The organism is Streptomyces sp. UG1, assembly GCF_049974585.1.
GTDB lineage: Bacteria > Actinomycetota > Actinomycetes > Streptomycetales > Streptomycetaceae > Streptomyces.
The window spans coordinates 55,681-113,047 of record NZ_JBNGGG010000013.1 but is presented as its reverse complement, the minus strand read 5'-3'; the positions used below and the strand labels follow the sequence as shown (position 1 = coordinate 113,047).

The 57,367-nt window shown below is 71.1% G+C and carries 46 protein-coding genes, 3 tRNA genes and 3 pseudogenes (1 of these 52 cut by a window edge); 29 read left to right on the top strand and 23 right to left on the bottom strand.

The window, feature by feature from the left end; translation table 11 throughout:
* The 5 genes from ACP4J3_RS16715 to ACP4J3_RS16695 form a co-directional block, all read left to right on the top strand.
* Positions 1-216, top strand: partial view of a phage tail tape measure protein gene (locus tag ACP4J3_RS16715; RefSeq protein ID WP_426534998.1) — the end only. 1,983 nt of this gene lie to the left of the window's left edge; only the last 216 of its 2,199 coding nucleotides appear in the window; its start codon lies off the left edge, out of view; it ends in the stop codon at positions 214-216.
* Between the two features lies 1 nt (position 217).
* Positions 218-3,625 (top strand): hypothetical protein, encoded by a 3,408-nt coding sequence (locus ACP4J3_RS16710; protein ID WP_426534996.1) that lies wholly within the window; start codon positions 218-220, stop codon positions 3,623-3,625.
* Between the two features lie 9 nt (positions 3,626-3,634).
* Positions 3,635-4,045 (top strand): hypothetical protein, encoded by a 411-nt coding sequence (locus ACP4J3_RS16705; protein WP_426534994.1) that lies wholly within the window; start codon positions 3,635-3,637, stop codon positions 4,043-4,045.
* 72 nt (positions 4,046-4,117) lie between these two features.
* Positions 4,118-5,029, top strand: a complete 912-nt coding sequence (locus ACP4J3_RS16700) for an N-acetylmuramoyl-L-alanine amidase (RefSeq protein WP_426534992.1) — start codon at positions 4,118-4,120, stop codon at positions 5,027-5,029.
* Between the two features lie 3 nt (positions 5,030-5,032).
* Positions 5,033-5,278, top strand: coding sequence for a hypothetical protein (locus tag ACP4J3_RS16695; RefSeq protein ID WP_426534990.1), 246 nt, complete (start codon positions 5,033-5,035; stop codon positions 5,276-5,278).
* 1,036 nt (positions 5,279-6,314) lie between these two features.
* On the opposite strand, the gene ACP4J3_RS16690 is transcribed toward ACP4J3_RS16695, so the two are convergent.
* Genes ACP4J3_RS16690 through ACP4J3_RS16680 form a run of 3 tightly spaced genes read right to left on the bottom strand, consistent with a single transcriptional unit; the run spans position 6,315 to position 7,917 of the window.
* Positions 6,315-7,169, bottom strand: a complete 855-nt coding sequence (locus ACP4J3_RS16690; RefSeq protein ID WP_426534988.1) for a helix-turn-helix domain-containing protein — start codon at positions 7,167-7,169, stop codon at positions 6,315-6,317.
* Between the two features lie 6 nt (positions 7,170-7,175).
* Positions 7,176-7,691, bottom strand: coding sequence for a DUF6879 family protein (locus tag ACP4J3_RS16685; RefSeq protein ID WP_426534986.1), 516 nt, complete (start codon positions 7,689-7,691; stop codon positions 7,176-7,178).
* Complete coding sequence (locus tag ACP4J3_RS16680) at positions 7,666-7,917, bottom strand: hypothetical protein (RefSeq protein WP_426534984.1); 252 nt, start codon at positions 7,915-7,917, stop codon at positions 7,666-7,668. The genes ACP4J3_RS16685 and ACP4J3_RS16680 overlap by 26 nt, the downstream gene beginning before the upstream one ends.
* A gap of 234 nt (positions 7,918-8,151) precedes the next feature.
* On the opposite strand from ACP4J3_RS16680, the gene ACP4J3_RS16675 reads away from it, so the two are divergent.
* Both ACP4J3_RS16675 and ACP4J3_RS16670 read left to right on the top strand, forming a co-directional pair.
* The gene (locus tag ACP4J3_RS16675) at positions 8,152-8,541 is read left to right on the top strand and encodes a DUF6415 family natural product biosynthesis protein (RefSeq protein WP_426534982.1); all 390 of its coding nucleotides are present in this window, start codon (positions 8,152-8,154) and stop codon (positions 8,539-8,541) included.
* A 175-nt stretch (positions 8,542-8,716) separates the two neighbouring features.
* Positions 8,717-8,923: a hypothetical protein gene (locus ACP4J3_RS16670; protein WP_426534980.1), complete on the top strand. Its 207-nt coding sequence runs from the start codon at positions 8,717-8,719 to the stop codon at positions 8,921-8,923.
* Between the two features lie 142 nt (positions 8,924-9,065).
* On the opposite strand, the gene ACP4J3_RS16665 is transcribed toward ACP4J3_RS16670, so the two are convergent.
* The 4 genes from ACP4J3_RS16665 to ACP4J3_RS16650 form a co-directional block, all read right to left on the bottom strand.
* Positions 9,066-9,791, bottom strand: a complete 726-nt coding sequence (locus ACP4J3_RS16665; RefSeq protein ID WP_426534978.1) for a hypothetical protein — start codon at positions 9,789-9,791, stop codon at positions 9,066-9,068.
* Between the two features lie 174 nt (positions 9,792-9,965).
* Positions 9,966-10,039 (bottom strand) — tRNA-Ile (locus ACP4J3_RS16660).
* 179 nt (positions 10,040-10,218) lie between these two features.
* Positions 10,219-10,291, bottom strand: a tRNA-Asn gene (locus ACP4J3_RS16655).
* Between the two features lie 5 nt (positions 10,292-10,296).
* A tRNA-Asn gene (locus ACP4J3_RS16650) sits at positions 10,297-10,369 on the bottom strand.
* 133 nt (positions 10,370-10,502) lie between these two features.
* Here ACP4J3_RS16650 and ACP4J3_RS16645 point away from each other — a divergent pair.
* The 4 genes from ACP4J3_RS16645 to ACP4J3_RS16630 all read left to right on the top strand — a co-directional run bounded on the left by ACP4J3_RS16645 (position 10,503) and on the right by ACP4J3_RS16630 (position 16,258).
* Positions 10,503-10,811, top strand: a complete 309-nt coding sequence (locus ACP4J3_RS16645) for a YtxH domain-containing protein (protein ID WP_426534976.1) — start codon at positions 10,503-10,505, stop codon at positions 10,809-10,811.
* Positions 10,812-10,961: 150 nt separating this feature from the next.
* Complete coding sequence (locus ACP4J3_RS16640) at positions 10,962-12,416, top strand: xylulokinase (RefSeq protein ID WP_426534974.1); 1,455 nt, start codon at positions 10,962-10,964, stop codon at positions 12,414-12,416.
* 180 nt (positions 12,417-12,596) lie between these two features.
* Positions 12,597-14,330, top strand: coding sequence for an ABC transporter ATP-binding protein (locus ACP4J3_RS16635; RefSeq protein ID WP_426534973.1), 1,734 nt, complete (start codon positions 12,597-12,599; stop codon positions 14,328-14,330).
* Positions 14,330-16,258 (top strand): ABC transporter ATP-binding protein, encoded by a 1,929-nt coding sequence (locus ACP4J3_RS16630; RefSeq protein WP_426534971.1) that lies wholly within the window; start codon positions 14,330-14,332, stop codon positions 16,256-16,258. Before ACP4J3_RS16635 ends, ACP4J3_RS16630 begins: the two co-directional genes overlap by 1 nt.
* A 48-nt stretch (positions 16,259-16,306) precedes the next feature.
* Here the strand turns inward: ACP4J3_RS16630 and ACP4J3_RS16625 are convergent, their stop codons facing one another.
* From ACP4J3_RS16625 to ACP4J3_RS16605, 5 genes are all read right to left on the bottom strand, one after another.
* Positions 16,307-17,599, bottom strand: a complete 1,293-nt coding sequence (locus tag ACP4J3_RS16625; RefSeq protein WP_426534969.1) for an RNA polymerase sigma factor — start codon at positions 17,597-17,599, stop codon at positions 16,307-16,309.
* 81 nt (positions 17,600-17,680) lie between these two features.
* Positions 17,681-19,579 carry a DNA primase gene (gene dnaG, locus ACP4J3_RS16620; protein WP_426534967.1) on the bottom strand — a complete coding sequence of 633 codons (1,899 nt, stop codon included), beginning with the start codon at positions 19,577-19,579 and terminating at the stop codon, positions 17,681-17,683.
* Positions 19,580-19,608: 29 nt separating this feature from the next.
* The gene (locus ACP4J3_RS16615; RefSeq protein WP_426534965.1) at positions 19,609-20,874 is read right to left on the bottom strand and encodes an NAD(P)/FAD-dependent oxidoreductase; all 1,266 of its coding nucleotides are present in this window, start codon (positions 20,872-20,874) and stop codon (positions 19,609-19,611) included.
* Between the two features lie 156 nt (positions 20,875-21,030).
* A complete protein-coding gene (locus tag ACP4J3_RS16610) occupies positions 21,031-22,284 on the bottom strand; it encodes a deoxyguanosinetriphosphate triphosphohydrolase (RefSeq protein WP_426534963.1) in 1,254 nt (417 codons plus the stop codon).
* Positions 22,285-22,431: 147 nt separating this feature from the next.
* Positions 22,432-23,304, bottom strand: a complete 873-nt coding sequence (locus tag ACP4J3_RS16605) for a sirohydrochlorin chelatase (protein ID WP_426534962.1) — start codon at positions 23,302-23,304, stop codon at positions 22,432-22,434.
* 224 nt (positions 23,305-23,528) lie between these two features.
* On the opposite strand from ACP4J3_RS16605, the gene ACP4J3_RS16600 reads away from it, so the two are divergent.
* Positions 23,529-24,215 carry a SanA/YdcF family protein gene (locus ACP4J3_RS16600; protein ID WP_426534960.1) on the top strand — a complete coding sequence of 229 codons (687 nt, stop codon included), beginning with the start codon at positions 23,529-23,531 and terminating at the stop codon, positions 24,213-24,215.
* Here ACP4J3_RS16600 and ACP4J3_RS16595 read toward each other — a convergent pair.
* The 3 genes from ACP4J3_RS16595 to ACP4J3_RS16585 are packed head-to-tail and all read right to left on the bottom strand — an operon-like array spanning position 24,202 to position 27,820.
* Positions 24,202-24,969 carry an enoyl-CoA hydratase-related protein gene (locus tag ACP4J3_RS16595; protein ID WP_426534958.1) on the bottom strand — a complete coding sequence of 256 codons (768 nt, stop codon included), beginning with the start codon at positions 24,967-24,969 and terminating at the stop codon, positions 24,202-24,204. The genes ACP4J3_RS16600 and ACP4J3_RS16595 overlap by 14 nt on opposite strands.
* A gap of 23 nt (positions 24,970-24,992) precedes the next feature.
* Positions 24,993-26,240 (bottom strand): hypothetical protein, encoded by a 1,248-nt coding sequence (locus ACP4J3_RS16590; RefSeq protein ID WP_426534956.1) that lies wholly within the window; start codon positions 26,238-26,240, stop codon positions 24,993-24,995.
* Positions 26,237-27,820, bottom strand: a complete 1,584-nt coding sequence (locus ACP4J3_RS16585; protein ID WP_426534954.1) for an amino acid adenylation domain-containing protein — start codon at positions 27,818-27,820, stop codon at positions 26,237-26,239. Before ACP4J3_RS16585 ends, ACP4J3_RS16590 begins: the two co-directional genes overlap by 4 nt.
* A 339-nt stretch (positions 27,821-28,159) precedes the next feature.
* Here ACP4J3_RS16585 and ACP4J3_RS16580 point away from each other — a divergent pair, with 339 nt between their 5' ends.
* Positions 28,160-30,352 carry a molybdopterin oxidoreductase family protein gene (locus ACP4J3_RS16580; RefSeq protein WP_426534952.1) on the top strand — a complete coding sequence of 731 codons (2,193 nt, stop codon included), beginning with the start codon at positions 28,160-28,162 and terminating at the stop codon, positions 30,350-30,352.
* Positions 30,353-30,355: 3 nt separating this feature from the next.
* Here the strand turns inward: ACP4J3_RS16580 and ACP4J3_RS16575 are convergent, their stop codons facing one another.
* Positions 30,356-30,778 (bottom strand): gamma-glutamylcyclotransferase family protein, encoded by a 423-nt coding sequence (locus tag ACP4J3_RS16575; protein WP_426534950.1) that lies wholly within the window; start codon positions 30,776-30,778, stop codon positions 30,356-30,358.
* 111 nt (positions 30,779-30,889) lie between these two features.
* Between ACP4J3_RS16575 and ACP4J3_RS16570 the strand changes: the two genes are divergently transcribed.
* From ACP4J3_RS16570 to ACP4J3_RS16555, 4 genes are all read left to right on the top strand, one after another.
* Positions 30,890-32,533, top strand: coding sequence for a M4 family metallopeptidase (locus ACP4J3_RS16570; protein ID WP_426534948.1), 1,644 nt, complete (start codon positions 30,890-30,892; stop codon positions 32,531-32,533).
* A 146-nt stretch (positions 32,534-32,679) separates the two neighbouring features.
* Positions 32,680-33,600: an aminoglycoside phosphotransferase family protein gene (locus ACP4J3_RS16565; RefSeq protein ID WP_426534946.1), complete on the top strand. Its 921-nt coding sequence runs from the start codon at positions 32,680-32,682 to the stop codon at positions 33,598-33,600.
* A 435-nt stretch (positions 33,601-34,035) separates the two neighbouring features.
* The gene (locus ACP4J3_RS16560; protein ID WP_426534944.1) at positions 34,036-34,554 is read left to right on the top strand and encodes a hypothetical protein; all 519 of its coding nucleotides are present in this window, start codon (positions 34,036-34,038) and stop codon (positions 34,552-34,554) included.
* A gap of 120 nt (positions 34,555-34,674) precedes the next feature.
* A complete protein-coding gene (locus tag ACP4J3_RS16555) occupies positions 34,675-35,325 on the top strand; it encodes a class F sortase (RefSeq protein WP_426534942.1) in 651 nt (216 codons plus the stop codon).
* Here the strand turns inward: ACP4J3_RS16555 and ACP4J3_RS16550 are convergent.
* Positions 35,257-35,667, bottom strand: a complete 411-nt coding sequence (locus ACP4J3_RS16550) for a winged helix-turn-helix transcriptional regulator (protein ID WP_426534940.1) — start codon at positions 35,665-35,667, stop codon at positions 35,257-35,259. The two genes, ACP4J3_RS16555 and ACP4J3_RS16550, sit on opposite strands and share 69 nt — an antisense overlap.
* Positions 35,668-35,764: 97 nt before the next feature.
* Here ACP4J3_RS16550 and ACP4J3_RS16545 point away from each other — a divergent pair, with 97 nt between their 5' ends.
* Positions 35,765-36,697, top strand: a complete 933-nt coding sequence (locus ACP4J3_RS16545; RefSeq protein WP_426534938.1) for an NAD(P)-dependent oxidoreductase — start codon at positions 35,765-35,767, stop codon at positions 36,695-36,697.
* A gap of 50 nt (positions 36,698-36,747) precedes the next feature.
* Here ACP4J3_RS16545 and ACP4J3_RS16540 read toward each other — a convergent pair whose 3' ends face one another.
* On the bottom strand, positions 36,748-37,530 hold the full coding sequence (locus ACP4J3_RS16540) for a sulfite exporter TauE/SafE family protein (RefSeq protein ID WP_426534936.1): 783 nt from the start codon (positions 37,528-37,530) through the stop codon (positions 36,748-36,750).
* 155 nt (positions 37,531-37,685) lie between these two features.
* Between ACP4J3_RS16540 and ACP4J3_RS16535 the strand changes: the two genes are divergently transcribed.
* The 7 genes and pseudogenes from ACP4J3_RS16535 (at position 37,686) to ACP4J3_RS16505 (ending at position 45,320) form a co-directional block, all read left to right on the top strand.
* Positions 37,686-38,867: a polyprenyl synthetase family protein gene (locus tag ACP4J3_RS16535; protein ID WP_426534934.1), complete on the top strand. Its 1,182-nt coding sequence runs from the start codon at positions 37,686-37,688 to the stop codon at positions 38,865-38,867.
* The gene (locus ACP4J3_RS16530; RefSeq protein ID WP_426534932.1) at positions 38,864-39,538 is read left to right on the top strand and encodes a biliverdin-producing heme oxygenase; all 675 of its coding nucleotides are present in this window, start codon (positions 38,864-38,866) and stop codon (positions 39,536-39,538) included. The genes ACP4J3_RS16535 and ACP4J3_RS16530 overlap by 4 nt, the downstream gene beginning before the upstream one ends.
* 424 nt (positions 39,539-39,962) lie before the next feature.
* Complete coding sequence (locus tag ACP4J3_RS16525) at positions 39,963-41,174, top strand: NAD(P)/FAD-dependent oxidoreductase (protein WP_426534930.1); 1,212 nt, start codon at positions 39,963-39,965, stop codon at positions 41,172-41,174.
* Complete coding sequence (gene nirB / locus ACP4J3_RS16520) at positions 41,174-43,780, top strand: nitrite reductase large subunit NirB (protein WP_426534928.1); 2,607 nt, start codon at positions 41,174-41,176, stop codon at positions 43,778-43,780. Before ACP4J3_RS16525 ends, nirB begins: the two co-directional genes overlap by 1 nt.
* Entirely contained in the window at positions 43,777-44,127 is a 351-nt protein-coding gene (gene nirD / locus ACP4J3_RS16515) for a nitrite reductase small subunit NirD (RefSeq protein WP_426534926.1), read from the top strand. Before nirB ends, nirD begins: the two co-directional genes overlap by 4 nt.
* 54 nt (positions 44,128-44,181) lie before the next feature.
* Positions 44,182-44,583 (top strand): annotated as a pseudogene (locus tag ACP4J3_RS16510) (TetR/AcrR family transcriptional regulator); the annotation flags it as partial.
* Positions 44,584-44,609: 26 nt separating this feature from the next.
* Complete coding sequence (locus ACP4J3_RS16505) at positions 44,610-45,320, top strand: SDR family NAD(P)-dependent oxidoreductase (RefSeq protein WP_426535213.1); 711 nt, start codon at positions 44,610-44,612, stop codon at positions 45,318-45,320.
* Positions 45,321-45,325: 5 nt separating this feature from the next.
* On the opposite strand, the gene ACP4J3_RS16500 is transcribed toward ACP4J3_RS16505, so the two are convergent.
* A complete protein-coding gene (locus tag ACP4J3_RS16500; RefSeq protein ID WP_426534924.1) occupies positions 45,326-46,252 on the bottom strand; it encodes an oxidoreductase in 927 nt (308 codons plus the stop codon).
* A gap of 260 nt (positions 46,253-46,512) precedes the next feature.
* Between ACP4J3_RS16500 and ACP4J3_RS16495 the strand changes: the two genes are divergently transcribed.
* Positions 46,513-50,730, top strand: a complete 4,218-nt coding sequence (locus ACP4J3_RS16495; RefSeq protein WP_426534922.1) for a trypsin-like peptidase domain-containing protein — start codon at positions 46,513-46,515, stop codon at positions 50,728-50,730.
* Positions 50,731-50,761: 31 nt separating this feature from the next.
* On the opposite strand, the gene ACP4J3_RS16490 is transcribed toward ACP4J3_RS16495, so the two are convergent.
* From ACP4J3_RS16490 to ACP4J3_RS16475, 4 genes and pseudogenes are all read right to left on the bottom strand, one after another.
* The gene (locus ACP4J3_RS16490) at positions 50,762-51,178 is read right to left on the bottom strand and encodes an excalibur calcium-binding domain-containing protein (protein WP_426534920.1); all 417 of its coding nucleotides are present in this window, start codon (positions 51,176-51,178) and stop codon (positions 50,762-50,764) included.
* A gap of 85 nt (positions 51,179-51,263) precedes the next feature.
* Positions 51,264-52,424: an alkaline phosphatase PhoX gene (locus ACP4J3_RS16485; RefSeq protein ID WP_426534918.1), complete on the bottom strand. Its 1,161-nt coding sequence runs from the start codon at positions 52,422-52,424 to the stop codon at positions 51,264-51,266.
* 238 nt (positions 52,425-52,662) lie between these two features.
* Positions 52,663-54,147, bottom strand: a complete 1,485-nt coding sequence (locus tag ACP4J3_RS16480) for an ATP-binding protein (protein WP_426534916.1) — start codon at positions 54,145-54,147, stop codon at positions 52,663-52,665.
* Positions 54,144-54,734: pseudogene (locus ACP4J3_RS16475) on the bottom strand (response regulator transcription factor); the annotation flags it as partial. The pseudogene ACP4J3_RS16475 and the gene ACP4J3_RS16480, both read right to left, overlap by 4 nt.
* 2 nt (positions 54,735-54,736) lie before the next feature.
* Between ACP4J3_RS16475 and ACP4J3_RS16470 the strand changes: the two are divergent.
* From ACP4J3_RS16470 to ACP4J3_RS16460, 3 genes and pseudogenes are all read left to right on the top strand, one after another.
* A pseudogene (locus ACP4J3_RS16470) lies at positions 54,737-54,963 on the top strand (carbonic anhydrase); the annotation flags it as partial.
* Positions 54,960-56,663 carry a SulP family inorganic anion transporter gene (locus tag ACP4J3_RS16465; protein ID WP_426534914.1) on the top strand — a complete coding sequence of 568 codons (1,704 nt, stop codon included), beginning with the start codon at positions 54,960-54,962 and terminating at the stop codon, positions 56,661-56,663. The pseudogene ACP4J3_RS16470 and the gene ACP4J3_RS16465, both read left to right, overlap by 4 nt.
* A gap of 168 nt (positions 56,664-56,831) precedes the next feature.
* Complete coding sequence (locus tag ACP4J3_RS16460) at positions 56,832-57,275, top strand: LAETG motif-containing sortase-dependent surface protein (protein WP_426535211.1); 444 nt, start codon at positions 56,832-56,834, stop codon at positions 57,273-57,275.
* Positions 57,276-57,367 lie beyond the last annotated feature (92 nt).

Genomic DNA, 57,367 nt, shown 5'->3' with positions numbered 1-57,367 from the left:
CGCGGCCTGATCAACCCGGCCGCCTACCAGCCAACCGGCCCCATCAGCACGGGCCTGAGCCACGCCACCGGCGCGGCCGCCACTCTCGGCGCGGCGCGTGGCCAACAGCCCGTGGTGCTCCAGATCAACGGGAGCGACCGAGGGTTCCGGGAGTGGTTCCAAGGGATGGTCCGCACGCAAGCGGGCGGCGACGTGATCAAGTTCGCGGAGGGGTGACATGCCGAACCTTCCCCCGCCGGTGTGGGGCGAGCTGTTCTACAGCGGCGCCTGGAACGACGTCACGGACGACGTCCGGGTCGCCACGTCGCCCGTGACCATCACCCGGGGCCTGTCGTCGGAGTCGGCGTTCGCGGCGGAGCCAACGACGTGCGCCTGCGACCTCGACAGCCGCGACGACCGGTACGCGCCGCGCAACCCGACCTCGCCTCTGTACGGGCTGATCGGCCGCAACACGCCGTTCCGGGCGGGCTACAACGTGGGCTCGCCGTGGGCACACGTGCCAGGAACCGCAGGCAGCAAACTGACTACCCCGGACAGTGCTGCTCTGGCGGTCGGCGACCTGGACCTGCGGATCGAGGCCGCCTTGGAGGACTGGACCGCCCAGTCAGAGCTGGGTGCCCGGTACCAGATCAGCGGGGACAACCGGAGCTGGGCGCTGCTCGTGGCGGGCACGGGGCAGCTTCAGTTCCTGTGGTCGCCGGACGGGACTCTGGCCAGCCGGATAGCCGAGTTCTCCACCGTCAGCCTGAAGGCGTACAACGGCCAGCGTCTGGCCCTGCGCGTCACTCTCGACGTGGACAACGGGGCCGGCGGGTACGAGCTGCGCTTCTATACCGGGCGGACCGTGGACGAAGAGGAGTGGCACCTGCTCGGCGACCCGATCGTCGGCGGGGCGACGACCGCGGTGTTCGACGGGAACGCAGGTATCGAGCTGGGGGACATCGCGAACCTTACGGACAACGTCATGAACGGGAAGCTCTATGCCTTCAAGCTGCTCAACGGCATCGCCGGGACCACGGTCGTGGCCATGGCGGTGGCCGCGGGAACGGTCGGGGGCACGTCGTTTGCGGGCAGCACCGGCGAGACGTGGACTGTGGAGGGCGACGCCGCGCTCACGAACAAGCACGTCCGTATGTCCGGTGAGGTGCCCGCTTGGCCGCCGACCCGGGACATCTCGCTGAAGGACAACTACGTCAGCATCAACCCGTCCGGGGTGACGCGGCGCATGGACGCAGGCAACAAGCCCGTCGACTCCGCGCTGCTCAGGTTCATCCGGGCCAACAGCCCGATCGAGTGCTGGCCGCTCACCGACGGCATCGAGGCCACCGGCGGCGCCTCCCTGGTCGGCGGCCGGGATATGACCCACTACCTCACGCTCGGCACCGAGAGCCCGGTCTGGCAGGGCGGCAAGCTCCAGGACTGGATCGAGAACGTCATCACGTTCAAGGCGGAGACGGCCGGGCAGATCGCCGGGGGCGTGCCCAACAGCGCCTCGGCGGCGGCCGCGTGGTCGGTCGACTTCTTCGTCGGCGGAGGCGGGGACGGCACGGCCGCAACGGTGGAGATCAACGACCGGGGCGCGGGCACCGACGCTGACAACCGCTACCAGATGTCTCTCTCCCTCGACGCCGTCGACAACGACATCACCATCTTCCGCAGCGCCTACGGGGAGACGTCGTCGTCGGGTGTCCTGCTCACCAGCATCACCAACGTGGGCATCTACGACGGTCGCGCCCACCACATCCGGGTCAGCATCGACCCGCTCGCCACGACCACCGACTGGGCGGTCTACGTCGACGGCGTGCAGCGGGCCAGCGGCAACCTGTCCGGGATCGTGTTCAAGGCCGTCCGCGACATCCGCTTCAACTGGTCGCTGGTGTCCGGCGGCGGCATCGGCACCGCCGACCAGCAGCTCGGCTATGTCACCTACTGGGACGGCGCCGGGCCCTCGGCCGGGGACATGTACGACGCGTTCACGGGCTTCCAGGGCGAGCGGTCTGGGGACCGCATCGTGCGCCTGGCGACCGAGGCCGGGTACACGGCGACGGTCGCCGGGGAGACGGTGTTCCAGCGGCGTATGGGCGTGCAGGGGTCGAAGAAGCTGCTGGGGCTGATGAACGAGGCCGCGCGCACGGACTTCGGCTACCTCCTCGATGCGAGGGACCGGGCCGAGGTCATCCACCGAGGGCAGTCCACGCTGTGGAACCAGCCCCCGGCGCTGACGCTGGACTTCTCCGCCGGGCTGATCTCGCCGCCGTTCAAGCCGGTCGACGACGACAAGCTCACCGAGAACGACATCTCGGTGCAGCGCGAGTTCGGCTCCGTGCCCGCCCGCGAGGTGCTGGAAGAGGGCGCGCTGTCCGTCCAGGCCCCCGAGCAGGGCGGGGTGGGCCGCTACGACAAGGCGTACACCTACAGCGTCGAGACCGACAGCCAGGCCCGCCAGGTCGCCGGGATGCGGCTGCACCTGGGCACCTACGCCGGGGTGCGTTACACCCGGCTCACGCTGAACCTGGCCAACGAGCGCGTGTTCGCGCTCATCGACGACATCCTCCGTATCGACGTCGGCGACAAGATCCGGCTGACGGACCTGCCCGCCGACCACGGCCCGGACGATGTCGACGTCCTGGTCGCCGGATACACCGAGGAAGCCGGGCCCGACGCGTGGCTGATCACCTTCAACTGCGTGCCCGGCCAGCCGTGGACGGCCGGCGTCGTTGGCTCCACGGTGTACGGGCGGGCGGACACGGCCGGCTGTGATCTCGCCGAGGCCCTCGGTTCCTCCGAGACCGACGTGGACGTGTTCACCACCGCCGTCGCGCGGTGGATCGACTCGCCCACCTACAGCTCGGAGTTCCCGTTCGATGTCCGCACCGGAGGTGAGGTGATGCGGGTGACCGCCTGCACCAGCTCCGTGTCGGACGCGTTCGGACGGTCCGTCTCGGACTCGTGGGGCACCGCTGACGTGGGCGGCACCTGGACCACCACGGGCGGCTCGAGCACCGACTACGACGTCAACGGCAGCGCCGGCACGCACACCATGACGTCGACCAACGCCTCCCGCTACTGCGTGCTGCCGTCCCTGTCGGCGGACGTGGACGTGATGGTGTCTGCGGCGACGTCGGTCCTGGCGACCGGAGGCCCGCACTATGTGGGCCCGGTGGCCCGCTGGCTGGACTTCAGCAACAGCTACTATGCGCGGCTGGCGTTCGACACCGACCAGACGCTCACGCTGGTCCTGCAGAAGCGGGTGGGCGGCTCACAGTCGGATCTGACGTCGGTGACCGTGCCGGGCACGCACGCCGCGGATACGTTCTTCAGCATCCGTCTTCAGGTGATCGGCTCCACGCTGCGCGCCAAGGCGTGGCCGGTGTCCGAGCCGGAGCCGGTGGCGTGGCAGACGTCGACCACCGACACAGATCTGACGGCCGCCGGGTCGGTCGGGGTGCGCTCGATCCTGTCGTCGGCGAACACGAACGCGCTGCCGGTGACGATGTCCTACGACAACTTCGCCCTGCTCAACCCGCAGCGCTTCACCGTGACCCGCTCGGTGAACGGCGTCAGCAAGACCCATTCCAGCGGTCAGGCGATCAGCCTGGCCCATCCCGTCTACGTGGCGATGTAGGAGGCGACTGTGACACTGTGGCTCTCCGGCATGATCATGACTGCCGATCGGCTCAACGACTACTCCCTCGACGCGGAGACGACGTCCGGTCTGGTGCCCGCCACGGACTTCACGGTGAACAACTTCTGGGCCAACCGCCGGGCCGGGACGGTGGAGCTGAACATCTACCTCCAGTACACCGGAGCAGGCATCAGCATCATCTCCGGCGGCAACATCGGCGACACCCAGTGCTGCACCGTCCCCGCAGGATGGCGCCCGAACTCGGCATCCACCATCAACGGGCACTGGGACGACGGCACCGCCTCGGGCGGATTCGTGATCGGCACGGACGGCATCTGCACCCTGCGCACGTCGAACGGATCGGCCATCGCCACCGGCCGCAACCTGCGCCTGCACATCGTCTTCAACCAGGAGCCCTGACCAGGGCCTCACCCGCACACCCCGCAAGCCCCGCGCCGATGGCCGGGGCCTTCGTCATGTCTGGAGGTACCCATGGCCACCGCACCGAGCGCATCCACGTTCGCCGCGCTGCTGCGCGCCGAAGGCCTCGCTGTCGTCGAGGTCGGCGACTGGGAGTCCCACAACCGCAACCACAAGGGCCCCTGGGGCCCAGTGCACGGCGTGATGATCCACCACACCGTCACCAAGGGCACCGACGCCTCGGTGAGGATCTGCCGCGACGGCTACTCCGGGCTTCCCGGCCCGCTGTGCCACGGCGTCATCGACAAACAGGGCGTCGTCCATCTCGTCGGCTACGGCCGCGCCAACCACGCCGGCCTCGGCGACGACGACGTCCTGCGCGCGGTCATCGCCGAACGGGCGCTCCCCGCAGACAACGAGGCGACGACGGACGGCAACCGCCACCTCTACGGCTTCGAGTGCATCAACCTCGGCGACGGCAAAGACCCATGGCCCGAAGCCCAACTGCTCGCGATCGAGCGAGTGTCAGCGGCGATCTGCCGCCACCACGGCTGGACGGAACGATCCGTCATCGGCCACCTGGAGTGGCAGCCGGGGAAGGTCGACCCGCGCGGCTTCACGATGGACAGCATGCGGAGCCGGATCGGCAAGCGCCTCGGCTCGAAGAATCCGGCCGCACCGCTGCCGACACCGAAGCGGCCGGTCGTCGACCTGTCCCGGCTGCGCGGCGCGGCCCGCCAGGACCCGCCCAAGCGTGGCACGCCCGTCTCATACAGCGGGGTGCGGACGGTGGAGGCCGCGCTCGTCGACGAGGGCCTCCTCTCCAAGCGGTACGACGACGGCCACTTCGGCTCGGCCACGGTGTCCGCCTACGCGGCGTGGCAGCGGCGTCTCGGCTACCGCGGGCGGGACGCGGACGGCATCCCCGGCAAGACGTCGCTGACCAAGCTCGGCAAGCGGCACGGCTTCGACGTGAAGGACTGACCCATGAGCAGCAGACAGCAGGCCGCGTGGTCCGTGGTCGCCATCTTCGGCATCTCGGTGGCGGGGTTCGTGGCGCTGGCGATCGCGGGCGAAGCGACGGTGGAGTACGTCGCTCTGGTGGGCCCGATCCTGGCGGCGGGATACGTCGCGCCGAAGCTGGGGCAGATCGAGCACAACACGAACGGGGCGCTCAAACAGCGGATCAAGGACGCTGTCGCCGAGGCCCTCGCCGAACGCGACACCCGCTGAACCACGACAAGCACAAGTCACCCCCTGCACGAGCCCGCGTACGGGCTCGTGCAGGGGGCTTCCTGCGTGCTCGGGCTCCCCGGCGTGAAAGTCATCCAGTCGGCCCTACCGGCCGGCTCTCTCTCGTGATTGACTCAGATTGCGTAGAACGCCGCTGGTTGTGGGCCGGGCCTGCGCCTCCGTTCAGGAGTTCGCATGACGACCGCCCAGATCATCGCTCTCTACTGCGCTGACGCCGAGTTGGCCGCCGCCACCCTCTACTTGCTTGCGGCGATCCTCGCTTTCCGAGGGCGCTGACCGCTGCCCCCTGTGCAGCCCGCCATGGGTTGTGCAGGGGGCGCTTCGTCGTGTCCGGGGGCGACGTAGCCACTCCCAGTGGGTCACCCGCATGGCCGTCACAACGCGTCGTTGCGACCTGCGCCGTGCTCGAATGAGGGGTGTCCTCCATGCCCAGCCGGAGGGAGTCGGCAATGCACGAAATGTGGTGCGGCCCAGATGCCTCAGGGACACCCGTATGGCATGTCCTGGCCGCTGACAAGAGCAGCACGCTGTGCGGGGTGGAGAAGCGGGAAAAGCCCCGTCCGCGGAACCCGACGGACGCGCACTGTCATCCCTGCATGAGAACGCTCCAGGACGTCGTGGCATCCCCCTGAACAACGCGCCCCCTGCACGGTTCCCCACGGCCGTGCAGGGGGCGACTCGTCATGCCCACAGGTCAGCGGCACTGCTCGTATCCGGCGGCCACATCAATGGGGATACAGGGACGACCCGACCCGGCTAGAGCTGATCAGACCCCAAGCAGGCAGGAAAGCCAGCGACATGACAGCCGCTGTGCGACCACGAAACTTCAGCCTCATCTCCATTGCGACCACCCGACCCTTCTTCAGGCGCTTCGTCAGGTTGCACAAGGCACTGACGGACATGGAAGACAGTGCGCAGAGCGCAACGACACTCAGCAGGATCAAGACTGGGCCATCCCTGTACGTTCGTGTGCCGCAAGTATGGCAAGGCATGCGGTGTCCATACTGCAATTTGCTCAATGCAGCGCCTCGATGGCCTTCAGGATCAGGGCACGCGCCTCCGCCCCGTACACGGCCAGTTCCGCGAGCCGCGCGAACGCCCGCAGGTAGATATCCAACTCGCCCGGGGCGGTGACGGTCACCTTTGCGGCAAGCAGCTCCACGTGGATCCGTGCATCGTCGAAGACCGTGAACTGCTCAAGCGGCCACATGACGCCCTCCCGGGCGGCCGCGGCCGGGATGATGCCCAGCGACATGGACGGCAGGGTCATCGCGGCGAGCAGGTTGCCGAGTTGGCTGGCCATCACTTCCTGGTCGCCGATTCGGTGGTTGAGGACGTCCTCTTCGATGAGCGTGGCGAAGCGGTGGTCGCCTTCGTGGATGACCCGGGCACGGCGCATACGGACCGCGACCGCCTCGCTCACGTCGTCCGGGGTACCGCGGAAGCCCGCGATCGTGCCCATGAGTGCGGTCGCGTAGCCGGGCGTCTGGAGGTAGCCGGGCATGACGTGAGAGGCGTACACGCGGAACAGGCGCGTGCGCTCGTACAGCTTGGCGGACGTCTCCGCGAGCTGCTTCATGCCCGTGCGTTGCAGGCGCTTCCATTGGAGGTACATGGCGTCGGCCTGCCGATTGGCAGCGATGAGGTCGGCCGCCTGGTCCGCGGCGCCGCAGGCCGTGCACCAAGCGCGGATGTCCGCGTCCGATGGGGCAGTGACGGCGTTCTCGATTCTGGAGGACTTGGCCACGGACCAGTCGCACAGCCCAGCCAGTTGCTTGCCCGTGATGCCCGCGTCCAGGCGCAGCTCTCGCAGGCGGCCTGCGAGAGCTGCGCGCGCTTCCTGCACGCTGGACGTGGGGAACGTGGACATGGCTGGCTACTTGACCTCGTACTGGTCGTGCGGGATGGCCCGCTCCCAGACCCGCTCGAACGCGCCTGCGTGCTGCCCGACCACGGCGGGATCGTCGCAGAGTTCCTTGCTGATCCACTCGCCGTCACCGGAGAAATGGTGGACGCGCATCAGCCGCCCGTCGAAGATCCACAGATCGGTGCCCGGCAGCAGCAGGTCCCATGCCCGATGGCGGGGAAGCCAGCGTACGAGCTCACCGGCCTCGACATTGGCGCGGGTCTGGTAGTGCTCCCATGCGATGTAGTCGGTGACCGGCTCGGACACGATGCGGGCCCGTCGCACGATTACACCGCGGGCTACGGCGTCCGCGATGTCCTGGTGGAACGGGCGCCACCAGGAAGCCCGGTCGTCCCAGTCGACGCGCTCGCCGTCCGCCCACGCTTCGAAGCGCGGGTTCGTGAAGTAGGCGTCCCGCATCTCCAGATGGACAGCCGACGTGGTGGTGTCGGCGAGGAGTTCAGCGAACTCCGGGATCGAGCTCATCGCACGCCTTCCTGATGATCGGGATCATTCGCTTCGGGACCCTGATGACGGTCTCGCCCGGCGGGATCGGCGCCCTCGCCGGAGACAGCGCATCACACGTCGCGGTCGTCTGGTCGTCGGCCTGGTAGCTCTGGATCAGCAGGTCCTCCGCTCCTGTATCCACCCAGACTGTGGGGCATCCGTCCTCGTCTGTCTCGGGGTCGATCCCGACGAAGTGAATGGTCATGGTGGCTGGCCTCCCGCGCTAGGTCGGTTGCAGCGATTTACACCACAGTCGTACTCATAGGGCACAGGGTCAAGAGCGCATGTCGGCCATGACCAGTGGTCTAAAAGTGCCGTGTAATTCGGTGCAACTTCGTAGCTGAGACGGCGAGCGGCTTCCTAGCGTCGGCGGGTACGGAAAGACCCCGGCGAGGTGGGGCCTCCCGGGGCGCGGCCACAGCTACGAAGGAGCTGCAACATGGCTACAAGTACCACGCACCCGCCGACCACGGCAGAGCAGGGCCAGGCGCCGCCGGACATCGAGACGATGCGGGAGACCACGCGCCGTGTTCTCGGCCCGGACGATGCACCCGACCTCCTCCCGCCGGCCGCCGAGGTGGACACGCTCGCCGCTGCGCTGCGCGGGCACCTGGAGCTGCTCATCCCCGAGGTCGCGGAGACGGCAGGCCCCCGCCCGTACAGCGTGCAGACGTACTGTGCGCTCGCGTGCGTCGGCGAGGCACGCAGGAAGCTGAGCGTCGCACCGGGGCCCACGCTGGAGGCCCGCGTCGTCCACGCCCGGAAGCTGGCCCGCGTCCTCGATTCGCTCTGCGACCATCACGAGCGGCTCGGCGAGACGGCGTCATGACCGTGACCGAGGCGCCGCCCCTGTCCGCCGAGTGCACCTTGGCTCGCCAGCCTGGCTACAGCAACGTGCATCAGCAGTGCCGCCGGACCGAGGACATCCCGCTGCCCCATAGCCGCGGCATCCTCCTACAACGCCGCTGCGGCTGCACCTGCCACCGCTGGAACAGGCGCATGTCGTGACCGCGCTGCACGTGTGCCGTCACTGCGACGGCCTGATCACCGACCCCGAAGACGCCGTGTTCCTGTGGCACGAGCCAGCCATGTCCGGCCCCGGCTGGGACGTCTACGCACACCGCGAGCACGCCCACCTCGTCAAGCCCGACGACACCGCCGAGCGCCTCCTGGCCCGCATCCTGATCACCCGCGCCCTGTCCGGCGACTGACCCCGCCCATCCCAGACGCCCGTCCCGCCGGTGTTGCCGGAAGCGCCCAGCGGGGCGGGTTCGACGGCCCCGGCCGCTCCGTCCTCCCCCGTGACGACGGCCGGGGCCTCTCCATGTCAATCCGAACGCTACGAGCGGCTCATCACGCCTGCGCCAATCGCTGTGCTCGTTGCTCCGTGTATATCGCGTACTCGTCCTGGTTCAGGATGCGGACCGGCAGCCGCCTGATAACAGGCGAGACGCCATCCGCCACGATCGTGACGACAAAGGCAGCACCACCAGGGACGAGCTCTCGAACACCAGCAAGATCAAGTGGGGGCAGCACACGCGACCAGTTGCCGTGAACGATGCTGTCGGCTCCACCGTCCCATTGAATCGCAGAGACCCCAACAGAGGTGGTGAAGGCCACCTGCTCCCAACCATCCTGTCCGCCGAATCCCCCCAGCCCCTCAAGCTCAATTCGGACGCCTGGGTTCTTGGCGGCATACCTACTTGCGTTCCTCAGCCCCACCGTTGCCCATGTCTGCTTGAAGCCCGCGATCAGGCGCCCTTCCAAGGTGTCGTCCTCGTCGCTCTCGGCCACGAAGACGGGTTCGTTCGGAGAGCTGAAGTTGAAGGTGATCTCAATGTCCAGCTCCGGGCGCCCGGTAGCGGCCCTGTATGCCAACAACGCCACAACCGCGGCTGCGGCTGTGAGGAGACAGGTGTAGATCACTAGGGCCGTATTCACGATGACAGCTCGATCATCGGTCCGGAGCCCCAACGTCCAGCCCGAGAAGATGGTGCCAAGCACCAACGTCATGCCTGCCGCGATGATCGCGAGCGTCGCAATGGTGGTCAGGGTCCGGAGGTCACTCAGGCGCTTCACAGCGGAGAGTGTCCCAGGGCGAGCCGAGCGCCGGGAGCTACATGCCTTGATCGTCTGCACTTCGGTTGAGCATCGACTGAGCTAACGATCATCGGAGACGACGAAAGCCCCTCCTCAAAGGAGGGGCCGACACTGCGCCCCAGGTGAAAACGTTCCTGCGCCACGATGCGAGAGTGGGGCGGGTGGGACTCGAACCCACGGCCGACGGATTATGAGTCCGCTGCTCTAACCGGCTGAGCTACCGCCCCATAGCGGCGTGTCGCGTACAAGTGTGCGCGCCGTCTGCCGCAGCATAGCCGCTCATACGATCTCCTGCTTCGTATGGTCGACTTCGCATGCCCTGAAGGACACCGCCACGACCTGCACGGTTCCCACGACACGTGATCGGGCATGAAAAAGGACCCCTGAGGGGTCCTCGTTCAGCATGCTCCCCCGACTGGACTCGAACCAGTAACCTGCCGGTTAACAGCCGGCTGCTCTGCCAATTGAGCTACGGAGGACCGAGCTCCCCCGACTGGACTCGAACCAGTAACCTGCCGGTTAACAGCCGGCTGCTCTGCCAATTGAGCTACGGAGGAATGCCTCGTTGCTTCGAACGTACCTACCTGGGTAATCGCCAGGGGGCGTGCGCTCGCTGCGACACATACATTAGCGCAAGCAGGGGGGTGCTCCGCCAATCGGTTCCCCCACACCAAGGGAAGGGTGGCCGCCATGCGCTACCGGCTCACGTTCGTCATCGGACTCGCCGTCGGTTACGTGCTCGGCACGCGCGCCGGACGCGAGCGCTACGAGCAGCTCAAGAAGACGGCCCGGGAGATCTCCCAGAACCCCGCCGTCCGCAACACCGCCGAGTCGGCCGCCCAGCAGGGCCGCCACTTCGCGGGCAAGGCGTACCACACGGTCAGCGAGAGGGTCGGCGACCGAGTCCCCGAGACGGTGGCCCAACGAGTCCGCAACCTCCGCGAACGAAGTGCCCACAACGGCGGCGCGGAGGACGACTGGGGAACCAGCAATACGTAGCAGCACCTGTGGGCGCCGGGGACGGCAACGCCGCCAAGGGGCGCGGGGAACTGCGCGACCAGCCACGACGCACCCGCACCCGGAACACAACCCACACCCCAACGGCGCCCACGGCCCAAGCCGGCGCAGCGCCACGGCACAATTGGGGCCATGGGGATAGTCGCCGGGCTGGACAGTTCGCCCGATTTCACTCGCATCGTCGTCTGCGACACGGACTCAGGCGCCGTGCTCAGGCAGGGGTACGCCCCGCACCCGGTGGAATCGCCGGAAGGCACCGCGCGCCCCTCCGACGTCGACCCGCAGGCCTGGCTGCTGTCCCTCGGTGAGGCGGCCGGCGGCGGGCTGCTCGAAGGTGTGCAGGCCATCGGCGTGTCCGCGCAGCAGAACGCGGTGGTCCCGCTGGACGCGCAGGGCGGCACCGTGCGCCCGGCGATGGTCGGCGGCGACAAGCGCGCGCAGGTCGCGGCGGCCGATCTGATCGACGCGCTGGGCGGGCGCGAGGCGTGGGCGCAGGCCGTGGGGTGTGTGCCGCAGGCCGCGCAGCCGGTGACCAAGCTGCGCTGGCTCGCCAAGACCGAGCCGGAGAACGCCGTACGCGCCACCGTTCTGATGCAGGCGCACGACTGGCTGGTGTGGCAGTTGCTGGGCCGGCCCGTGAGAAGGACCACAGATCGGGGTGGGGCCTCCGGGACGGGTTACTGGTCGGCGGCCACCGGCGCCTACCGTTCCGATCTCGTCGAGCTGGCGCTCGGCCACCAGGCGATGCTGCCCGAGGTGATCGGTCCCGCGGAGGCGGCCGGTACGACCCCCGAAGGGCTCCTCATCTCCGCGGGGACCGGCGAGACCATGGCCGCCGCCTTCGGTCTCGGCATCGGCCTTGGCGACGCCGTCGTGTCGCTCGGTGCCTCCGGGTCGGTGATGGCCGTGCACCCCGAGGCGCTGGTCGACAGCAGCGGGATGATCACCTCCCTGGCCGACGCGACCGGCATGCATCTGCCGGTCGTCACCACCCTCAACGCCGTACGCACCCTGCGCGGCACCGCCGAACTCCTCGGTGTGCCGGACCTGGAGGGACTGTCCGACCTGGCGATGAAGTCGACGCCGGGGGCTCATGGGCTGGTGCTGCTGCCCTATCTGGAAGGTGAGCGGACGCCGCATCTGCCGCACACGGCGGGCACGCTGGCGGGGCTGCGACGGGAGTCGATGAAGCCGGAGCATCTGGCGCGGGCCGCGTTCGAGGGCATGCTGTGCGGGCTCGCGGACGCGCTCGACGTGCTGCGCGGCCGGGGGGTCGAGGTACGGCGGGTCTTCCTGCTCGGGGCGGTCGCCGAGCTGCCGGCCGTGCAGGCCGCGGCGCCCTCGCTGTTCGGGACGCAGGTCGTCGTACCGCAGCCCGCGGACTACGCGGCGATCGGCGCCGCCCGGCAGGCCGCCTGGGCGCTCGGGGTGTCGCAGGGGACGCTCGATCCGCGCACGCCGCCGATGTGGCAGGGCGCCGCCGCGCAGGTCCTGGAGCCGGGTGAGGAGCTGGCGGTGGGGCAGGCGGTGCGGCAGCAGTTCGTGTCGGTGCGGGATCAGACGCATCCCGGGGCGTTCCGGCCATAGCGCTCGTCCTTCCCCGGCCGAGCGGAAGGTAAGAGACCGGTAGTAAGCGCACCCGGAAAGCCGTACGAAGCCCCGCCGACGGCTTAATCGGTTGAGGTAACGCGGGTGGAGTGTTCGACGATAGGGGCCAAGGGCAACCAATCGCCCCGTCGCCGACTCGTCCACTCCGAGAGAAGCAGCGTGCTCATACGACTTCTGCGGGCCCACCTCGGTCCGTACCGAAAACCCATCGCCTGGCTGGTGCTGCTGCAGTTCCTGCAGACCTGCGCCACGCTCTACCTGCCCACGCTGAACGCGGACATCATCGACAACGGTGTCGTCAACGGCGACACCGGCTACATCCTCTCCTACGGCGCCCTGATGATCGGCATCTCGCTGGCGCAGGTCGTGTGCAACATCGGTGCCGTCTACTACGGCGCCCGCACCGCCGCGGCGCTCGGCCGGGACGTACGGGCCGCCGTCTTCGACCGGGTGCAGTCGTTCTCGGCGCGTGAGGTCGGCCACTTCGGGGCGCCCTCGCTGATCACCCGGACGACCAATGACGTCCAGCAGGTGCAGATGCTGGTGCTGATGACGTTCACGCTGATGGTGTCGGCGCCCATCATGTGCGTCGGCGGCATCGTGCTGGCGCTCGGCCTGGACGTGCCGCTGTCGGGAGTGCTGGTGGCCGTGGTGCCCACCCTCGGCATCAGCGTGTACCTCATCGTGCGACGGCTGCGGCCGCTGTTCCGGACCATGCAGGAGCGCCTCGACACCGTGAACCGGGTGCTGCGCGAGCAGATCACCGGCAACCGGGTGATCCGCGCCTTCGTGCGCGACGAGTACGAGCAGCGGCGGTTCGAGAAAGCCAACACCGGGCTCACCGCGATGGCGCTGGGCACCGGCAATCTGCTGGCGCTGATGTTCCCGATCGTCATGACCGTGGTGAACCTGTCGTCCATCGCGGTGGTGTGGTTCGGCGCCCATCGCATCGACAGCGGCGGCATGCAGATCGGTGATCTGACCGCGTTCCTCGCGTATCTCATGCAGATCGTGATGTCCGTGATGATGGCCACCTTCATGTTCATGATGGTGCCGCGCGCGGAGGTGTGCGCCGAGCGCATCCAGGAGGTCCTGGACACCGAGTCCAGTGTCGTGCCGCCGACCAGCCCCGTGCGGGAGCTGCGCCGGCACGGTCATCTGGAGATCCGGGGCGCGGGCTTCCGCTATCCGGGTGCCGAGGAGCCGGTGCTGAGGTCGGTCGACCTGGTCGCCCGGCCCGGTGAGGTGACCGCCGTGATCGGCTCGACCGGCAGCGGCAAGTCGACCCTGCTGGGGCTGGTCCCCCGGCTGTTCGACGCCACCGACGGCCGGGTCCTCGTGGACGGCGAGGACGTGGCGGACGTCGATCCCCGGCTGCTGGCGAAGACCGTGAGCCTCGTGCCGCAGAAGCCGTATCTGTTCGCCGGGACGGTGGCGACCAACCTGCGCTACGGCAACCCGGACGCGACGGACGAGGAGCTGTGGCACGCGCTGGAGGTGGCGCAGGCCAAGGAGTTCGTGCAGCGGCTGGAGAACGGGCTCGACTCCCCCATCGCGCAGGGCGGCACGAACGTCTCCGGCGGTCAGCGGCAGCGGCTGGCGATCGCGCGAACGCTCGTGCAGCGCCCGGAGATCTACCTCTTCGACGACTCCTTCTCCGCCCTCGACTACGCCACCGACGCCGCGCTGCGTGCCGCGCTGGCGCGCGAGACCTCCGAGGCGACCGTCGTCATCGTCGCCCAGCGGGTGGCGACCATCCGGGACGCGGACCGGATCGTCGTCCTCGACGAGGGACGGGTCGTCGGCACGGGCCGGCACCACGAGCTGATGGCGGACAACGAGACGTACCGGGAGATCGTGCTCTCCCAGCTCACGGAAGCGGAGGCCGCCTGATGGCCGGGCCCATGGGACGGATGATGGCCGGCGGCGGTCCCGATCAGCGCTCGCTGAACTTCAAGGAGTCGGGCAAGCGGCTCATCGGCCAGTTCAAGCCGGAGCGGCTCACCCTCTACGTGCTGCTGCTCTGCGTGGTCGTGAGCGTGGGCCTGTCGGTCGCCGGGCCGAAGATCCTCGGTGCGGCCACCGACCTGGTCTTCGCGGGCATCGTCGGGCGGCGGTTCGAGTCCGGGACGACCAAGGAGCAGGTCCTCGCGGCGATGCGCGAGCGCGGCGACGGCGAGATCGCCGACATGCTGCGCGGCACCGACTTCACCCCCGGCCAGGGCATCGACTTCGCGGCCGTGGGGAACGTACTGCTCTTCGCGCTCGGCGTGTTCGTCGTCGCCGGTCTGCTGATGGCGGTGGCGACGCGGCTGGTGAACCGGGCCGTGAACCGCACGATGTACCGGATGCGTGAGCATGTTCAAGCGAAGCTGTCGCGGCTGCCGCTGTCGTACTTCGACAAGCGGCAGCGCGGTGAGGTGCTGTCGCGGGCGACGAACGACATCGACAACATCGGGCAGACGCTCCAGCAGTCGATGGGGCAGCTCATCAACTCGGTGCTGACCATCATCGGGGTGCTGGTGATGATGTTCTGGGTGTCGTGGCTGCTGGCGCTGGTCGCGCTGGTGACGGTGCCGCTGTCGTTCTTCGTCGCCACGCGCGTGGGCAAGCGTTCGCAGCCGCACTTCGTGCAGCAGTGGCGCTCGACCGGCAAGCTCAACGCGCATGTCGAGGAGATGTACACCGGGCACACCCTGGTGAAGGTGTTCGGCCGGCAGGAGGAGTCGGCGCAGCAGTTCGCCGAGCAGAACGAGGCGCTGTACGAGGCGGGCTTCAAGGCGCAGTTCAACAGCGGGATCATGCAGCCGCTGATGCTGTTCGTGTCGAACATCAACTATGTGCTGGTCGCGGTCGTCGGCGGGCTGCGCGTCGCGTCGGGGTCCTTGTCCATCGGTGACGTACAGGCCTTCATCCAGTACTCACGGCAGTTCTCGATGCCGCTGACGCAGGTCGCGTCGATGGCGAACCTCGTGCAGTCGGGTGTCGCCTCGGCGGAACGGATCTTCGAGCTGCTGGACGCGGAGGAGCAGGAGGCGGATCCGGTGCCGGGGGTGCGGCCGGAGGAGCTGCGCGGGCGGGTGGCGCTGGAGGGGGTGTCCTTCCGGTACGACCCCGAGAAGCCGCTGATCGAGGACCTGTCGCTGGCGGTGGAGCCGGGGCACACGGTGGCGATCGTCGGTCCGACGGGCGCCGGCAAGACGACGCTGGTGAATCTGCTGATGCGGTTCTACGAGGTCTCCGGCGGGCGGATCACCCTGGACGGGGTCGACATCTCCCGGATGTCCCGGGACGAGCTGCGCGCCGGGATCGGGATGGTGCTGCAGGACACGTGGCTGTTCGGCGGGACGATCGCGGAGAACATCGCGTATGGGGCGTCCCGGGAGGTCACGCGGGGCGAGATCGAGGAGGCCGCGCGCGCCGCCCACGCCGACCGGTTCATCCGTACGCTGCCCGACGGGTACGACACGGTGATCGACGACGAGGGCAGCGGGGTCAGCGCGGGCGAGAAGCAGCTCATCACGATCGCGCGGGCGTTCCTGTCCGACCCGGTGATCCTGGTGCTGGACGAGGCGACGTCGTCGGTCGACACCCGTACCGAGGTGCTGATCCAGAAGGCGATGGCGAAACTGGCGCACGGGCGTACGTCGTTCGTGATCGCGCACCGGTTGTCCACCATCCGGGACGCGGACACGATCCTCGTCATGGAGAACGGCTCGATCGTGGAACAGGGGGCGCACGGGGAGCTGCTGGCGGCGGACGGGGCCTATGCGCGGTTGTACAAGGCGCAGTTCGCGCAGGCGGTGGCTGAGGTGGACTGAGCGGGTTTCCCGGCATCGGGGTGCCGCTGCGACAGCGGCACCCTGCGCTCAGTCCAGGTAGCCCCTCAGCTGGTCCGCGAACGCGTGGTCCCGCAGCTTGTTCAGGGTCTTCGACTCGATCTGCCTGATTCGCTCCCGCGTCACCCCGAATATGCGGCCTATCTCCTCCAGCGTGCGCGGGCGGCCGTCCGCCAGGCCGTACCTGAGTTGTACGACCTTCCGCTCCCGCTCCCCCAGGGTCGACAGGACCGCTTCCAGGTGTTCCCGCAGGAGGAGGAACGCTGCCGACTCGACCGGCGATGTCGCGTCGCCGTCCTCGATGAGGTCGCCGAGCGCCACGTCGTCCTCCTCGCCCACCGGCGCGTGCAGCGACACCGGTTCCTGGGCCAGGCGCAGGACCTCGCTGACGCGCTCGGGCAGGAGGTCGAGGTGGGCGGCGACCTCTTCGGGCGTGGGTTCGTAGCCGCGTTCCTGGAGCATGCGGCGCTGGACGCGGACCACCCGGTTGATCAGCTCGACGACATGGACCGGCACCCGGATGGTGCGGGCCTGGTCGGCGAGGGCGCGGGACATGGCCTGGCGGATCCACCAGGTGGCGTACGTCGAGAACTTGTAGCCGCGGGCGTAGTCGAACTTCTCCACCGCCCGGATCAGGCCGAGGTTTCCCTCCTGGACCAGGTCGAGCATGGTCAGGCCGCGGCCGACGTACCGCTTGGCGACGGACACCACGAGCCGCAGGTTCGCCTCGATCAGGCGGCGCTTGGCCATCCGGCCCATGACGACCAGCCGGTCCAGGTCCAGCGCCAACTGGCTGTCCAGGTCGGGGGTGTTGCTCAGCTTCTCCTCGGCGAACAGCCCGGCCTCGACGCGGCGGGCGAGTTCGACCTCCTCGGCCGCCGTCAGCAGCGGGATGCGGCCGATCTCCCGCAGGTACTGGCGGAAGAGGTCGGAGGAGGGGCCGCCGGTGTCGGCGCGGGCGCGCGGGGGCAGCGGCGCCTCGACCGGTTCGGCGGCTTCCAGCGCCTCGGCCGGCGGCTCCGCCGGCTCGGGCGCGGTATCGGATTCCGCCTCGGGATGGTGCGCGACACGGCTCTGCGGCGGCACCGCGACGAGGACGTCCGTCTCCGCGTCCGGCTCCGTGGCGTCCGTACTGGTCTGACTGAGGGTCTGGGTCTGCACGGGGGCGACCTCCAGGATGATCGCTGCCGAGTCATACGGCAGCGCTGCTTCGAGGGCGGAGTCGGCGGCCTCGCCGCTGTCCGTCCCGTACGCGATGAGCGGAACCGCGGGGGTGTGGGACCCGTGAGGAACGGATCGGCCGCGCTCCGAGGACTCAGGCACCGGAACCCAGTGTGGAGTACGACACATCGCCGCCACGAGGGGCGTGCGGTGACTTTTTGCGTCCGGTCCGTGACCGCGCGCTCAGAGGGCGGCCGGGCCCTGCGCTTGCAGCGCCTGGTCGTACTGCTGCAGGACCCACAGCTCGTTCTGTACGGCGGCCAGTTGGGCGGGGTCGCCGTGCTGGCCCAGCCGCGTCAGGGTGACGTGGATCTCGGCGACCCGCCGCTCGACGGCTCGGCGGCGGACGGTGACCAACTGGGCACCGGCATACGGCTCGTCGACGGTCTTGCGTCTGATCGGTTCCACGGCGAGTTCGGTGACCATCGCCTTCACCGCGTCGTTCGGCGCCGCCTCCCGGACCTGGTGCAGATACTCCTGGGGATCCTGCAGGCCGTACTCCGCGCCGCCCGCGTCGAGGATGGCCTGGCGCACGGCCGCGTACGGTTCGGCGGTGAACTCGTCGACCCCGAAGGCGTCGAAGATCGGTGACACCAACTCGGGGCGCTGCAGGGCCAGTTTGAGCAGCTCCCGTTCGGTGATGTAGACGGGGTTGCGCAGGGTGAGGGACGGGCCGGAGACGGCTTGGCGCGGGGCCGCCGCCTCCTCGAAGCGCCGCATGCCGCGCGACGGCGCCGAGCGCTGCCGCCCGCCGTTCCGGCGGCTGGTGTGACCGACGCGGTCCACGACGTACTCCTCGTCGCGGATGCCGACGAGACCGGCCAGCTGCACCGCGACCTCGCGCCGCTGTGTGAACTCCTTGATCTTGGCCACCACCGGGACCGCCTCGTCCAGTGCGGCCGCCCGCCCGCCGGGCGTGTCGAGGTCGTAGCGCTCGACGATCTTCCGCAGCGCGAACTCGAACAGCGGGGTGCGCGGTTCGGCCAGGTCGGCCACCGCGTCGTCGCCCTTCGCCAGGCGCAGTTCGCAGGGGTCCATGCCGTCCGGGGCGATGGCGATGTAGGTCTCGGCGGCGAACTTCTGGTCGTCCTCGAAGGCGCGCAGCGCCGCCTTCTGGCCGGCCGCGTCGCCGTCGAAGGTGAAGATGACGCGGGCCGAGCCGTTGTCCATGAGCAGTCGGCGCAGGATCCGGATGTGCTCGCCGCCGAAAGCCGTGCCGCAGGTCGCGATGGCCGTGGTGACGCCGGCGAGGTGGCAGGCCATGACGTCCGTGTAGCCCTCGACGACGACGGCCCGGCTGCTCTTGGCGATGTGCTGCTTGGCGAGGTCGATGCCGTAGAGGACCTGGGACTTCTTGTAGATCGCCGTGTCGGGCGTGTTGAGGTACTTCGGGCCGTTGTCCGCCTCGTAGAGCTTGCGGGCGCCGAAGCCGACGACGTCGCCGGCGATGTCCCGGATGGGCCACATGAGCCGTCCCCGGAAGCGGTCGATCGGGCCGCGGCGGCCCTCCTGCGACAGCCCGGAGAGGATCAGTTCCTTGTCGCTGAAGCCCTTGCCGCGCAGGTAGCGGGTGAGGTGGTCCCAGCCCTGGGGGCTGTAGCCGACGCCGAAGTGGACGGCCGCGGCCTGGTCGAAGCCGCGCTCGGCGAGGAAGACCCGGCCGGTGTCCGCCTCGGGGCCGGACGCCAGCTGCTCGGCGTACCATTCGGCGGCGATCTTGTGGGCCTCGACCAGGCGGATGCGTTCGCCGCGCTGGTGGGCGGGGTTGTACCCGCCCTCCTCGTAGCGCAGGGTGATGCCCGCCTGGCCGGCGAGCCGCTCGACCGCCTCCGAGAAGGAGAGGTGGTCGACCTTCATCACGAACGTGATGGTGTCGCCGCCCTCCTGGCAGCCGAAGCAGTGGAAGAGTCCCTTGCTCGGGCTGACCTGGAAGGACGGCGACTTCTCGTCGTGGAACGGGCAGAGCCCCTTGAGGTTGCCCCCGCCCGCGCTGCGCAGCTGGAGGTACTCGGACACCACGGCGTCGATCGGGACCGCGTCCCGTACCGCCTTCACGTCCTCGTCGTTGATCCGTCCAGCCACGCGTGAATTCTACGGGGGCGCTCTGACAGCTAACGGACGAGGTTTTCGAGCGGAACGTGCGGGTCCGCCAGGGTCTGGGTGTTCACCTGTGCCTTCGAGCGGATCAGCCGCTGGATGGGATCTGTGACGTCCCACACATTCACATTCATCCCGGCGAGCACCCGGTTCTCCCGCACCCAGAACGCGATGAACTCCCGCTTCCCGGCGTCCCCGCGGATCACCACTTCGTCGTACGTCCCCGGGGGCGCCCACCCGCTGTACTCCATCCCCAGGTCGTACTGGTCGGAGAAGAAGTAGGGCACGCGGTCGTAGGTGATGTCCTGTCCGAGCATCGCCCGCGCCGCCGCCGGGCCGCCGTTGAGCGCGTTGGCCCAGTGCTCCACGCGCAGCCGGGTGTCGAAGAGGGCGTGCGGGAAGGAGGCGACGTCGCCGGCCGCGTAGATGTCGGGGTCGGAGGTGCGCAGTTGTTCGTCCACCACGACCCCACGGCCGTGCGCGCGCTCGGCGATCTCCAGCCCCGCCGCCTCCGCGAGGCCGATGCGCGGGGCCGCGCCGATCGCCGCCAGCACATCGTGTGCCGGGTGCTCCTCGCCGTCGTCGGTGCGCGCGGCCAGCACCATGCCGTCCTGGCCGACGATCTCCGTCAGCCGCCGCCCGAAGTGGAAGCGCACGCCGTGCTCCCGGTGCAGCTCCCCGAAGAGCCCGCCCAGCTCCGGGCCCAGCACACCGTGCAGCGGCGTCGGCTCCGGCTCGACGACGGTGACCTCGGCGCCGTACTCCCGCGCCGCCGCCGCGACCTCCAGGCCGATCCAGCCGGCGCCGGCGATCACGATGTGCCCGTTGTCCCGGCCGAGCGAGGTCAGGACGCCCTTGAGGCGCTCGGCGTGCGCGAGCCGGCGCAGATGGTGGACGCCGGCCAGGTCGGTGCCCGGGATGTCCAGGCGGCGCGGCTCTGCGCCGGTGGCCAGCAGGAGCTTGTCGTAGTGGACGACGGTGCCGTCCTCGCCGAACCGGACCGTCTTCGCCGTACGGTCGATCGCGTCGACGGTCTGGCCGAGGTGCAGCTCGATGTCGTTGCGCGCGTACCAGGCGGGCTCGTGCACGAAGATGCTGTCGCGCTCCTCCTTGCCGAGGAGGTAGCCCTTGGAGAGGGGCGGCCGCTCGTAGGGGTGGTCGCGTTCGTCGCAGATCAGTATCACCCGCCCGGTGAAGCCCTCCGCGCGGAGCGTCTCGGCCGCCTTTGCGCCGGCGAGTCCTCCTCCGACGATGACGAATGTCTGATCCGCGTCGACCACTTGATGCCTCCTCGTAAGGGTGCCGCCACCTGAGCCTCCCGCACGCAGCGTGATGCGGGAAGAGGGGGTGACCCGATCAGGCCACGCAGGGTCACTTTCGAGTGCCCGTTCGCCTCTTGGGCCTCACCCGTCGCGCATGGGTGAGCACGGTGGGCGCTACGTCCTACGCGTGAGCCGCACGTGCAGAGAACGCGCCGACGCGTCCGTCAGGGAGGCGATCTGGTCGACGATCACACGTTTGCGGGCCCGGTCGTCGGCAGCCTCGTCGAACAGGGCCCGGAACTGCGGGTCCAGCCCTTCGGGGGCGCGGGCGGTGAGCGCGTCGGCCAGTTCGGCGACCACGATCCGCTGGTCGGCGCGGAGCCGTTCCTGCTCGGCGCGCTGCATGACGTACCGGTCGGCGACCGCCTTGAGGACCGCGCACTCCAGGCGGGTCTCGCGCGGTACGACCAGTTCGGCGCCGTAGCGGGTGAGCCGGCCGGCGCCGTACGCCGCGCGCGTGGCGGCCTCGGCGGCCAGGCAGAACCGGCCGATGAGCTGGCTGGTGGCGTCCTTGAGGCGGGCCTGGGCGACGGCCGAACCGTCGTAGCCGTGCGGCCACCACTCCTCGTCCTGGAGCCGGTCGAGGGCGGCGGCGAGTTCGGCCGGGTCGGTGTCCTCGGGGACGTACCGTCCGACGGCCACCGCGAACACGGCCTCGCGTTCCGGTTCGGCGTGCAGGAGGTTGGGGTCGACGTGGCCGGCGTGCAGGCCGTCCTCGACGTCGTGCACCGAGTACGCCACGTCGTCGGACCAGTCCATGACCTGGGCCTCGAAGGTGGTGCGGCTGCCGGGGGCGTCCTTGCGGACCCAGTCGAAGACGGGGCGGTCGTCCTCGTAGACGCCGAACTTCGGGGATTTCGGGGCGGTGGGGTGGGCGCCTCGGGGCCAGGGGTACTTGGTGGCGGCGTCGAGGGTGGCGCGGGTGAGGTTGAGGCCGACGGAGCCCTCCGGGGTGAACCGTTTCGGTTCGATGCGGGTGAGGAGTCTCAGGGACTGGGCGTTGCCCTCGAAGCCGCCGCAGTCCTCGGCGAACTCGTTCAGCGCGACTTCGCCGTTGTGGCCGAAGGGTGGGTGGCCGAGGTCGTGGGAGAGGCAGGCGGCTTCCACGAGGTCGGGGTCGCAGCCGAGGGCTGCGCCTAGTTCGCGGCCGACCTGGGCGCATTCCAGGGAGTGGGTCAGGCGGGTTCTGGGACTGGGGTCCCAGGCCTGGCTGTGGGTTCCCGGTGTCACTACTTGTGTCTTGCCGGCGAGCCTTCTCAGGGCAGCGGAGTGCAGTACGCGGGCGCGATCGCGTTGGAAGGCCGTGCGGCCTGGGCGTTTGTCGGGTTCGGGGGCCCAGCGTTCGACTGCCGACTCGTCGTAGTACATGCACCGACAGTAAGGGCAGACACTGACAAACGGAGGGCTGTGTTGCGCCTAGTCGTCTGCCGGGATTTGTTCGGTTGCGGGTGCGGGTTGTGTGTGGCTGGTCGCGCGGTTCCCCGCGCCCCTGGGTTGGCCACCCCTCCCGGCGTTCTAAGCCGACGCCAACTCCCGAGCTGCCGTGACCGGCGTCCCCGCCATCTGGTCGTAGCGGTGCAAGAGCAGGCGGGCCATCGCCCGGTGCGTTCCCAGCGGCGCCGACGCCATCCACGGTGCCGCCTCCGCGCACTCCGTCGCGAAGCGGCCGGGGGCCGTGAAATAGGAGGCGATCGCGGTCCTTGTGCGACCCCTTGCCGCCAGCGCGGCCAGCGCGTCCGGGACCGTCGGGGCCGCCGTCGTCGCGTAGGCGGGGATGACCGGGACGCCCAGGCGGTTGGCCAGGAGGTGGGCCGTGTGGGCGGTGTCCAGTTTGGACTCGGGGTCGCGGGAGCCCGCCGCCGCGAGGACCACCGCGCTCTTGCGGCGTGTCGGCTCGTCCATGCGAGTGCGCCAGCCTGCCTCCACGAGACGGGCGTAGAGGGCCTCCACCAGCAGGGGGTGCGGGCCGAGGGCAGGAGCCACGCGGGCGCGCACGTCGGACTCGGCGGCCATCTCGGGGATGTCCCGCTTGACGTGGTAGCCGCGGCTGAGGAGCAGCGGGACCAGGATCGCCTCCCGGTCGCCGAGGGCCGCGAGGGTGTCGGAGAGCAGGGGCTCGTTGAGCTCGATGTGGCCGAGGTGGACCGGCAGGCCGGGGCGCAGCTCGCGGACCTTGTCGAGGAGCGCGCGTACGGTGCTCAGGGCGCGCGGGTCGCGGCTGCCGTGGGCGACGACGACGAGCGCGGGCGGCTCGGGGCGGCGCCGGCCGTCGCGGGTGACGAGGCTGAGCTGGCTGGCGAGCTGGCTGCTGATCCGGTTCATGAGGTGCGCCGTACTGTCGAGGTGGGCCGTCGTGGACTCGTCGTGAAGAGGGTTCGACGCCGTCATGAACCGATGGTGGCGGCGGCACGTTGCCTTCCCGTTTCGCGGGAATGACGGGTTCTTACGCCGGGTTCACGGCGCGGGGAGAGGGGTGTGTGAGGCGGTGTGACCAGCGGATTCGTGGGGGTGAGTGAAGCTGGTCACGTCGGGTGGAGTGAACCGGGGAGGGCTGCCCGGCGTCCCTGAGGGGCGAGGGCGGGGCGTGAGCCGCCCCGGGGAGGGACCGTCCGATGCGACTGCCGAAGCCGCGCCGGCCACGGCTGCCGCGCACCCGTGCCGGGCAGCGGCGGCTGGTGCAGGCCGTGATGGCCGGGTGCGTGCTGGCGCTGCTGCCGGCCACCTGGATGTACGTCGTCGCCGGTGACCGGCTGCGCACGACGGCGGACGCGCCGCGCACCGACGTCGCCGTCGTCTTCGGCGCCGGGCTGTGGGACGGCGAGCCGTCGCCGTATCTCGCCCACCGTCTGGACGCGGCGGCCGAGCTGTACCGCGCGGGGCGGATCGAGGTGGTCCTCGTCACGGGTGACAACAGCCGGGAGGAGTACGACGAGCCCGATGCCATGCGCGCCTATCTGACCAGGCACGGTGTGCCCGACTCGCGGATCGTCAGCGACTACGCCGGCTTCGACACCTGGGACTCCTGTGTCCGGGCCAAGAAGATCTTCGGCGTCGACGAGGCGGTGCTGATCAGCCAGGGCTTCCACATCCGGCGGGCGGTCGCGCTGTGCCAGGAGGCGGGGGTGGCGTCGTACGGCGTGGGGGTCGACGCCAAGCACGACGCCACCTGGTACTACGGCGGCACGCGGGAGCTCTTCGCGGCCGGCAAGGCGGCCCTGGACGCCGTCTTCGAGCCGGACCCCCGGTTCCTCGGGCGGCAGGAACCGGGGGTCCGGGAGGCGCTGGCTAGCGCCCGGTGAAGCGCGGCCGGCGTTTCTCCAGGAACGCCGTCATGCCCTCCTTCTGGTCGTCGGTGGCGAACAGGGCGTGGAACACCCGGCGTTCGAAGACGATGCCGTCGCGGAGCCCGGTTTCGAGGGCCCGGTCGACGCACTCGCGGGCCGCCGTGACCGCCGCGCGACCGTACGAGGCGATGGTCGCCGCCGCCTCCAGGGCGTCCGGCAGGACCCGGTCGTCCGGGACCACCCGGGAGACGAGACCGCAGCTTCCAGCCTCCCGTGCGTCCATCGTGCGGCCGGTCAGGATCAGGTCCATCGCCTTGGCCCGGCCGACCAGGCGGGTCAGGCGCTGGGTGCCGCCGATGCCCGGGATGACGCCGAGTTTGATCTCCGGCTGGCCGAAGACCGCCGACTCTCCCGCGATGATCAGGTCGCACATCATCGCAAGCTCGCAGCCGCCGCCCAGCGCATAGCCGTTGACGGCCGCGATCTTCGGGGTGCGGAGGGCTGTGAAGCCCTCCCAGGCGGCGAAGTAGTCCTCGGCCGCCATCTCCGCTGCCGTCTTCCCCGCCATCTCCTTGATGTCGGCGCCCGCCGCGAACACCTTCTCCGAGCCGGTGACGACGAAGCAGCCCACCTCGGGGTCGGCGTCCAACGGGCGCAGGGCGTCCAGGAGTTCGGTCAGCAGGTCGCCGCTGAGGGCGTTGAGCACATGCGGGCGGTGCAGGCGCACGGTCACCACCGCGCCGTCGCGCTCGATCTTCAGGTTGTCCATGCGTGCCTCCAGATTGCTGCGGTCTACGAGTCCCAGATCGCGCCGTACGCCGGAATCCCGCGCCGCTCCAGTCCGTGCACCACCTGCCAGGTGAGCTTCTTGTTGGAGATGCAGATGACGGCCTCGGCCCCGAAGTCCCGGTACGCCTCGTAGGCGAGCCGCACCATGTCCGGCTTGCCGTGCCGGGAGGTGTCCCAGACCAGCGCGTGCGGCTGGGCGGCAAGGATCTCGTCGACCAGGGCGTCGCCGTAGGTCGTGCGAGGGTCCCGGGTGGCCCAGACCAGGCGGGCGGGGACCTCGGCGGCCAGCAGATGGGGCAGGCAGGGGCCGATGCCGCTGCCGGTGGCGACGTAGATCACCTTCTTGAACAGGGCCTCGATGTTGGCGACGCCCGCCGTGGTGATGCCCTTGACCCACACCCGGGAGGGCAGGTCGTCGATGAAGGCGCCCGTCCAGTCCCCGGCGCGCGAGATGGTGAGCCGGAAGCCGGGCTCGCCGGGGGCCGGGACGTTGGCGAAGGAGTGCCACTCCTTCAGCGGGCTGCGGCTGATCGCCGTGGAGGAGCCCGCGAAGGGGGTCTCGCCGTGGTCGAAGCGGGCCAGGACGACGTGCGGGGAGGGCCGTTCGAGGCGGACGTCGACCTTGCGCAGCCGTAGCCAGGGCAGGGCGACGCTGAAGGTGACGACCGCGAGGACACCTACCTCCACCGGGCCCGGGGTGGACAGGAGCGTGTGGGTCCAGAAGAGGGCGAGGGCGCTCCAGCCGCCGAAGCGGTGGATCTTCTCGAAGTGGTCGTGGTGGCGGGACCGGAACGGCGGGAGGGCGGTGGCGACGATCACGGCGAGGAGGGCGATCAGGGTCCAGCTCACCACGGCCAGCGCTCCGCCGGGCCCGGTGAGGGTCAGCGCCAGGAACCAGGCGGCTCCCGCCAGTGCCCCGCCGATGTGCAGGCCGCCGAAGTGGTACACCTTGCCCAGCGTCCAGCGGATCTTCAGCGGCCAGGTGGGCGGCGCCCAGGTGGCCAGCCGGAAGAAGAGGTTGATGACGTACTGCTGGCGGACGACGACGGCGAGCGCGAGGTTGGCGAGGGCCGCGTGGCCCATGGTCTGCGGGGACGGGGGCCAACTCGCCCACAGGAAGACCAGGTTGGCTGTCAGGACCAGCGCCGCCAGCCGGTTGTGGTGCATCAGGCGGGGGTGCTTGAGCAGGCGGCGCGGCAGCGAGGTGAGCGGGGGCAGGTCGACGGCCCCGCGGCGCAGCGACGTGGTCATCGGGCCACCGCCTTGCGCTCCTCGACCATCCGCAGCAGCGCCTGTTTGTCGATCTTGCCGCGGTCGGTCTCGGGTAAGAATGGCAGGGGCATGACATGTTCGGGCACGCAGTAGTACGGCAGCGCGTCCGCCACCGCGCGCCGGGCCGCGTCGGGGTCGACGTCCGCCGGGCAGACGAAGGAGACGAGGGTGCGGGCGTCCCGCTTCAGGGTCACCGCGCGCAGGCAGCCCTCGACCCGCTCCAGCACGGAGGAGACGCAGTCCAGCTCGACCCGGAAGCCGCGCACCTTGACCTGGTCGTCGGTGCGGCCGAGGTGTTCGAGCGCGCCGTCGGCGGTCCAGCGGCCGAGGTCGCGGGTGCGGAACATCCGGTGACCGGCGCCGAGGAAGGGGTCCGGGGCGTAGCGCTCGGCGTTGAGGGCGTCGTTGTCCAGATAGCCGGCCGACACGCAGTCGCCGCCCGCCCACATCTCCCCCACCTCGCCGATGGGCAGCGGGCGGCGGTCGGCGTCGAGGACGTAGACCGTGTTGTTGGGGGTGGGGCGGCCGATGCTGAGCAGCGGGTCGGACGGGCGATGGCGGTGCATGGTGTTGACGATGGTCGTCTCGGTCGGGCCGCAGCAGTTGTGGAAGGCGGCGGTACGGGCCCACCGGTCGGCGAGCGGGCGCGGGCAGGGCTCCCCCGCGACGGCGACCGTACGGACGCCCGGACAGGCCGCCGGGTCGATGCCGGACAGCACGGTCGGGGTCGCGACGATGACGTCGGCCGTGCGGGCCGCCGCCGCGATGTCCTTGCCGCGGATGACGAGGGTGCCGCCGTGGGTGAGACAGCCCAGGATCTCCCAGGCGGCCATGTCGAAGGCGACGTTGAGGAGCTGGGCGACCCGGTTGCCGGGGCGGATGCCGAGGCCGCCGGGTTCGGTGAGCAGGATGTTGGCGACGTTGCGGTGGGTGACCTTCACGCCGTTGGGGCGGCCGGTGGTGCCGGAGGTGAACAGGACGTAGCAGCCGTCGTCGGGGCGGACCGGGCGGACGGGGGTGCGGGGTTTCGGGGCGTACGGCTGTGGCGTGTCCAGCGTGATCGTCAGGTGGCTGTCGGGCAGCGGCACGCGGTGGGCGTGCTCGGCGACCGTGAGGACGACGCGGGTGCGGGCGGTGCGGATGACGTGGGCGAGCTGGGCCGGGGGCGTGAGGCCGATGTCCTGGGGGACGTAGGCGGCGCCCGCCTTCAGGATGCCGAGCAGGCCGACGAGCATCGGGATCGAGCGGCGTACGAAGAGGCCGACGTGGTCACCCGGGCGTACGCCCTCGCGGGCGAGCCGGGCGGCGAGGGCGTCGGCGTGCCGGTCGAGCTCGCCGTAGGTGATCCGGTCGGTCCGGTCGGTCCCTTCGGTTCGGTCAGTTCGGTCGCCCAGGTGCTCGGCGGCGACGGCGTGCGGGGCGGCCGCGGCCTGCCGTTCGACGGCGCGGTGGACGAGCGGGTCGGGGACGGGGACGGTGGGGCCGCGGCCGTACTGCCAGAAGAGGCGCTGGTCGCGGGGCGTGAGATGGCCCAGCGGGCCGGAAGTGCGCGGGAGCATGACGTGGGGACCTCCTGGCTGTTTCGCATGTCGAATCTCGAATGTCGAATGCCGTGCGGAGTCCATGCCTCGTACAGCGCTAGCGCAGTGCTGGACGTGCGCACGACTGTAGCTCCGGCTCTTCAACACTCAACAAGGTGTGACCGGCCAACTACGGTACGGAATGAGCCACATGTGGTCTCTTTCACACCGACGGCAACTTCCGTACCGCCCGGCGGCGACTCACCGCGGGGCGCCCACGCGCCTCACGGCGGCCGGGCGGCGACGGGGAGGTCACCGTCCCGGCCGCGTAACAGGGATCCGCCGCGCACGTAACACGCCCGACTCACGCTGGACGGTATGCCGAACTCCGTGACGCCCACGCACTGCCCGTACTGCGCCCTGCAGTGCGGAATGAACCTCACGCCCTTGCAGGACGGGGGTGTCACGGTGGTCGAGCGCCCGGACTTCCCGGTGAACCGGGGAGCGCTGTGCGGCAAGGGCCGTACGGCTCCCGCGGTGCTGGCGTCGGGCGTCCGCCTCACCTCACCGCTGGTGCGGTCGGGCGGCACGCTCGCGCCGGCCACCTGGGACGAGGCGCTGGACCGGATCGCCGAGGGCCTCGGGCGCACGCGTGCGGAACATGGCCCAGACGCGTGCGGGGTCTTCGGCGGGGGCGGCCTGACGAACGAGAAGGCGTACAGCCTCGGCAAGTTCGCGCGGATCGTGCTCGGCACCTCGCAGATCGACTACAACGGCCGCTTCTGCATGTCGTCGGCGGCCGCGGCCGGGATCAAGGCGTTCGGGCTGGACCGGGGCCTGCCGTTCCCGCTCGAGGACATCCCGAGGACGGGCTGCGTCATCCTCGTCGGCTCCAACCTCGCCGAGACGATGCCGCCGTCGCTGCGCTTCTTCAACGAGCTGAAGGAGAACGGCGGCACGCTCATCGTCGTCGACCCGCGCCGCACCAAGACCGCCGAGCACGCGGACCTGCACCTGATGCCCCGGCCCGGGACCGATCTGGCCCTCGCCCTCGGCCTGCTGCACCTGGTCGTCGCCGAGGGGCGGGTGGACGAGGAGTACGTCCAGGAGCGCACGACCGGCTGGGAGGAGGCGCGGGCCGCGGCGATGGCGCACTGGCCGGAGTACGTGGAGCGGATCACCGGAGTATCCGTGCCCCAACTCCGGGAAACCGTACGGCTGTTCTGCGAGCCGGAGCACGCGATGGTGCTGACCGCGCGCGGGCCCGAGCAGCAGTCCAAGGGCACGGACACGGTGGGCGCGTGGATCAACCTGTGCCTGGCGACGGGGCGGGCCGGGCGGCCGCTGTCCGGCTACGGCTGCCTCACCGGGCAGGGCAACGGACAGGGCGGGCGTGAACACGGCCAGAAGGCCGACCAGTTGCCCGGCTACCGCAAGCTGGACGACCCGGCGGCGCGCCGGCATGTCGCCGAGGTGTGGGGCGTGGACCCGGACAGCCTGCCCGGACCGGGACGCAGCGCGTACGAGCTGCTGGACGCGCTGGGCACGGACATCCGGGCGCTGTTGCTGATGGCCTCGAACCCCATCGTGTCGGCACCGCGCGCGGCGCACGTCGAGGAGCGCATACGGTCGCTGGACTTCCTGGCCGTGTGCGACGTGGTGCTGTCCGAGACGGCGGCGCTCGCGGACGTCGTCCTGCCGGTCACCCAGTGGGCGGAGGAGACGGGGACGACGACGAACCTGGAGGGCCGGGTGATCCTGCGCCGGCGGGCGATCACCCCGCCCGAGGGCATCCGCAGCGACCTGGAGGTCATGCACGAGCTGGCGGCGCGGCTGGGCGGCGAGAAGGGCCTGGAGAAGGGCTTCCCGACCGACCCCGAGGAGGTCTTCGAGGAACTGCGGCGGGCGAGCGCGGGCGGGCCGGCCGACTACTCGGGGATCACGTACGGCAGGCTGGCGGCGGAGAACGGGGTGTTCTGGCCGTGCCCCGCCGCAGCCGACACGGCCGACGACGCCGAGGACTGTGAGGACGCCTCACTGGACGCGACCGCCGAGGCCGACGACCCCGCGCAGGACGACGAGGCCACCACCCCCGCCTCCGCCGTACACCCCGGCACCCCCCGCCTCTTCCTCGACCGCTTCGCCACGCCCGACGGACGCGCGAGGTTCGCCCCCGTCACGCACCGGGCGGTCGCCGAGGAACCCGACGACGAGTACCCGGTCCTGCTGACGACGGGTCGGGTCGTGGCGCAGTACCAGTCCGGCGCCCAGACCCGCCGCGTCGACGAGCTGAACGCCGCCGCGCCGGGCCCGTTCGTCGAGCTGCACCCCCGGCTCGCGGCGCGGCTCGGGGCGGCCGAGGGCGACCCGGTGGCCGTGGTCTCGCGGCGGGGCCGGGCGGTGGCGCCGGCCCGCATCACGACGGGCATCCGCCCGGACACCGTCTTCATGCCCTTCCACTGGCCGGGCGAGGGCCGCGCCAACACCCTGACCAACCCGGCGCTGGACCCGACGTCGCGGATGCCGGAGTTCAAGGCGTGTGCGGTGCGGGTGGAGGCGGTACGGAGCTGACGTTCACCCCGGGATTCGCCAGTCCCCGCCCTCGATGAGCTTGCCCCGGGCGCGGAGCCGTGCGGCGACAGCGGGGGCGGCCACGTACACCCAGGCCCGTACGACGGTGCCGTCCGCGCGGGTGACCTCCCGTGCCACCCGCTCGTAGAGGTTGCGGGAGTCGCCCGGCGCGTAGTCCTCCAGGCGGTCGAGGGCGCTGAGCAGTTCGTCGTACGCCTCGGGGCGCGCGCTCACGACCTCCCCGGTGACCACTCCTCCCGGCTCCTCCACGGCGTACGGGTAACCGGGGCCGTCGTACAGGACGAGCCCCCGCATCAGGGCGGGCACCTCGGACTCGGTGCGGCCGCGCAGGAACAGGTCGTGGTTGGACTCGCCGGGGCGCAGGGTGCCGTAGACGAAGAACGGGAGTCGGGGAGAGAGGCTCACAGAAACGATTCTCTCCCCTCACACACCTGCACGTATTCACCCTGGCCATGGCATGTCCACGGCCCCTTGAATCTGGGACACCTTTAGTTACCGCCCAGTTCAAGGAGACCGATGAGTCGGATACGGCTGCATGTCCGAGGTTCCCGTCTCACCATTGCGGGGGTCGCCGCCACCACGGCCCTGCTGGCCACCACACTCTCCCCCGCCGCCGGCGCGGACGACCGGCCGACCAGGGCGAGCGTGCTGGAGAACGCGGCGTCGGTCCTGCTGGAGCGGGCCGCGGCGCTGGGGCTGACCGCCGCGCAGGACACCACCGTACGGGACGTCGTCATCGACGCGGACGGCACACAGCACGTCCGCTACGACCGCACATACCGCCAACTCCCCGTACTCGGCGGCGACTTCGTCGTCCATCTGGCCAAGGACGGTACGTATCGCGGCGCCTCGCGCGCCGTCAGGAGCCCGGTCTCGCTGCCGAGCGTGACTCCACGGCTCTCGGCACCCAGGGCGGCCGACCTCGCGGCGAACGCGCTGCGCGCCGCGAACCTCGGCGAGACCCTGAAGCGGCTCACGGCCAAGCCGGAGCTGGTCGTCGACGCCCTGCACGGCACCCCGAAGCTGGCCTGGCGGACCGACGCCGTCGCCCAGGACTCCCTCGGCAACCCGGTCGCCCGCACGGTGCTGACCGACGCCCGCACCGGCGCGCAGATCGACGCGTGGGACAGCATCGAGACGGCGTCGGGCGACGGGAAGTCGCTGTACGGCGGCACGGTGCCGTTGGAGACGACGCCGTCGGGATCGACGTACCAGTTGAAGGACCCGACGCGCGGCGGCACTTACACCGGTGACGCCGAGAACAAGACCGACCTGTGCCTCCTCGTCATCTGCCTCGACCGCGCCCCGGCGACGGTCTTCACGGACGCCGACAACCACTGGGGCACGGGCACGACGGCCGACCGCGCCACGGCCGCGGTGGACGCCCAGTACGGCACGGACGTGACATGGGACTACTTCGAGGACGTCCACGGCCGGCGCGGCATCGCGGGTGACGGCAAGGGCTCGTTCAACCGCGTGCACTACGGGAACAAGTACAACAACGCCTTCTGGGACGGCAGTTGCTTCTGTATGACGTACGGCGACGGTGACGGCACCCAGCTCGGTCCGCTGGTGTCGCTGGACGTCGCCGGGCACGAGATGACGCACGGGGTCACCTCGAAGACGGCCGCGCTGACGTACTCGGGTGAGCCCGGAGGGCTGAACGAGGCGACGTCCGACATCTTCGGCACGCTGGTCGAGTTCCACGCGGGGAACTCCTCGGATCCCGGGGACTATCTCATCGGCGAGAAGATCGTCCGGTCGGGCTTCGGCCGGGATGCCCTGCGCTACATGGACAAGCCGTCGAAGGACGGCAACTCGGTGGACTGCTGGAGCGCGACGACGGGAACGCTCGACGTCCACTACTCGTCGGGCGTCGGCAACCACTTCGCGTATCTGCTGGCCGAGGGCAGCGGCGCGAAGACGATCAACGGTGTCAGCTACAACTCGCCCACCTGCGACGGCTCTTCGGTGAGCGGGATCGGCCGGGACAAGCTGGGCAAGATCTGGTACCGGGCGCTGACCGTCTACATGACGTCCTCGACGACGTACGCGGGGGCGCGGACGGCGACGTTGAACGCGGCGCGGGATCTCTACGGCAGTGGTAGCGCGGAGTACTCGGCTGTGGGGGCGGCTTGGAAGGCGGTGAATGTGGGCTGAGGGTCGGGGGCATCGCCGTGGGGGCCCGGGTGCGTGGCCGGGTGCGGGTCGTAAATGGCTGGTCGCGTGGTTCCCCGCGCCCCTAGGTTGGCCGGACCTATGCCGGTTCGGGAGCGGGCCGGCCCCCGCGTCAGCCATGGAGCCGTATGCCGTCCCGCGCCAAGATGCACGCCGATGAGCTGGACATCGACGAGGCGCTGGTCGCCCGGCTGGTCGCGGAGCAGTTTCCGCGGTGGGCCGGGCTGCCGGTGGTGCGGGTCGCTTCCGCCGGGACCGACAACGCCATGTACCGGCTGGGCGACGACATGGTCGTACGGCTGCCGCGGCTCCCCGGCGGGGCCCGCCAGATCGTCACCGAGCATCGCTGGCTGCCGCGGTTGGCCCCGCACCTCCCCCTCACCGTCCCCACGCCCCTGGCGAAGGGCGAACCGGCCGCCGGCTATGACCTGCCCTGGGGCGTGTACGACTGGCTGGACGGCGAGAACGCCTACGACGCGCCGCTCACCGAACCTCCGGTCGCCGCGGCGGAGTTGGGGCGCTTCGTGGCGGCGCTGCGGAAGGTGGACGCGGTGGGCGGTCCGCCGTCCTGGCGGGGCGACCCGGTGCGCAAGCACGACGCGTACATGCGCACCGCGATCCATGAGCTGGGCGCCGCCGGCACGCTGGACGCGCGGGCCGCGACCGCGTTCTGGGAGCACACCCTCGGTCTCCCCCAGTGGACCGCCGCCCCCGTCTGGCTCCACGGCGACCTCTTGCCGGGCAACCTGCTGACCTCCGCCGGCCGCCTCACCGCGGTCATCGACTTCGGCGGCCTCGGCGTCGGCGACCCCGCCGCCGACACCATCGCGGCCTGGGCGGTCTTCGACGCCGGCACCCGCGAGGCGTTCCGCACGGCGGCCGACGTGGACGACGCGACGTGGGCGCGGGGGCGGGGGTGGGCCTTCTGCTTCGGGCTGATGGCCGAGCACTACTACGGCGACGTCTGCGGGAGCGGGACGAATCCGGTGCTGGCGGGAGTGGGGAGGCGGGCGGTGGGCGAGGTGCTGGCGGAGTGGCACTCGGGCTGACCGCGCGACCGCCGAGACCGAGGAGCCGTCTGGTTCGGGCGGCCGGGCCTGGGCCGTCGCGGTGCCGACTGCCGTCACTGTGCCGGGCCGGCCGGGCCGGGCCGGCGGCCGGGCTCGTTTCGGGCTGCCCGGTTGGTTCCGGCCGCCGGTTCCGGCTGCCCGGCTGCTGGGTTCCGGCCGCCTTGCCCGGTCCGGGCTGCCCGGCCGCAGCCGTCACCCGTTCACACCCCGGCGCCCCGCCCAACCGATTCTCTTCCGTAGCGCCTCCGCCCTGCCGCCATGACCTGCTGAAACACGAACCCCTCGGCGGTGCCGCCCCTCCCTCCCGCCCCCATTCACCCCATTTCCGGGGCTCCCTCGAGAAGCGCACCCGCCCCGCTCCCCTTTACCTCGAAAGGACAGAGGCCACTGAAGAGCTAGCTCGAGGGAGCTTCGATGCGTCGTACCGCCCGTCTGCTGACCGGGACCGCGCTGGCCGTCGGTGCCGTGGGGAGCGTCGTCGCGCCCGCGTACGGGGACGAAGGCGGTGGTCTGAAGCTGGGGCCGGCCTCGGTCGTGCCGGGTGGGGAGGTCACGGTGCGCACGGACGCGTGCCGGAACGGTGCCGCCGCGGGCGACGCCAGTGCGGTGGGTGCCGGGGACTTCACCATGGCGCCCGGCACGGGGGACGAGCGGGCTGCCGGGCGGTTCCGGGTGCCGCCGAGTGCGCAGCCGGGGACGTACGAGATCGTCGCGACCTGCGCCGAGGGCGGCCGGCGGGTGACGGGCGACCTGGTGGTCACGCTGACGGCGACGCGCGGGCAGGTGCATCCACGAGGAAGTGTGAAGACGGGGGTCGGCGGCACGAACGGCCGCGATCCCGTGCAGACCGCGGCCGGCGTGGCGGCGCTCGCCGTCGCCGCCGCGGGCGGTACCTGGCTCCTGCATCGCCGGGCGAGAGGCGACGGGATCTGACGGACCCCCTCCGCTGTCCGTCCGCCGGTACCGCACGTCCCCTCCCCCTCCGGGTCCGACGCCCCTCGCGGCCCGGAGGGGGAACGGGTGGCGCCCGAGGAGAGTCCCAGGGAGGCCGACGTGCGCAGTCGAAGGAGTGCCGGTGACGCCGCCATAGCCGCCGTCACCCTCCTCGCCCTCTGCTCCGGCGCCTGGCTGCTGAGCAGCGGCGGCGAGACGCCCGCCCCGCCGCAGCCCTCGGCCTCGCAGTCCGGCGAGGGCAGCCCACCCGCGAGGGCGCGGCCCCGCACCGTGGGCGCCGCCGCGCTTCCGCCTTCTCCTCCCGACCGCATCCGCATACCCTCGATCGGTGTCGACGCGCCCCTGATGGGCCTGGGTCTGACGAAGGCGGGCAGCCTCGATGTGCCGCCGGCCGGGCGGAAGAACCTCGCCGGGTGGTACGAGGCCGGCACCACACCCGGCGAGACGGGCACCGCGATCGTCGCCGGGCATGTCGACAACGCCGACGGGCCCGCCGTCTTCTACCGCCTCGGCGCCCTGCGCAAGGGCAGCACCATCGAGGTGGACCGGCGCGACGGCGGCACGGCCCGGTTCTCGGTCGACGCGATCGAGGTGTACGACGCGAAGGCCTTCCCGGACGAGAAGGTGTACGGCGCGGCGGCGCGCCCCGAGCTGCGGGTGATCACCTGCGGCGGGGGTTACTCACGGACGACCGGGTATCGGGGCAATGTCGTGGTCTTCGCGCATCTGGTCGGAGGCGGCGGTCCCTGACCCCGGGCGCGCGCGGTCATCGAGGATGTTCTCCCTGCCCCATGCGCCCAGCGGGGCCAGCGCCGCGTTGAGCGTCACGCCTAGCGGCGTCAGTGAGTACTCCACGCGCGGGGGCACCTCGTCGTACGCCTCCCGGTGCACGATGCCGTCGGCCTCCAGCTCCCGAAGCTGCGCGGCGAGCACCTTCTCCGTCACGCCCGTCACCTCCCGGCGCAGCTCCCCGAAGCGGCACGAACGCACGCTCAGCGCCCAGAGGATGAGCACCTTCCACTTGCCGCCCACCACGTCCATCGCCGCGTCGATCCCGCAGACGTACGCCCCGGGCCGCCGTCCGACCGCCATGCCGCCCCTCCCCTGCCTGGACCCTTTCCCGGCGGTAACCACCCACTCCGAAGTACGTACTTGAGCAGGCCGTTCCCCTGCGACGAGCCTAAACGCCATGACTGACAATCCGATTGCCTCCCATGCCTCCCGTCCCTCTCATTCCTCCTCCCGTGCCTCCCGAACTCCTCTCTCCCTCCTCGGCACCGGCACCATGGGCTCCGCCCTCGCCCGCGCCTGGCTCGCCGCCGGTCATCCGGTCACCGTCTGGAACCGCACCCCCGCCCGGGCCGAACCCCTGGCCGCCGACGGCGCTACCGTCGCGGCGAGCGCCGCCGACGCGGTGGCCGCGAGCCGGCTGGTCGTCGTCTGTCTGCTCGACGACGCCTCGGTCGGCGAGGCCCTCGACGGCGCCGACCTCTCGGGCCGTGACCTGGTGAACCTCACGACCGGCACCCCGGCCCAGGGCCGCGCCCGTGCCGCCTGGGCCGAGGCGCGCGGCGCCCGTTTCCTGGACGCCGGGATCATGGCCGTACCGCCGATGATCGGGGATGCGCGGTCGGGGGCGTATGTCCTCTACAGCGGCTCGCCCGGTCTGTTCGAGGAGCACGGCGGCACCCTCGCCGTCCCGGCCGGCACCCGGTACGTCGGTGCGGACCCGGGCTTCGCGGCGCTGCACGACGTGGCGCTGCTGAGCGCGATGAACGGCATGTTCGCGGGCGTGCTGCACGCCTTCGCGCTGATCCGCCGGGAGGACATCGCGCCGAGCGACTTCGCCCCGCTGGTGGTGTCGTGGCTCGGCGCGATGGCGCCCGCAGCCCACAAGACCGCCGAACAGTTGGAGAGCGGCGACTTCGGCAAGGACGTCGTCTCCAGCCTCGCCATGCAGGTCGCGGGCGACGCCACCCTGCTGGCCACGGCCGAGGAGCAGGGCGTGAGCGCGGAGCTGCTGACGCCGTACATGGCCCTCATGGAGCGGTGGCTGGCCGAGGGACACGGGGACGAGGACACGACCGGCATGATCGAACTGCTGGATCTGGGGCGGAAGTAGGGGCGGCGGCCTGCCGCTGGGGGTGCTGTGCGGGACTTTCACCACACCCCCTAGGCCACCCACTGCTCGTACGCCAGCTTCACCACCAGCCCGAACACCGTCGTCAGCAGCACGGCCCGCACGAATCCGCTGCCCTTCTTCAGCGCCGTACGCGCCCCCAGCGTGCCGCCCGCCAGATTGAACACGGCCATCACCACGGCCAGTTGCCACAGGACCGTGCCCTGCCAGGCGAAGGTGGCCAGCGCGCCGGCGTTGGTGCAACAGTTCACGATCTTGGCGGTCGCGGAGGCGGTGACGAGGTCGAGGTGGAGTACGGCGGTGAGGGCGAGGACGAGGAACGTGCCGGTGCCGGGGCCGATCAGGCCGTCGTAGAAGCCGATGCCCAGGCCGGCCAGTCCGATCGCGGCGAGGATCCGGCGGCGCGAGGCCGGGCCGGGCGCCGGGGCCGTGCCGAAGGCGGGGCGCAGGATCACGAAGGCGGCCACGGCCAGCAGTACCACCATGATCACGGGCTTGAGAACCTCGGTGCTCATTCCGGCCGCGAAGAAGGCGCCGCCGGAGGAACCCGCGAGGGCCGCGAGGCCGATGCGCACGGCGAGGCGTACGTCCACGGGGGCCTTGCGGGCGTACGTCACCGCCGCGCCCGACGTGCCGACGATCGCGACCGCCTTGTTGGTGCCGAGGGCGTACGCGGCCGGGGTGTTCGCCGGGAGGCCGAGCAGCAGGGCCGGCAGCAGCAGGAGGCCTCCGCCGCCGACCACGGCGTCGATCCAGCCGGCCGCCAGGGCCGCGAGGCACAGCACGGCGATCGCGGTCAGGGATATGTCGGGCATGATCGCGACCCTAGGCAGAGGGTGCGTGCACCGTCCACGTATATGAGCGGCATCTGAGGTTCGGGTTCGGGAATCGGCCAAATGCCAGGATGTCCTTGCATGAGTGACGGAAAAGCGATCTTGACCGACTTTGTTTCGGCATCCACCATCCGAGCATGGAGGCGGGCCTGGGCGGGGCGCGGGTGGACGGCGTGGTGCGCCGTGACGCCGCGCTGCTGGAGGACGACCTGCGCGCGTTCCTCGGCTCGCTGACCCCGGGCGGGGAATCGGCGCAGGCCACCGCCCTGCACCGCGCCCTCCTCACCCCGGTCGCCGACGCCCTCGGCTCCAAGGTGGGGCAGCAGGCGCTGCCGCCGGCCGCGGGGGCGCCCGGCGGTGCGGCGCCGCTGCGGCCGTCGATGGTGTACTGGGCGTATCGCAACTACCGGGGATTTCCGGGAGAGTTGGGCGACGAAGACGCCTCCGCCGATCTTGCCGTGGTGCGGCGGGTGGCGGTGGCCGTGCGGGTTCTGCTGAAGGCCGCGGTGGTGCTCGACGACATCCAGGACGACAGCGGCGTCCGCTACGGCGAGCCCGCGCTGCACGTCACCCATGGGGTGCCGGTCGCCCTCAACACCGGCTGCTGGCTGATCATGGAGGCGCTGCGGCAGGTGGCGGACCCGGCCGTGGCGGACAGCCTGGTGCGCAGCGTCGGCCATGGCTTCACCGGGCAGGCCCTGGACCTGGCGACGAGGTCGGCACAGACCCGCGCCGAGCTGCTGGCCGCCCCGCGCGAGGCACGGGTGCGCTTCTGGGAGTCGGTCGCCGAGCGCAAGACCGGCACCCTGTTCCGGATGCCGCTGGACGCGGCCCTCGCCGGTCTGCGGGTCGTCGAGGAGGAGCGGCACGCCCTGGACGAGGCGATGCGCCGGCTCGGGTTGGCGAGCCAGTTGTTCAACGACCTGACCGACGTGGTGCCGGAGCTGGGCGGCGCCAACACCCACGAGGACTTCGACGGGCTGAGCAACCGGGTGTTCCTGGAACTGCTCGGCTCCGGGCCGCTGCCGGACGGCCCGGGCGAGCCGGGTGATCCGGGTGATCATCCGGGTGAGCGGGGTGATCCGGGCGGCCTCACGGGCGCGCGGCTGCGGTCGTACGTCCTCGACCACCCGGACCTGCCGGGCGTCCTCCTCGAACTCTCCGCCCGGGCCGTCGAGTTGAAGCGCTCGGCGAAGGAGGCCGTACACGGTGTGTGCCGGTCGCCCCGCAGCGCGGCCTACTTCGACGTCACGATCGACCGCAAGGGCCACCTCATCGACCGGCTGCACGAGACGGTCCGACGGCGGAGCGGCAGGTGACGGCCACGGCGGCCGAGCGGCTGCGGGCGGCCACCCGGGCGTGGCACGACGCCCTGGAGTCCTGCGGCTTCGCCCTCGCCCTGCGCGACGGGACACTCCCCCTCGACCGCTACGTCGGCCAGCTCGCCGCCTTCCGAGGCGTGTGGGAGGCCCTTGAGGCCGAGCTGGCTGGGCTGGCCGAACCGGCCGAACCGGCCGAACTGCCCCACGCCACTTGCCCGGAGATCGCTCACGTGTGGTCCCCGGACCTCGTCAAGGTCCCCCTCCTCGACGCCGACCTGCGCCACTTCACCGCGTCCGGCGTCGTACCACCACCCCTGGCGGCCGAGGCCACGCGCGCGTTCGCGGACGAGATACGACGGACCTCGGCGGCGCACCAGCCCGAACTGCTCGGCTTCCTCTACGTCCTGGAGGGCTCCACACTCGGCGCCCTGTCCCTGCGCCCCCTCGTCCGCGCCGCCTACGGACTGGGCACCGAGGGCGTCGCCTACTACGGCAGCGGCGACCGCGACCGCTGGGCCCGGCTCACCGCCCGGCTGAACGAGACCCTGACCGACCCGGCGCTCCAGTCCCGCGTCATCGCCGCCGCCGAACGCGCCTACCGCCACATGGCCCTGGTGACATGGGCCCTCTCGGCGGGACCGGGCCCGGGCCGGGTCACGCGCGCGTGACGGCAGGTCCAGCTTGGTGAAGATGTTGGCGACGTGCTTCCCCGGCTCGGGCCGGGCAACATGGGCGCGTGCCGGCGGCATGGGGACATGCCCTCACTTCCCCGGACCCACCTGAGCGAGGGCGGTTCGGGCCCTCGCGCACCAGCCTCCTGACCCAAACCGCGGCATCGTCCCGGCCTCGTGAGCTGCTGAAAGCCGATGGCCTCCAGCCTCCCGTCCCGCACGGTCGTAGACGATGGGGCCTGCACGGAAACCGGAGGTACGGTTCACCCCACCCCGCCGTCGGCCCACCCGACCTCACAGCCCGCCCCCACCGCGCCCTCCGAACCCTCACACCCACCCCCCGGCCCCGCTGAGGGCAGCGTTCCCCGTGGGAAACAGACGTGATGCGGTCGGGAAACACCGGCACCGCACGCTCGATGCCATGACCTCGAATACGCGTGTGGTGGTGATCGGCGCCGGCCTCGCGGGCGTACGACTCGCCCGGCGGCTCGGCGAGCTCGGCACGTCCGTGACGCTCGTCGGCGACGAGGAGCACCGCCCGTACAACCGGGTGCTGCTCGCCGAGGTGCTGGCCGGACGGTACAGCCCCGACGTGATCGCCCTTCCGGAGCCCGCGCAGCTCACGCGCGGCCGGGTCACCGGCATCGACCGCGAGATGCGAGCCGTACATCTCGCGGACGGTGCGGAGATCGCATACGACACCCTCGTCCTGGCCACCGGTTCCAACCCGGTGCTGCCGCCGCTGCGGGGTCTGTTCACTCCGGACCATGTGCTGCCGGAGGGCGTCCACGCCTTCCGGACCATGGACGACTGCCTGGGGCTGTCCAAGGCGGTCCGGCCGGGTGCGCGGGCGGTCGTGATCGGCGGCGGGCTCCTCGGGGTCTCCGCGGCCCGCGCCCTCGCGCTGCGCGGTGCGCAGGTCGTGCTCGCCCAGCAGGGCGAGCGGCTCATGGAGCGCCAGCTCGACCCGAGCGCCTCCAAGCTCGTACAGCGGCACCTGAAGGACCTCGGCGTCGAGATCCACACCGAGTGCCGGGTGCGGGACGTGCGCTGCGTCGCCGGTGCGGTCCGCTCGGTGGAGATGGCCGACGGATACGCCCTCGACGCCGACCTCGTGGTCCTGGCCTGCGGGGTCCACCCGCGCGTGGGCCTCGCGCAGGCCGCCGGACTGGACGTGCGCAAGGGGATCGTCGTCGACGACGAGCTGTGCACCTCCGACCCGCACATCCGGGCCATCGGCGACTGCGCACAGCACGACGGCACGGTGTACGGGCTGGCCGCGCCCGCGCTCGAACAGGCCGATGTCCTCGCCGAGTCGCTGGCCGGCGACGCCACCGCCCGCTACGCCGGCACCCGGGCGCTGACCCGGCTGACGCTGGCCGGCGAGGGCTTCTTCGACCTCGCCGCGTTCGGCGAGACCGAGGCCCGGCCCGGCGACGACGTCGTGCAGCTCGCCGACGCCACCCGCGGCACCTACCGCAAGGTCGTCGTCCGCGACGACCGCCTGGTCGGCGGGGTCCTCGTCGGCGAACTCGGCACCGTCGGCGCGCTCGCCCGCGCCTGGGAGGGAGCAGAGCCGCTCCCCGACGACGGCCCTCTGCTCCACCTGCTCACCAACGATGGAGGCTCCTGATGACCGCCACCCCGGAGGCCACGGAGGCCACCCCCACGATCGTGCTCGTCGGCCACGGCATGGTCGGCCAGCGTTTCCTCGAGGCGCTGGCCGAGCGCGGCCTGACCGCCACGCACCGCGTGGTCGTGCTGTGCGAGGAGCCGCGCCCGGCGTACGACCGCGTGGCGCTCACCTCGTACTTCTCGGGGAAGACCCCTGAGGACCTCTCCATGACCGACATGGAGTTCATCGACACGCACGGCATCGAGCTGTACGTCGGCGACCCGGCCGTCTCCGTGGACCGCGAGGCGAAGAAGGTCACCGCCCGGTCCGGCGAGATCTTCGAGTACGACATCCTCGTCCTGGCCACCGGCTCGTACCCCTTCGTGCCGCCGGTCCCGAACAAGGACGCCACCGGCTGCTTCGTCTACCGCACGATCGAGGACCTGCTGGCGATCGAGGAGTACGCGAAGACGAAGGCCACGACCGGTGCCGTGGTCGGCGGCGGTCTGCTCGGCCTGGAGGCGGCGGGCGCGCTCAAGGGCCTCGGAGTCGAGGCGCACATCGTGGAGTTCGCGCCCCGGCTGATGCCGGTGCAGGTCGACGAGGGCGGTGGCGCGGCGCTGCTGCGCACCATCGAGGACATGGGCCTGAGCGTGCACACGGGCGTGGGCACGCAGGAGATCGTCGTCGACGGCGAAGGCGCCGTCACCGGCATGAAGCTGTCCGACGGCTCCGAACTCGCCACCGACATGGTGGTGTTCAGCGCCGGTGTCCGCCCCCGCGACCAGTTGGCCCGCGACTGCGGTCTGACGGTCGGCGAGCGCGGCGGCATCACGGTCGACGAGCAGTGCCGTACGGTCGCCGACCCGCACGTCTTCGCGATCGGCGAGTGCGCGCTGGCGGCGGACGGCCGGGTGTACGGACTGGTGGCGCCCGGCTACGAGCAGGCCGAGACGGCGGCGGCGACGATCGCGTCCGACGAGGCGGAGTTCCTCGGCGCGGACCTGTCCACCAAGCTCAAGCTGCTCGGCGTGGACGTGGCCTCCTTCGGCGACGCGCACGGCACCGCCGAGGACTGCCTGGACGTGGTGTACTCCGACTCGCGCGCGGGCCTGTACAAGAAGCTGGTCATCGGCCGGGACGGCACGCTGCTCGGCGGCATCCTGGTCGGCGACGCGGAGGCGTACGGCACGCTGAAGGCGTTCACCGGCTCGGTCCCGCCGGTCTCGCCGGAGTCGCTGGTGCTGCCGGCCGGCGCCGGGGCGCCCGCCCAGCTCGGCCCGGCCGCGCTGCCGGACGACGCGATCATCTGCTCCTGCAACAACGTCCGCAAGGGCACGATCCGCGGCGCGGTCACCGAGCACAACTGCACCACGGTGCCCGAGGTGAAGAAGTGCACCAAGGCCGGTACGACCTGCGGCAGTTGCGTCAAGGTCCTGGGCCAGCTGGTCACCGCCGAGCTGGAGGCGGCCGGCGTCGAGGTCGACAAGGGCCTGTGCGGCTGCTTCTCGCAGACCCGCGAGGAGCTGTACGAGATCGTCCTCGCCCTGCGCATCAACACCTACCAGGACCTGCTCGACCGCTACGGCCGTGACGGCGCCCGGGGCGGCGACGGCTGCGAGATCTGCAAGCCGGCGGTCGGCTCGATCATCGCCTCGCTCGCCCCGACGATCGGCGCGAGCGGCTATGTCCTGGACGGCGAGCAGGCGTCCCTGCAGGACTCCAACGACCACTTCCTCGCCAACATCCAGAAGAACGGCTCGTACTCGATCGTGCCGCGCATCCCGGGCGGTGAGATCACCCCGGAGAAGCTGATCGTGATCGGCGAGGTCGCCCGCGACTTCGGCCTCTACACGAAGATCACCGGCGGCCAGCGCATCGACCTGTTCGGCGCGCGCGTCGAGCAACTGCCGTTGATCTGGGCCAGGCTGGTGGACGCCGGCTTCGAGTCCGGGCACGCCTACGGCAAGGCGCTGCGCACGGTGAAGTCCTGCGTGGGCCAGACCTGGTGCCGCTACGGCGTGCAGGACTCGGTCCGCATGGCGATCGACCTGGAGCTTCGCTACCGGGGCCTGCGGTCCCCGCACAAGCTGAAGTCGGCGGTGTCGGGCTGCCAGCGCGAGTGCGCGGAGGCCCAGTCGAAGGACTTCGGCGTGATCGCCACCGCGGGCGGCTGGAACCTCTACGTCGGTGGCAACGGCGGAGCGACCCCGCGCCACGCGGACCTGCTGGCGCAGGACCTGTCGGACGCCGAACTGGTCCGCCTGATCGACCGGTTCCTGATGTTCTACATCCGCACCGCCGACCGCCTGGAGCGCACCTCCACCTGGCTGGAGCGGATCCCCGGCGGCCTGGACCACGTCCGTGACGTCGTCGTGGAGGACTCCCTCGGCATCTGCGAGGAGCTGGAGTCCCTGATGGCCGCGCATGTGGCGAACTACGCCGACGAGTGGGCGACGACCATCAACGACCCCGAGAAGCTCGCCCGGTTCGTGTCCTTCGTCAACGCCCCCGACACCCCCGACCCGGTCGTCGGCTTCGTCCCCGAGCGCGACCAGATCAAGCCCGACCTGCCGCTGCTGACCATCGGCCACCGCCCCCTGGAAGGAAGCGCCCAGCGATGACCCTGGCACCCGAGACGACCGACCTCAAGATCGAGCTGCAGCTCGAGGACGGCTGGTTCGCGGTCTGCGAACTGACCCGGCTGCTCCCCGGCCGGGGCGTGGCGGCCCTGCTGCCCGACGGCCGCCAGGCCGCCCTCTTCCGGGACCGCGCCGGGAAGCTGTACGCCGTCGACAACCGCGACCCGTTCGGCGGCGCCGCGGTCCTCTCCCGCGGCCTGACCGGCTCCCACCAGGGCCGGCCGTTCGTCGCCTCGCCCCTGCTGAAGCAGCGCTTCGACCTGGAGACCGGGCAGTGCCTGGACGACGAGACGGTGCGCATCGCGACGTACGAGGTGCGGTGCTCGTAAGAGATTTCCTGACCGCCAGAGATTTCCTAACCGATCGTTCTAGCCGAAACTAGGCTGCCTCGCGCGGCCAGGACCAAGGAGTTCGACCCCGAGGCCGCGCTCCAGGCAGCCCTAGAGCTGTTCTGGCGGCGCGGCTACGAGGCGATGTCGATGTCCGACCTCGTCGAGCACCTCGGCATCGGACGGGCGAGCCTGTACGCGACCTTCGGCAGCAAGCACGAGCTGTACCTGAAGGCGCTGGAGCGCTACAACCGGGCAGGGCTCACGCCGACCGCGCGGGAGCTGTCCCAGCCGGGGCCCGCGCTGCCGGTCGTACGGGCGGTCGTACGGCGGTACGCGGCCGCGGTCCGGCAGGTGGAGCGCAACTAGGACCAGTTGGAGACGGTGCTGCACTCGGCGCCGGTACGGGGCCAGGCCAAGGGCGAACTGCCGGCCGACCGCGATCCGCTCACCCTCCCCTCGTTACCGGCGGGGGCTCCGGGATCGGCCGTGGTATCGCCCGCGCGTTCGCCGCGGAGGGCGTCCAGGTCGTCGTCGCCGGGCGCAGGCCGCAGCCGCTGGCGGAGACCGTCCGGCTGGTCGAGGAGGCCGGCGGCAAGGCGCTCGCCGTTACGGCCGACGTCTCGCGGGCCGACGACGTCGCGGCGGTGGTGGCCGCCGCGGTGGACCGCTTCGGCTCGCTCGACGTGGCCGTCAACAACGCGGGTGTGTTCCGCGGCGGGCAGCCACTGGCCGAGTTGTCGGAGCCGGACTGGCGGGCCCAGCTCGGCATCAACCTCACCGGCGTGTTCCTGGCCCTCCGGGCCGAGATCCGCCAGATGCGGTCGCAGCCGGCCGGCGGCGCGATCGTCAACGCCGCCTCCACCTTCGGCGCCCACACCCGCCACCCCGGCGCCGCCGCCTACGCCGCCACCAAGGCCGCGGTCTCGATCCTCACCAGGGGCGCGGCCCTGGACCACATCCGCGACGGCGTCCGCATCAACGCGGTCAGCCCCGGCGCCGTGGACACCCCCATGTCGCTGCGCCCCGGTGAGCAGGAGGCGGACCGCGCCGACCGCGCCCGGGCCACCCTCCCCCTCGGCCGCATCTCGACGACGGACGAGGTGGCCGCGGCGGTCCTCTACCTCGCCTCGGACGACGCCTCGTCGGTGGTGGGGACGGACCTGGTGGTGGACAGCGGGGCGACGGCCTGAGGCTCTTACGCCTTCAGGGCGTCGTACGTCACCCCCGTCAACCGCTCCGACGCCTCCCAGAGCAGCTCGCCCGCCCGGTCGTCGACGGTCCAGGGCGCCCGCCAGGACGGTGCGGGCGACCCGCGCCACATGGCGAAGGACGGGCCGGTGAAGGAGTCGGGGCGGACGCCGGGCGCGGTGGCGGCGTACAGCGTGGGCAGGGCGCCGGCCTCGGCGGACTGGGCGAAGACGCGGTTGCCGAGGCGCAGCAGCCATTCGCTGCCCCGGCGCCCCGCCATGCGGGGCCCGGCGGCCTGCAGATTGGTGTCCGCGTACCCGGGATGCGCGGCGGCGGCCACCACGTCCGCGCCCTGCGCCGCCAGCCTGCGCGCCAGCTCGTGCGTGAAGAGCAGGTTGGCGCTCTTGGACCGGGCGTAGGCGACCCAACGCCGGTACCGGCGTTCGCTGTTGAGGTCGGTGAGGTCGATGTTGGACATCGCGTGCATGGGACTGGAGACGGTCACCACACGCGCGCCCGGGGTGTCGAGCAGCGCGGGCAGCAGCAGACCGGTGAGCGCGAAGTGCCCGAGATGATTGACACCGAACTGCGTCTCGAACCCGTCCACCGTCGTGCCGTACGGCAACGCCATCACCCCGGCGTTGTTGACGAGCAGGTCGAGACGGTCGTACGGGAACGCCGCGGCGAACTCGCGCACCGAGCCGAGATCTCCCAGATCCAGCCGCCTCAACTCCACCTCCGCCCCCGGCACTTCCCCGTCGATCCGCTCCCGAGCCGCACCACCGCGCACCTCACTCCGACACGCGAGCACCACCCGCGCACCCCGCCGCGCCAGCTCCCGCGCCGTGACGTAGCCGAGGCCGCTGTTGGCTCCGGTGACGACGGCGAGACGGCCGTGCTGATCGGGGATGTCGTGCGCGCTCCAGCCGGGCATGAGGGGCTCCTTCCGGCGGTGAAGGGTCGTGGCGAGGGGTCTTGGCGACGGATCGCGGTGGCGGGTCGTGGTGACGGGTCAGGACCGGGGTACCTCGTCACCTTGCGCCGAAACGGGGCCGGGGGCCAGTCCGGGTGCGTTGGAAGTGTGCGGTGTGAGGGCCTCACGGACATGGCATGAGCATGGTTCGACCGGCGCTACGATCGCCCCCTCGAAGTCAGTGAAATCCGTGAAGTACGCGATGCGGGGGATGCGACGGCATGCCTGTAGGGCCCAGGGCACTCGACGGTGCCGTGCTACGGATCCGGGACGAGTGGGGAGCCCCCGTCGGGGCGGGCTTCCTGGTGACCGGTGAGATGGCCTTCACCTGCGCCCATGTGGTCACCACCGCCCTCGGCGCCCCGCAGGGCCGGCCCCGTCGGACGGCACGGATCCGGGTCGACCTGCCCCTGGGTGGCGGCTCGGCGTCGGTGTCGGCGCGCGTCGAGGAGTGGTCCGACGACCGGGACATCGCGATCCTGCGGCTGGAGGAGCCGCTGCCGGGTGCCCGGCCCGTGCGTCTCGTGCGGGCGGACGAGGTGTGGCACCATCCGATCGCCGCGTTCGGTTTCCCTGCCGGACGGGACAACGGGGTGTGGCACTCGGGGCGCCTCCTCGGCCGGCAGGGCGACGGCTGGATCCAGACCGAGATGACGTCCCTCAGCGGCTACCGGATCGCCCCCGGCTTCAGCGGCGGCCCCGTCTGGGACGAGCAGTTGGCCGGCGTGGTCGGCATGGTGGTGGTGGCCGAAGCCAAGGACCCGGCTGCCGCCTTTCTCATCCCCGTCGACCAACTCCTCGACCCATGGCCGGAGTTGGCGCGTCTCGCCGTACCCGAGTCGCCGTTCCGCCCGCTGGCCGCCTTCGGCGAGAGTGACGCGAGGTCGTTCTTCGGCCGGGAGCGGGAGGTCGCCGAGGTGGCCGACCTGGTGCACAGGCACAAGGCGGTCACCCTGATCGGCCCGTCCGGCTCCGGCAAGTCCTCGCTGGCCATGGCGGGCGTAGTCCCCCTGCTGCGCAAGGACGGGTACGAGGCCGTCGTACTCCGTCCGACCTCCTCCTACGGAAGCCCGCCGACCGCGCTCGCCGCCGCGCTGCTCCCGTTCCTCGAACCGGATCTGCCCGAGGTGGCCCGGCTGGAGGAGATCCGGACACTGGCCCGCCTCCTCGACGCAGACGAGCCACCCGGCCTGCACGGCGTCGTGACCCGCATCCTGGAGCGGACGGGCAGTCGGCGTCTGTTACTGGTGATCGACCAGTGCGAGGAGGCGCTCGCCGCTTCGCCGGCCCACGTCGAGGCGCTGACGAACGTCCTCTCCGTCGAGAGACTGCCCGAGTCGTTACGGGTCCTGATCACATTACGTGCGGACTTCCTGGAGCCCGCCCTCACCTCCGCCCGGCTCGGCCCACTCATCGACCACCACCTCCACGCACTGCGCCCGATGACCCACGACCAGTTGCGTGAGGTGATCACCGCTCCGGTCGCCGCCACCCCGAACGTGGCGTACGAGGAGGGACTGGACGACCGGATCCTGAAGGACACCGGCGACGCCCCGGGGGCCCTGCCGCTGCTCGTCATGGCCCTGGATCTGCTGTGGCGGGAGCAGACCGTGCACGGACGGTTGACGTATGAGGCGTACGAGCGGATCGAAGGGGTCACCGGCGCCCTCAGCCGCGAGGCGGAGCGCGCCTGGGCGGCCACCGTGACCGAGGCGGACGAGCCCCACGCCCGGCGCCTGTTCACCCGTCTGGTGCAGGTTCCGGTGGCGGGGTCCGGCGCGGTCGCCCGCCGACCTGCCGCCCGCAGTGAACTCGCCCCCGTCGAATGGGAGATCGCCCAGCGTCTCGCCGCCACCCGGCTGCTGGTCACCGGTCAGGGCGAGACCGTCGAGCTCGCCCATGAGGCGCTGATCACCGGCTGGCCAAAGCTGGCCTCCTGGGTGACGGAGGACCACGAGTTCCTCGCCTGGCGCGAGACCGTGCGGCTCGACCTGGACCGCTGGCGCGGCGAAGGAGAGCCCGCCGAACTCCTCCCCGGCACGCTGGCCCTGGCCACGGCACAGCGCTGGCTCACCGAACGCGCCGACGACATCGGCGACGCCGAGCGGGACTTCCTGGAGCGGGGCCGCCGCCGGCGCAGGTCGACTGTCCGGCGCCGCCGCAGACTGCTGTCCGCATTCGGACTGCTCTCCGTGCTGGCACTGGTCCTGGGGGTGCTCTTCGGCTACCAGCGCGAGGTCAGCGCGGAGCAGCACGCCGCGGCGAACTCCCGTGCCCTGGCGAGCCTCTCGGCCGACCAACGGATCCAGGACCCGGCGCTCGCGATCAAACTGGCGCTCGCCGCCTACCGTGCGTCCCCCACGGACGAGGCGAAGAACACGCTGCTGCGGTACTACGCCCAGTACGGGTCGGCCTCCCGGATCCTGTCCGGCACGCTGGGCAGGCTGGATGACTTCCGGGCCAGCCGGGACGGCGACGTGATGGTGGCGACCACCGAATCGGGACGGGCGACGCTCTACACCCACGCGCTCGACGGAACGGTACGCCGCCGGCAGTTGGTGGGGCCGGGCTACGCCCTGTATCCCCTGGTCTCGGGGAACGGCAGTCGGGCCGGATACGTCATGGGGGAGGGCGTTGTCTGGTACGACGTCCGCCGGGACAGCAGCTCGCCTGCCGACGATCCTCAGCGACTCACGATTAAGGACCCGGAGATCGCAAACGGACTGAACCGCTTCTCGTTCGCGCAACTGTCCAACGACGGACGGCTGTTCGCAGCCGGCAGCGGGGCGAGCCTGGCGTGGTGGGACCTGGACCGGCGCGAGCTCGGCGGGAGGATGGCCCTGCCCCAGGCGCGCGGCGGCCGGTTGCTGGGCGTGTGGTTCGGTCCGGACGACGACACCCTCATCGCCCTCGCCGCCATGACCGGTTCCTACGACCAACGTCTGATGGTCGTCGACCGCCGTAGCGGCACCGTCCGTGTCATCGCCGACTCCGCCGACGAGACCGTGGTCGCGGGGGACGGGAGCTCGGCGGTGACCTGCCGTCGGGTCCGGCGGGACGGCGGCGACCAGGACAGGGCGGTCTACACGGGTGTGCGCGTGTCCGACGGAAGTGTCCTCGGCCGGTACATGGACAAGGAGAACTCCACGTGCGACACGGTCGCCCTCGGCCCGGGCGGCCGCTTCCTCGTCACCGGACTCACCACGAAGACGCTCGTCGACCTGGCGCGGGGCAAGGCCCTGACGACGTTCGTGGAACCCCGGGAGCCCGCGGCGGGGCTGGTCTCCCACGCGCGGCTGGTGGGCGACCGCTCGAAGCTGTCGCTGATCAACGGTGACAGCACAGGGATCTTCTTCACAGGGGTGCCCACCACCCCGGAGGAGACCATGCAGCAGATCAAGCTGACGCCCGACGGCAAGAGGATGGTCACCGTTTCGGCCGGCGGAGCATCCATACAGCTCAGGGCCGTATCAGCCGAGTTCGATCTACTGGCCCGAAAGCCGCGCCTCACGCCCCACTGGACAGGCGACGACATGGTCGCCTTCCCCCGGGACGGCGACCTGCTGGCCCACCGCGAGGGCGTGAACAAGGTGGTGGTGCGGGACACGAAGTCGCTGCGGCGGCTGTCCGTGATCACCACTGTCATGCCACCCGCGCCCACGCGAGAGGGCGCGGAACCGTCTCTCAGCTACTTCTTCGACCGCTCCGGCAACCTCGTCACGGTCTCGGGGACGATGCTCCAGCGCTGGAACGCCAGAACGGGGCGCACCATCGACGACTTCGACCTCAACGCCCTGGGACGCGTGATCACGGAGCGCAAGGACCTGAACTACGAGACCATCTTCGTCACCGGATATCCCGCCCGCGACAAGGTGACCGTCGTGGTCGGGGACGATCCGTACGTCCGGGTCGTCGAACTTCCCAGTGGGCGGCAGACGGTGAGGTACCACACGAGACACAACGACCTCGTGGGCGCTTCCTTCGACCCCACTGGCCGGCACCTCGCGCTCCTGCGCCGCGGCGCGATCGTCGAGTTGTGGAGTACCGACCCGCTGCGCAAGGAGTTCGGTCCGCTCCCGCCCTTCGACCGCGTAGCCGCCCTGGCCTTCCTGAAGGGCACGGGACGTTTCCTGATGGCCAGCAACAACAAGATCCGCATCTACCGGCTCGGCGAGCACGACTACGAGCTGTCCCTCGATCTCGGGCCGTACAGCGAGCTTGGCACCGATCTGCCGCACTACACCTTCACGGACGTCTCCAGGGACGGCGGGACCCTGCTGTTCCACCTCGACGGCGGTAGTGAGGAGATCCGTTCCTTGCCGCTGCGACCCGAGAGTTGGGCCGACGCCCTCTGCCGGACGCTCGGCGACGCCGACCTCACCGCGGACGAACGCAGGAGCCAACCCGTGCCCGTCCCGTCCGCCCCCGTGTGCCCCTGACCGTCGACCGGCGGCACCGTGGACCGCGCCCTCACTCGCATCCCACGCCGTCCCCGTCCCGGTCGAGGTGGCGGCCATAGCCCGGATCGCCCGTGCGTACCGGTGCGGCGCCGGCGGCTCGGGCGGCGTCGCAGTTGCGGTAGTAGACGTCGCCGGCGCCGGAGCCGCTGTCCGCGGCGGGTGTGGCGGTGACCCTGATCGTCTTCGTCGCCGTCGCTGTCACCGTCACCGTGGGGGCCGGTTCGGGTTTCCGTGGCGGTGCCGTGGTCGTCGCCGTGACGGTGACCGTGGGCTGCGGTGAGGCCGCCGTGGGCTTTGTCTCGGTGTTCTTCGAGTCCTCGCCGGACGCGCCGCCCGCGCCGATGCCCAGGAAGAAGGCCAGGGCGAGCGCGGGGAGAACGTAGCGCTTGCGGGCCCACTTGGGTGCTGTTGTGTACGGATTGGCCATGTCATCCCCCCACTGGTGCTGCGTGAGGGGATGACCGTAATACCCGGCTATCAGTTGTGGAGGAGATGTGTCTGTTTCGTAATCACTATGCGCGGAAGGGGCCCGTCACCTCGTACGTGATGCCGCCCGACGAGCTGCCGCTGGTGCCCCGCTGGCTGGAGAAGTACAGCCGGCTGCCGTCCGGCGAGAACGCCGGGCCGGTGATCTCCGAGCCCGAGTGGCCGTCGATCCGCAGGAAGGGGGCGATGACGTCGTCCGGCGTGATCAAGCAGATCTCCATGTTGCCGCCGTCCTCGGCGACGAACAGGTCGCCGGAGGAGGTGCCGGTGATGTTGTCCACGCCGGTGAGGGGCGCCGTGCCGGAGGTGACGAGGGAGTCGTCGTAGGCCAACTCGTAAGTGCCGGCGTTGAGGTTGAGCTGCCAGACGCGGTTGTCGCCCTTGGTCGTGAACCACACCGTGTCGTCGGCGTAGTAGCAGCCCTCGCCGCCGTTGAAGGACTTGGAGCCGGAGACCTGGGAGCGGGTGGCCGTCGGGGAGCCGTCGGGGTCGGGGACGTTCGCCCAACTGTAGGAGCCGCTGGTGGCGCTGCCCGCGACCAGCACCTGGAGCGTGCCGGCGGACAGGTCGCCCCAGGTCGTCGGGACGAAGCGGTAGAAGCGGCCGTTGGACTCGTCCTCGGTCAGGTAGATCACCTTGCGCACCGGGTCGGCGGCCGCCGCCTCGTGCTTGAAACGGCCCATCGCGGCGCGGCGCACCGCCGCGTCCGTGCCCCAGGGGTCGGTCTCGTAGACGTAGCCGAGGGACACCTCCTCACAGGACAGCCAGGTGTTCCACGGGGTCCTGCCGCCCGCACAGTTCTGCCGGGTGCCCGACAGGATGCGGTACGCCGCCGTGATCGCGCCGGTCGCCGAGAACTTCACCGCGCTCGCGCCGCCGGAGGGGTTGATCTCGGAGTTGGAGACGTAGATCCAGCCCGACCCGTCCGCGTAACAGGCGCCGCCGTCGGGGGCGTTGTGCCAGGTGTACGACGTGCCGGAGACCGTCCGGCCGGAACGGGCGATGACGCGGCTGGTGAAGCCGCCGGGGAGTCTGATGCCGTTGGCGTCGGGGGAGCCCAGTGCTCCGTAGGGGCCGGTGCCGGGCTGGGCCGGGGCCGCGTGGGCGGCACCGCGCCACAGGGTTCCGCCGAAGACGGCGGCAGAGCCGCCGAGGGCGGCCGCACGCAGGAGGCTACGACGTTCCACTCTCACTCCAAGAGGTGTCGTACCGCCCCGCCGCCGGTCGACGACGGGGGTCGTACCAGGGACGTGCCAGGAGTCATGCCAGGGGTCATGCCAGGGGTCATGCCAAGGGTGGTGCACCGGGGGGCGGCATGGAACCTAAGGGAGCAGGGTGGACAGGCCGTGGCCGGCCGATGACCGTCGGACGGCGCGGCCAAGAGCCGCCCATGGAGGGCGTGGCCGAAAGATGCGCCCGCGGGCCTCACGCACGCAGCGCCGGCACCACCCGCCTGCGCTGTCCCGACCGGTCCTGGCCCGGGCCGTGTCCCTCGCGCGGCGGCTCCGCCGACGGCAGCCGGACCACCGCGTCCAGGCCGCCCGCGCTCGCGGCGTGCAGGCTCGCCTCGCCGCCGCTCGCGTGCGCGAGCCGCTGGACCAGCGACAGGCCCAGTCCCGTACCGCCCTTGGGGGCGCCCGGCGCGCGCCAGAAGCGGTCGAAGGCGCGAGCGCGCTGCTCCGGGGTCATACCGGGGCCCTCGTCGGTGATGTGCAGGTCGACCCAGGCGGGGCGGGCGTCGCGCAGGGCGCGCCGGACCGGCGCATGGAGCCGTAGCTCGATGGTCACGGTGCTGTCGGGCGGCGAGGCGCGCAGGGCGTTGGAGAGCAGGTTGTCCACGATCTGCTCGACCCCGCCCGGCACCGCGAGCACCGGCCCCACACTGCCCGCGAACAGCACCAGCGAGACCTGCTGCCGTTCGAACATCGGCAGCCAGGTGCGGTGCCGCTCCGCGCAGATCGCGCCCACGTCGACCTGGGTGGGCGTCGCGGAGTCCTCCTCCAGCCGGGCCATCGCCAGCAGCCCCTCCACCATCCGCGAGAGCCGGTCCGTCTCGGTGACGGCGGCGGCGAGGCTGCCCAGGCCCCGGTCGGCGACGTTCGGCTCCAGATTCTCCAGTCGCAGCCGCAGCGCCGCGAGCGGCGTCTTGAGCTGGTGCGATGCCTCGCCCGCGAACGCGCGCTGGGCGGCGAGCAGATGCGCGAGCCGGGCCGCCGTACGGTTGAACGCGGCGGCCAGCCGGCGCACCTCCGGCGGGCCCTTCGTCATCGTCACCGGCGTGGCGCACCCGCCCTCCGCCAACTCGTGCGTGGCGTGCTCCAGTTCCCGGATCGGCCGCCCGGTCCAGCGGGCGATGGCGAACCCCACCACGGCGACCGCCGCGAGCACCCCGAGCCCGCCGAGGCACAGCAACAGCCAGACGTGATGGACGCGTTCGTGCACCGTGCGGATCGGCAGCGTCAGCCATACGGCACCCTGCAGCCGCGAGCCGCTGCGGACCGGCCCGGCGACCGACAGGTACTCGACCCCGCCGATCGTCGACGTGCGCACGTCCACGGTGGACGTGCCGCGCAGGGCTGCGGCGATACCGGGGCGGGAGGCGAGGTCGGCCGACATCACGGCGGCCAGCGGATGCGAGGTGGCCAGCAGCGCGCCCGAGGCGTCCACGACCACCACCTTCCCGCCGATCCGCTCGGCACAGTGCGCCACCCGGCCCGGCAGCTCCCGCTCGGCGCGGCCGGTGCTGAGCGACAGCGAGGCGTACGCGGCGACCGACTCGGCCTCGTCCTTCGCCGCGCTCACCACCCGCTCCCGCTCGCTGCGCGAGTACACGAACCCCAGCGGGATCTCCAGACACGCCAGCACGAGCGCCGCGAGACTGAGATAGCTCAGCAGCAGCCGGCGGGTCACGGCGAGGACACCCGCTGCCCGCCCGGCTCGGTCTGCACCGCCAGCCGGAAGCCGACCCCGCGCAGCGTCTGGATCCATGCCGGGTCGCCCAACTTCCGCCGCAGCGAGGCGACATGGACGTCCAGCGTCTTGGTCGGGCCCTCGTAGTGCGGGTCCCACACCCGGTCCAGGATCTGCTGCCGGGAGAAGACCGCGCCGGGATCCTCGGCCAGCAGCGCCAGCAGCTCGAACTCCTTGGGGGTGAGGGTGACCGGGATCTCGCCGATCCAGACCTGACGGGTGCGGCGGTCGACGACCAGAGGGCCGGGGGCGGGTGAGGGTGCGGGGTGCGGCGGATACGAGGGTTGGGGCGCGGGTTCGTCGTACGGCACGGACGGCACGGCAGTCTCGTACGACGGCGATGGCGACGGCGACCGCGACGGCGACGCGCCCACCAACTCCGTCCCCGGCTCCGTCACCGGCCCCGTGCACTGCGTCCGCCGGGTCACGGCCCGCACCCGTGCCACCAGCTCCCGCATGCTGAACGGCTTCGCCAGATAGCCGTCCGCGCCGAGTTCCAGCCCCAGCACCCGGTCGGCCTCCTCACCCCCGCCCGGAGCTCGGGCCGGTGCTCACCACCGCGTCCGACGACCCGTCGCTGCCCGAGGTGGCCCAGAGCAACGTCGTCAATCAGCTTGCCGTACTGCGGACTTACCCGGTCGTACGGCAGCGGCAGGAAGGCGGACGGCTGCGGCTGCACGGCTGGTACTACGAGGTCGACACCGGGCAGTGCACGAGCTGGAGGGCGACGGGCGGTTCCGGGTGCATGCCGGATGAGCGGGGCGCATGCGCGGGGACGAACGCGCGAGAAGGAGCGGGGGGCGAAGCGGAACGAGGGCGGGAAGCCCGACCTCGCCACCGAGATCACCGCATCCCTGGTCGTCTTCCTGGTCGCCCTGCCGCTGTGCATCGGCGTGGCCGTGGCCTCCGGTGTCCCCGCCGAGCTCGGGATCATCTCCGGGGTGATCGGCGGACTGGTCGTCGGCGCGGTGCGGGGCAGCACGCTCCAGGTCAGCGGGCCGGCCGCCGGGCTCGCCGCGCTGGCCGCGGAGACGGTGCTGGAGCACGGGGTGGCGATGCTCGGGGTGATCGTGCTGTTCTCGGGCCTCCTCCAGATCGTCCTCGGGGTCGTGCGCCTGGGCCGGATGTTCCAGGCGATCTCCCTCGCGGTGGTCCAGGGCATGCTGGCCGGCATCGGGCTGCCGCTGATGTTCAGCCAGGCGTACCCGATGGCCGACGCCAAGGCCCCCGGCACCCCGATCGAGAACATGGCCGGCATCCCGGGCCTGTTCGCCGGCGTCCTCATCGACCCGCAGGCGATGATCGCCACGCTGCTCGGCGTCGCGACGATCGTGCTGAGCTTCGTGTGGAAGAAGGTGCCGGGCCCGGCGGTGGGGGCACCTCCCACGCCTTTCAGGCAGTGGGGGAGGATCCCGGCCGCGCTGGTGGCGGTCGGCATCGGCATCGCGGTCGCCGCGCTGCCGGGCGTGGAGGTGAAGACGCTCCAGGTCGGCAATCTGCTGGAGTCGGTGCGGGTGCCGGGGGCGGCGGAGTTCTCGGGGCTGACGGACGCCGCGATCCTCACGTCCATCCTGACCTTCACGGTGATCGCGTCGGCGGAGAGCCTGTTCACCGCGGCCGCCGTGGACCGTATGCACAGCGGCCCACGCACCCGCTACAACACCGAACTCATCGCCCAGGGCGCCGGAAACACGGTCGCGGGCATCCTCGGCGCGCTGCCCATCACGGCCGTGGTCGCCCGCAGTTCGGCGAACGTCCAGGCCGGCGCGAAGACCCGTATCTCCCGCACCCTGCACGGCCTGTGGCTGCTGGCCTTCGCGCTGCTGCTGCCGCAGGTCCTGGCCCTGATCCCGATCTCGGTGCTCGCGGGCGTCCTCGTGCACAGCGGCTGGAAGCTGTTCGCGCCGGAGGAGTTCCCCAAGCTGTGGCGCCAGGACCGGGGCGAGTTCGTCGTCATGACGGTGACGACGCTGGTGATCGTGGCGACGGCGCTGCTGGAGGGCGTCCTCATCGGCCTGGCGGCCGGGATCGTGCTGGCCGCCCTGCGCATGTCGCGGACGGTGATCCGGCAGCACGTCGAGGACGACACCGCGAAGGTCGTCATGGCCGGCAACGCGACGTTCCTACGACTGCCGCAGGTCATCGAGGCGCTGGAGTCGGCGGCGTCCGCGGGCAAGCCGCGTATCCGCCTGGACCTGACCGGCGTGACCCACCTGGACCACGCCTGCCGGAACCAGGTGGAGGAGTTCACTGCGCAGCAACGGGGGCTGGGGCTGCGGGTGGAGCTGCTGATGCCGGGGCCGGCGAAGACGGAGGCGCCTGTTGTCGCGGTGCCGGAGCCTCCGGCCACACCTCCGCCGACTCCCGGTCCGGACGCCGAGTGGTTCTACCTGGACACGCGGCCACTGCCCGGCGGTTACGACGACTACGCGCAGGGCCCACCACTCGTGCGCTGAGGCCGGCATACGGAGAGCTACCTTCCAGTCACGTCACGTTCGCATCACAGGTCCTTCATAACTCCCCCGTATCCGCGGCCCCTTACTACGTTCGTCACCTCATATCCGGCCGATCGCAACGTCCCGATCATGAGCGCCGATATCGCCACGAACCTGGAAGGACTCTCCGTGAAACTGCTCCGCAAGCCCGGCGCCGTCGCCGTCGCCGCGCTGGCGCTCGCCGCCCTGCCGTCGGTGGCCGCAGCGCACGACGGGAACCACCCGTTTGAGAACTGCACCGAGGCGTACACCAACGGGTACTCCAACATCCCCAAGGGCGACGAGCATTACGGCTCCCACTTGGACCGCGACAAGGACGGCATCGGCTGCGACAAGCCGCCTGCCGACTTCGTCCCCGCCGACGACGAGGAAGCCGGATCCTCCGCCGGGGACGACACGTCCGACGAACCCGGGGCGGGGAACAGCACCGAGAACGGGGCCGAGAACGGCACCGACCTCGCCGCGACCGGCGGCGACAGCAGCACCCCGTACCTGGCGGCGGGCGGCGCGGCCGCCCTGCTCGCCGGGGGTGGGGTGCTGCTGGCGGTGCGCCGACGACGTAGCACCGACTGACACATCTCTGGCCGACCGGCCGCACTGCCGGGCGCTCCTACGAGGACACGCCCGGCACCTGCCCGGACCCTCGGGGATAGGGCCGGGGGTCC

Bases quoted from the DNA above. Each gene is read 5' to 3' on its own strand.
- ACP4J3_RS16710 (WP_426534996.1), top strand. From the start codon at position 218: ATGCCGAACCTTCCCCCGCCGGTGTGGGGCGAGCTGTTCTACAGCGGC.
- ACP4J3_RS16700 (WP_426534992.1), top strand. From the start codon at position 4,118: ATGGCCACCGCACCGAGCGCATCCACGTTCGCCGCGCTGCTGCGCGCC.
- ACP4J3_RS16695 (WP_426534990.1), top strand. From the start codon at position 5,033: ATGAGCAGCAGACAGCAGGCCGCGTGGTCCGTGGTCGCCATCTTCGGC.
- ACP4J3_RS16690 (WP_426534988.1), bottom strand. From the start codon at position 7,169: ATGTCCACGTTCCCCACGTCCAGCGTGCAGGAAGCGCGCGCAGCTCTC.
- ACP4J3_RS16685 (WP_426534986.1), bottom strand. From the start codon at position 7,691: ATGAGCTCGATCCCGGAGTTCGCTGAACTCCTCGCCGACACCACCACG.
- ACP4J3_RS16680 (WP_426534984.1), bottom strand. From the start codon at position 7,917: ATGACCATTCACTTCGTCGGGATCGACCCCGAGACAGACGAGGACGGA.
- ACP4J3_RS16675 (WP_426534982.1), top strand. From the start codon at position 8,152: ATGGCTACAAGTACCACGCACCCGCCGACCACGGCAGAGCAGGGCCAG.
- ACP4J3_RS16645 (WP_426534976.1), top strand. From the start codon at position 10,503: ATGCGCTACCGGCTCACGTTCGTCATCGGACTCGCCGTCGGTTACGTG.
- ACP4J3_RS16640 (WP_426534974.1), top strand. From the start codon at position 10,962: ATGGGGATAGTCGCCGGGCTGGACAGTTCGCCCGATTTCACTCGCATC.
- ACP4J3_RS16630 (WP_426534971.1), top strand. From the start codon at position 14,330: ATGGCCGGGCCCATGGGACGGATGATGGCCGGCGGCGGTCCCGATCAG.
- ACP4J3_RS16610 (WP_426534963.1), bottom strand. From the start codon at position 22,284: ATGTACTACGACGAGTCGGCAGTCGAACGCTGGGCCCCCGAACCCGAC.
- ACP4J3_RS16605 (WP_426534962.1), bottom strand. From the start codon at position 23,304: ATGACGGCGTCGAACCCTCTTCACGACGAGTCCACGACGGCCCACCTC.
- ACP4J3_RS16600 (WP_426534960.1), top strand. From the start codon at position 23,529: ATGCGACTGCCGAAGCCGCGCCGGCCACGGCTGCCGCGCACCCGTGCC.
- ACP4J3_RS16595 (WP_426534958.1), bottom strand. From the start codon at position 24,969: ATGGACAACCTGAAGATCGAGCGCGACGGCGCGGTGGTGACCGTGCGC.
- ACP4J3_RS16590 (WP_426534956.1), bottom strand. From the start codon at position 26,240: ATGACCACGTCGCTGCGCCGCGGGGCCGTCGACCTGCCCCCGCTCACC.
- ACP4J3_RS16585 (WP_426534954.1), bottom strand. From the start codon at position 27,820: ATGCTCCCGCGCACTTCCGGCCCGCTGGGCCATCTCACGCCCCGCGAC.
- ACP4J3_RS16580 (WP_426534952.1), top strand. From the start codon at position 28,160: ATGCCGAACTCCGTGACGCCCACGCACTGCCCGTACTGCGCCCTGCAG.
- ACP4J3_RS16570 (WP_426534948.1), top strand. From the start codon at position 30,890: ATGAGTCGGATACGGCTGCATGTCCGAGGTTCCCGTCTCACCATTGCG.
- ACP4J3_RS16565 (WP_426534946.1), top strand. From the start codon at position 32,680: ATGCCGTCCCGCGCCAAGATGCACGCCGATGAGCTGGACATCGACGAG.
- ACP4J3_RS16560 (WP_426534944.1), top strand. From the start codon at position 34,036: ATGCGTCGTACCGCCCGTCTGCTGACCGGGACCGCGCTGGCCGTCGGT.
- ACP4J3_RS16550 (WP_426534940.1), bottom strand. From the start codon at position 35,667: ATGGCGGTCGGACGGCGGCCCGGGGCGTACGTCTGCGGGATCGACGCG.
- ACP4J3_RS16545 (WP_426534938.1), top strand. From the start codon at position 35,765: ATGACTGACAATCCGATTGCCTCCCATGCCTCCCGTCCCTCTCATTCC.
- ACP4J3_RS16540 (WP_426534936.1), bottom strand. From the start codon at position 37,530: ATGCCCGACATATCCCTGACCGCGATCGCCGTGCTGTGCCTCGCGGCC.
- ACP4J3_RS16535 (WP_426534934.1), top strand. From the start codon at position 37,686: ATGGAGGCGGGCCTGGGCGGGGCGCGGGTGGACGGCGTGGTGCGCCGT.
- ACP4J3_RS16525 (WP_426534930.1), top strand. From the start codon at position 39,963: ATGACCTCGAATACGCGTGTGGTGGTGATCGGCGCCGGCCTCGCGGGC.
- nirB (WP_426534928.1), top strand. From the start codon at position 41,174: ATGACCGCCACCCCGGAGGCCACGGAGGCCACCCCCACGATCGTGCTC.
- nirD (WP_426534926.1), top strand. From the start codon at position 43,777: ATGACCCTGGCACCCGAGACGACCGACCTCAAGATCGAGCTGCAGCTC.
- ACP4J3_RS16500 (WP_426534924.1), bottom strand. From the start codon at position 46,252: ATGCCCGGCTGGAGCGCGCACGACATCCCCGATCAGCACGGCCGTCTC.
- ACP4J3_RS16495 (WP_426534922.1), top strand. From the start codon at position 46,513: ATGCCTGTAGGGCCCAGGGCACTCGACGGTGCCGTGCTACGGATCCGG.
- ACP4J3_RS16490 (WP_426534920.1), bottom strand. From the start codon at position 51,178: ATGGCCAATCCGTACACAACAGCACCCAAGTGGGCCCGCAAGCGCTAC.
- ACP4J3_RS16465 (WP_426534914.1), top strand. From the start codon at position 54,960: ATGAGCGGGGCGCATGCGCGGGGACGAACGCGCGAGAAGGAGCGGGGG.